The organism is Thalassospira profundimaris (genome assembly GCF_003326755.1).
Taxonomy (GTDB): domain Bacteria; phylum Pseudomonadota; class Alphaproteobacteria; order Rhodospirillales; family Thalassospiraceae; genus Thalassospira; species Thalassospira profundimaris_B.
The window spans coordinates 57672-114111 of the sequence record NZ_JPWH01000005.1 but is presented as its reverse complement, the minus strand read 5'-3'; the positions used below and the strand labels follow the sequence as shown (position 1 = coordinate 114111).

Annotated in this window: 59 protein-coding genes (2 of these 59 only partly in view); 21 read left to right on the top strand and 38 right to left on the bottom strand. The window is 55.8% G+C overall.

Features of this window, described 5'->3' with window-relative positions; all coding sequences use genetic code 11:
- The 17 genes from TH25_RS07875 to TH25_RS07795 form a co-directional block, all read right to left on the bottom strand.
- Window positions 1-855: the 5' portion of a beta-ketoacyl-ACP synthase gene (locus TH25_RS07875; protein WP_114087879.1), read on the bottom strand. It extends 399 nt beyond the left edge of the window; the window shows 855 of its 1254 coding nt (coding positions 1-855); it begins with the start codon at window positions 853-855; its stop codon lies off the left edge, out of view.
- Window positions 852-1577 carry a 3-oxoacyl-ACP reductase FabG gene (gene fabG / locus TH25_RS07870; RefSeq protein ID WP_114088010.1) on the bottom strand — a complete coding sequence of 242 codons (726 nt, stop codon included), beginning with the start codon at window positions 1575-1577 and terminating at the stop codon, window positions 852-854. The genes TH25_RS07875 and fabG overlap by 4 nt, the downstream gene beginning before the upstream one ends.
- A gap of 17 nt (window positions 1578-1594) precedes the next feature.
- Entirely contained in the window at window positions 1595-2095 is a 501-nt protein-coding gene (locus tag TH25_RS07865) for a hotdog family protein (protein ID WP_114087878.1), read from the bottom strand.
- 59 nt (window positions 2096-2154) lie between these two features.
- Window positions 2155-3438: a beta-ketoacyl-[acyl-carrier-protein] synthase family protein gene (locus TH25_RS07860; protein WP_114087877.1), complete on the bottom strand. Its 1284-nt coding sequence runs from the start codon at window positions 3436-3438 to the stop codon at window positions 2155-2157.
- On the bottom strand, window positions 3435-4145 hold the full coding sequence (locus tag TH25_RS07855) for a DUF3261 domain-containing protein (protein ID WP_114087876.1): 711 nt from the start codon (window positions 4143-4145) through the stop codon (window positions 3435-3437). The genes TH25_RS07860 and TH25_RS07855 overlap by 4 nt, the downstream gene beginning before the upstream one ends.
- Complete coding sequence (locus TH25_RS07850) at window positions 4142-5422, bottom strand: NAD(P)/FAD-dependent oxidoreductase (protein ID WP_181847476.1); 1281 nt, start codon at window positions 5420-5422, stop codon at window positions 4142-4144. Before TH25_RS07850 ends, TH25_RS07855 begins: the two co-directional genes overlap by 4 nt.
- Window positions 5394-7814, bottom strand: coding sequence for an MMPL family transporter (locus TH25_RS07845; RefSeq protein WP_114087874.1), 2421 nt, complete (start codon window positions 7812-7814; stop codon window positions 5394-5396). The genes TH25_RS07850 and TH25_RS07845 overlap by 29 nt, the downstream gene beginning before the upstream one ends.
- Window positions 7811-8449: a LolA family protein gene (locus tag TH25_RS07840; RefSeq protein ID WP_114087873.1), complete on the bottom strand. Its 639-nt coding sequence runs from the start codon at window positions 8447-8449 to the stop codon at window positions 7811-7813. The genes TH25_RS07845 and TH25_RS07840 overlap by 4 nt, the downstream gene beginning before the upstream one ends.
- Window positions 8446-8853: an acyl-CoA thioesterase gene (locus tag TH25_RS07835; RefSeq protein ID WP_114087872.1), complete on the bottom strand. Its 408-nt coding sequence runs from the start codon at window positions 8851-8853 to the stop codon at window positions 8446-8448. Before TH25_RS07835 ends, TH25_RS07840 begins: the two co-directional genes overlap by 4 nt.
- A 66-nt stretch (window positions 8854-8919) precedes the next feature.
- Window positions 8920-10659: a glycosyltransferase family 2 protein gene (locus TH25_RS07830; RefSeq protein WP_114087871.1), complete on the bottom strand. Its 1740-nt coding sequence runs from the start codon at window positions 10657-10659 to the stop codon at window positions 8920-8922.
- Between the two features lie 15 nt (window positions 10660-10674).
- Entirely contained in the window at window positions 10675-12405 is a 1731-nt protein-coding gene (locus tag TH25_RS07825; protein WP_114087870.1) for an ApeI family dehydratase, read from the bottom strand.
- On the bottom strand, window positions 12402-12989 hold the full coding sequence (locus TH25_RS07820; RefSeq protein WP_114087869.1) for a COG4648 family protein: 588 nt from the start codon (window positions 12987-12989) through the stop codon (window positions 12402-12404). The genes TH25_RS07825 and TH25_RS07820 overlap by 4 nt, the downstream gene beginning before the upstream one ends.
- Window positions 12970-13233 (bottom strand): acyl carrier protein, encoded by a 264-nt coding sequence (locus tag TH25_RS07815; protein ID WP_258549075.1) that lies wholly within the window; start codon window positions 13231-13233, stop codon window positions 12970-12972. The genes TH25_RS07820 and TH25_RS07815 overlap by 20 nt, the downstream gene beginning before the upstream one ends.
- A complete protein-coding gene (locus tag TH25_RS07810) occupies window positions 13230-13493 on the bottom strand; it encodes a phosphopantetheine-binding protein (RefSeq protein WP_114087868.1) in 264 nt (87 codons plus the stop codon). The genes TH25_RS07815 and TH25_RS07810 overlap by 4 nt, the downstream gene beginning before the upstream one ends.
- Window positions 13480-14304 (bottom strand): lysophospholipid acyltransferase family protein, encoded by an 825-nt coding sequence (locus tag TH25_RS07805; protein WP_114087867.1) that lies wholly within the window; start codon window positions 14302-14304, stop codon window positions 13480-13482. The genes TH25_RS07810 and TH25_RS07805 overlap by 14 nt, the downstream gene beginning before the upstream one ends.
- Window positions 14297-15109: a beta-ketoacyl synthase chain length factor gene (locus TH25_RS07800; protein ID WP_114087866.1), complete on the bottom strand. Its 813-nt coding sequence runs from the start codon at window positions 15107-15109 to the stop codon at window positions 14297-14299. Before TH25_RS07800 ends, TH25_RS07805 begins: the two co-directional genes overlap by 8 nt.
- A 19-nt stretch (window positions 15110-15128) precedes the next feature.
- A complete protein-coding gene (locus TH25_RS07795; RefSeq protein WP_114087865.1) occupies window positions 15129-15530 on the bottom strand; it encodes a hypothetical protein in 402 nt (133 codons plus the stop codon).
- 151 nt (window positions 15531-15681) lie between these two features.
- Between TH25_RS07795 and TH25_RS07790 the strand changes: the two genes are divergently transcribed.
- Window positions 15682-16248, top strand: a complete 567-nt coding sequence (locus tag TH25_RS07790; RefSeq protein ID WP_114087864.1) for a 4'-phosphopantetheinyl transferase family protein — start codon at window positions 15682-15684, stop codon at window positions 16246-16248.
- Between the two features lie 86 nt (window positions 16249-16334).
- On the opposite strand, the gene TH25_RS07785 is transcribed toward TH25_RS07790, so the two are convergent.
- The 5 genes from TH25_RS07785 to TH25_RS07765 are packed head-to-tail and all read right to left on the bottom strand — an operon-like array spanning window position 16335 to window position 21512.
- Entirely contained in the window at window positions 16335-17423 is a 1089-nt protein-coding gene (locus tag TH25_RS07785; protein ID WP_114087863.1) for an ABC transporter ATP-binding protein, read from the bottom strand.
- A 1-nt stretch (window position 17424) separates the two neighbouring features.
- A complete protein-coding gene (locus TH25_RS07780; RefSeq protein WP_181847474.1) occupies window positions 17425-18483 on the bottom strand; it encodes a carbohydrate kinase family protein in 1059 nt (352 codons plus the stop codon).
- A gap of 5 nt (window positions 18484-18488) precedes the next feature.
- A complete protein-coding gene (locus TH25_RS07775) occupies window positions 18489-19337 on the bottom strand; it encodes a carbohydrate ABC transporter permease (protein ID WP_114087861.1) in 849 nt (282 codons plus the stop codon).
- Window positions 19338-19339: 2 nt separating this feature from the next.
- Window positions 19340-20224, bottom strand: coding sequence for a carbohydrate ABC transporter permease (locus TH25_RS07770; RefSeq protein WP_114087860.1), 885 nt, complete (start codon window positions 20222-20224; stop codon window positions 19340-19342).
- A gap of 46 nt (window positions 20225-20270) precedes the next feature.
- Window positions 20271-21512, bottom strand: a complete 1242-nt coding sequence (locus tag TH25_RS07765) for an extracellular solute-binding protein (protein ID WP_114087859.1) — start codon at window positions 21510-21512, stop codon at window positions 20271-20273.
- 117 nt (window positions 21513-21629) lie between these two features.
- On the opposite strand from TH25_RS07765, the gene TH25_RS07760 reads away from it, so the two are divergent.
- Window positions 21630-22844, top strand: coding sequence for an ROK family transcriptional regulator (locus tag TH25_RS07760; protein WP_114087858.1), 1215 nt, complete (start codon window positions 21630-21632; stop codon window positions 22842-22844).
- Here the strand turns inward: TH25_RS07760 and TH25_RS07755 are convergent.
- Window positions 22841-23233 carry a VOC family protein gene (locus TH25_RS07755; protein ID WP_114087857.1) on the bottom strand — a complete coding sequence of 131 codons (393 nt, stop codon included), beginning with the start codon at window positions 23231-23233 and terminating at the stop codon, window positions 22841-22843. The two genes, TH25_RS07760 and TH25_RS07755, sit on opposite strands and share 4 nt — an antisense overlap.
- On the bottom strand, window positions 23233-24180 hold the full coding sequence (gene radC / locus TH25_RS07750) for a RadC family protein (protein WP_258549074.1): 948 nt from the start codon (window positions 24178-24180) through the stop codon (window positions 23233-23235). Before radC ends, TH25_RS07755 begins: the two co-directional genes overlap by 1 nt.
- 153 nt (window positions 24181-24333) lie before the next feature.
- Between radC and TH25_RS07745 the strand changes: the two genes are divergently transcribed.
- Both TH25_RS07745 and fabF read left to right on the top strand, forming a co-directional pair.
- Window positions 24334-24768 carry a MarR family winged helix-turn-helix transcriptional regulator gene (locus TH25_RS07745; RefSeq protein ID WP_114087856.1) on the top strand — a complete coding sequence of 145 codons (435 nt, stop codon included), beginning with the start codon at window positions 24334-24336 and terminating at the stop codon, window positions 24766-24768.
- 36 nt (window positions 24769-24804) lie between these two features.
- On the top strand, window positions 24805-26073 hold the full coding sequence (gene fabF, locus TH25_RS07740) for a beta-ketoacyl-ACP synthase II (protein WP_114087855.1): 1269 nt from the start codon (window positions 24805-24807) through the stop codon (window positions 26071-26073).
- 3 nt (window positions 26074-26076) lie between these two features.
- Here fabF and TH25_RS07735 read toward each other — a convergent pair whose 3' ends face one another.
- Entirely contained in the window at window positions 26077-26298 is a 222-nt protein-coding gene (locus TH25_RS07735; protein ID WP_114087854.1) for a hypothetical protein, read from the bottom strand.
- On the opposite strand from TH25_RS07735, the gene TH25_RS07730 reads away from it, so the two are divergent.
- The 3 genes from TH25_RS07730 to TH25_RS07720 all read left to right on the top strand — a co-directional run bounded on the left by TH25_RS07730 (window position 26297) and on the right by TH25_RS07720 (window position 28846).
- Window positions 26297-26755, top strand: coding sequence for a MarR family winged helix-turn-helix transcriptional regulator (locus TH25_RS07730; protein WP_114087853.1), 459 nt, complete (start codon window positions 26297-26299; stop codon window positions 26753-26755). The genes TH25_RS07735 and TH25_RS07730 overlap by 2 nt on opposite strands.
- 161 nt (window positions 26756-26916) lie before the next feature.
- The gene (locus tag TH25_RS07725) at window positions 26917-27486 is read left to right on the top strand and encodes an isochorismatase family protein (RefSeq protein WP_114087852.1); all 570 of its coding nucleotides are present in this window, start codon (window positions 26917-26919) and stop codon (window positions 27484-27486) included.
- 70 nt (window positions 27487-27556) lie between these two features.
- Window positions 27557-28846, top strand: a complete 1290-nt coding sequence (locus tag TH25_RS07720) for an MFS transporter (RefSeq protein ID WP_258549073.1) — start codon at window positions 27557-27559, stop codon at window positions 28844-28846.
- Between the two features lie 81 nt (window positions 28847-28927).
- Here TH25_RS07720 and map read toward each other — a convergent pair whose 3' ends face one another.
- Together map and TH25_RS07710 are read right to left on the bottom strand one after the other, a co-directional pair.
- A complete protein-coding gene (gene map, locus TH25_RS07715; protein WP_114087851.1) occupies window positions 28928-29734 on the bottom strand; it encodes a type I methionyl aminopeptidase in 807 nt (268 codons plus the stop codon).
- A gap of 261 nt (window positions 29735-29995) precedes the next feature.
- Window positions 29996-31933 carry an alpha/beta hydrolase domain-containing protein gene (locus TH25_RS07710; protein WP_114087850.1) on the bottom strand — a complete coding sequence of 646 codons (1938 nt, stop codon included), beginning with the start codon at window positions 31931-31933 and terminating at the stop codon, window positions 29996-29998.
- A 118-nt stretch (window positions 31934-32051) separates the two neighbouring features.
- Here TH25_RS07710 and TH25_RS07705 point away from each other — a divergent pair, with 118 nt between their 5' ends.
- On the top strand, window positions 32052-32711 hold the full coding sequence (locus TH25_RS07705) for a GntR family transcriptional regulator (protein WP_114087849.1): 660 nt from the start codon (window positions 32052-32054) through the stop codon (window positions 32709-32711).
- On the opposite strand, the gene sfsA is transcribed toward TH25_RS07705, so the two are convergent.
- From sfsA to TH25_RS07690, 3 genes are all read right to left on the bottom strand, one after another.
- On the bottom strand, window positions 32708-33418 hold the full coding sequence (sfsA, locus tag TH25_RS07700) for a DNA/RNA nuclease SfsA (RefSeq protein ID WP_114087848.1): 711 nt from the start codon (window positions 33416-33418) through the stop codon (window positions 32708-32710). The genes TH25_RS07705 and sfsA overlap by 4 nt on opposite strands.
- Before the next feature lie 18 nt (window positions 33419-33436).
- A complete protein-coding gene (locus TH25_RS07695; protein WP_114087847.1) occupies window positions 33437-34339 on the bottom strand; it encodes a methyltransferase domain-containing protein in 903 nt (300 codons plus the stop codon).
- 180 nt (window positions 34340-34519) lie between these two features.
- Window positions 34520-34822 carry a 2Fe-2S iron-sulfur cluster-binding protein gene (locus TH25_RS07690; protein ID WP_181847472.1) on the bottom strand — a complete coding sequence of 101 codons (303 nt, stop codon included), beginning with the start codon at window positions 34820-34822 and terminating at the stop codon, window positions 34520-34522.
- Window positions 34823-34908: 86 nt separating this feature from the next.
- Here TH25_RS07690 and TH25_RS24730 point away from each other — a divergent pair, with 86 nt between their 5' ends.
- From TH25_RS24730 to TH25_RS07665, 5 genes are all read left to right on the top strand, one after another.
- Window positions 34909-35292, top strand: coding sequence for a hypothetical protein (locus TH25_RS24730; RefSeq protein ID WP_147252998.1), 384 nt, complete (start codon window positions 34909-34911; stop codon window positions 35290-35292).
- A gap of 993 nt (window positions 35293-36285) precedes the next feature.
- Window positions 36286-36561 carry a LysR substrate-binding domain-containing protein gene (locus tag TH25_RS07680; RefSeq protein ID WP_114087844.1) on the top strand — a complete coding sequence of 92 codons (276 nt, stop codon included), beginning with the start codon at window positions 36286-36288 and terminating at the stop codon, window positions 36559-36561.
- An 84-nt stretch (window positions 36562-36645) separates the two neighbouring features.
- A complete protein-coding gene (locus TH25_RS07675; RefSeq protein WP_258549072.1) occupies window positions 36646-37542 on the top strand; it encodes a ComF family protein in 897 nt (298 codons plus the stop codon).
- An 82-nt stretch (window positions 37543-37624) separates the two neighbouring features.
- Complete coding sequence (grxC, locus tag TH25_RS07670; RefSeq protein WP_114087843.1) at window positions 37625-37882, top strand: glutaredoxin 3; 258 nt, start codon at window positions 37625-37627, stop codon at window positions 37880-37882.
- A gap of 154 nt (window positions 37883-38036) precedes the next feature.
- Window positions 38037-38864, top strand: coding sequence for a carbon-nitrogen hydrolase family protein (locus TH25_RS07665; protein WP_114087842.1), 828 nt, complete (start codon window positions 38037-38039; stop codon window positions 38862-38864).
- Between the two features lie 88 nt (window positions 38865-38952).
- On the opposite strand, the gene TH25_RS07660 is transcribed toward TH25_RS07665, so the two are convergent.
- From TH25_RS07660 to TH25_RS07645, 4 genes are all read right to left on the bottom strand, one after another.
- Complete coding sequence (locus tag TH25_RS07660) at window positions 38953-40380, bottom strand: ABC transporter permease (RefSeq protein WP_114087841.1); 1428 nt, start codon at window positions 40378-40380, stop codon at window positions 38953-38955.
- The gene (locus TH25_RS07655; RefSeq protein ID WP_220151366.1) at window positions 40377-41102 is read right to left on the bottom strand and encodes an ABC transporter ATP-binding protein; all 726 of its coding nucleotides are present in this window, start codon (window positions 41100-41102) and stop codon (window positions 40377-40379) included. The genes TH25_RS07660 and TH25_RS07655 overlap by 4 nt, the downstream gene beginning before the upstream one ends.
- A gap of 1 nt (window position 41103) precedes the next feature.
- Window positions 41104-41547, bottom strand: coding sequence for a twin-arginine translocation signal domain-containing protein (locus TH25_RS07650; protein WP_114087840.1), 444 nt, complete (start codon window positions 41545-41547; stop codon window positions 41104-41106).
- A 74-nt stretch (window positions 41548-41621) separates the two neighbouring features.
- A complete protein-coding gene (locus TH25_RS07645; RefSeq protein ID WP_114087839.1) occupies window positions 41622-43109 on the bottom strand; it encodes an alkaline phosphatase family protein in 1488 nt (495 codons plus the stop codon).
- 115 nt (window positions 43110-43224) lie between these two features.
- Between TH25_RS07645 and TH25_RS24725 the strand changes: the two genes are divergently transcribed.
- The 3 genes from TH25_RS24725 to TH25_RS07635 all read left to right on the top strand — a co-directional run bounded on the left by TH25_RS24725 (window position 43225) and on the right by TH25_RS07635 (window position 45978).
- Window positions 43225-43434 (top strand): hypothetical protein, encoded by a 210-nt coding sequence (locus TH25_RS24725; RefSeq protein ID WP_147252997.1) that lies wholly within the window; start codon window positions 43225-43227, stop codon window positions 43432-43434.
- Window positions 43435-43671: 237 nt separating this feature from the next.
- Complete coding sequence (locus tag TH25_RS07640; protein ID WP_114087838.1) at window positions 43672-44109, top strand: DUF1178 family protein; 438 nt, start codon at window positions 43672-43674, stop codon at window positions 44107-44109.
- 546 nt (window positions 44110-44655) lie between these two features.
- Window positions 44656-45978 (top strand): GGDEF domain-containing protein, encoded by a 1323-nt coding sequence (locus TH25_RS07635; protein WP_147252996.1) that lies wholly within the window; start codon window positions 44656-44658, stop codon window positions 45976-45978.
- A 40-nt stretch (window positions 45979-46018) separates the two neighbouring features.
- Here TH25_RS07635 and TH25_RS07630 read toward each other — a convergent pair whose 3' ends face one another.
- The 4 genes from TH25_RS07630 to TH25_RS07615 form a co-directional block, all read right to left on the bottom strand.
- Window positions 46019-46558 (bottom strand): GNAT family N-acetyltransferase, encoded by a 540-nt coding sequence (locus TH25_RS07630; protein ID WP_114087836.1) that lies wholly within the window; start codon window positions 46556-46558, stop codon window positions 46019-46021.
- A gap of 30 nt (window positions 46559-46588) precedes the next feature.
- Complete coding sequence (locus TH25_RS07625) at window positions 46589-47119, bottom strand: GNAT family N-acetyltransferase (protein WP_114087835.1); 531 nt, start codon at window positions 47117-47119, stop codon at window positions 46589-46591.
- A 30-nt stretch (window positions 47120-47149) separates the two neighbouring features.
- Window positions 47150-47905 (bottom strand): bifunctional 2-polyprenyl-6-hydroxyphenol methylase/3-demethylubiquinol 3-O-methyltransferase UbiG, encoded by a 756-nt coding sequence (ubiG, locus tag TH25_RS07620; RefSeq protein ID WP_114087834.1) that lies wholly within the window; start codon window positions 47903-47905, stop codon window positions 47150-47152.
- 120 nt (window positions 47906-48025) lie between these two features.
- Complete coding sequence (locus tag TH25_RS07615; RefSeq protein WP_181847470.1) at window positions 48026-48685, bottom strand: HAD family hydrolase; 660 nt, start codon at window positions 48683-48685, stop codon at window positions 48026-48028.
- 328 nt (window positions 48686-49013) lie between these two features.
- Between TH25_RS07615 and TH25_RS07610 the strand changes: the two genes are divergently transcribed.
- From TH25_RS07610 to ispG, 5 genes are all read left to right on the top strand, one after another.
- Window positions 49014-50234 (top strand): aspartate kinase, encoded by a 1221-nt coding sequence (locus tag TH25_RS07610; RefSeq protein ID WP_114087832.1) that lies wholly within the window; start codon window positions 49014-49016, stop codon window positions 50232-50234.
- A 418-nt stretch (window positions 50235-50652) separates the two neighbouring features.
- Window positions 50653-51681, top strand: a complete 1029-nt coding sequence (locus tag TH25_RS07605) for an NAD(P)H-dependent flavin oxidoreductase (RefSeq protein ID WP_114087831.1) — start codon at window positions 50653-50655, stop codon at window positions 51679-51681.
- Window positions 51682-51686: 5 nt separating this feature from the next.
- Entirely contained in the window at window positions 51687-53966 is a 2280-nt protein-coding gene (ptsP, locus tag TH25_RS07600; RefSeq protein ID WP_114087830.1) for a phosphoenolpyruvate--protein phosphotransferase, read from the top strand.
- Between the two features lie 168 nt (window positions 53967-54134).
- Window positions 54135-55388: a helix-turn-helix domain-containing protein gene (locus tag TH25_RS07595; RefSeq protein ID WP_114087829.1), complete on the top strand. Its 1254-nt coding sequence runs from the start codon at window positions 54135-54137 to the stop codon at window positions 55386-55388.
- Window positions 55389-55562: 174 nt separating this feature from the next.
- On the top strand, window positions 55563-56440 hold the 5' portion of the coding sequence (gene ispG, locus TH25_RS07590; protein WP_114087828.1) for a flavodoxin-dependent (E)-4-hydroxy-3-methylbut-2-enyl-diphosphate synthase. 235 nt of this gene lie beyond the right edge of the window; 878 of the gene's 1113 nt are visible here — the first part of the coding sequence; it begins with the start codon at window positions 55563-55565; its stop codon lies off the right edge, out of view.

The following is a 56440-nucleotide window of genomic DNA, read 5'->3' as shown; positions in this document are numbered from 1 at the left end:
AACCTGCATTTTGTCGGCGGCGGGCTGGGTAATATGGGTGCCATCCGAATTGCTGGCAAAACCGGCAATTTCGGCGTAAATCGTCGCACCCCGCGCACGGGCATGTTCATATTCTTCCAAAATCAGGGTGCCGGCCCCTTCGCCAATCACCAGCCCGTCGCGCCGCGCGTCATAGGGGCGCGGGGTGTTGCTGGCATCGTCATTATTGGTGCTGGTGGCAAACAGGGTGTCAAACACCGCCACCATTGTCGGGCACAGTTCCTCGGCCCCGCCCGCAATCATCACATCCTGCATGCCATATTTGATGGCTTCATAGGCATATCCAATGCCCATGCTGCCCGATGTGCAGGCGGTTGATGTGGGAATAACCCGCCCGCAAATACCATATAGCACACCAATATTGACTGCTGCGGTGTGGCTCATCATCTGGATATAGCTGGTTGCGGTAATGCCGTTCGATGACCCGGTTTCAAAAAGCTGGGTAAAACCCAAAACCGGCGGCGTGCTGCCAAAGGACGACCCATAGGATATCCCCAGCCGTCCGCCTTGCAAAATGGCTTTATCATCACGCAGGCCTGCATCCATCAGGGCGTTTTCGGTGGCGGCAAGGGCCATTTGCGCAACGCGCCCCATGCTGCGCAACTGCTTGCGGCCAAATTTCCCCGCCAGTGAAAAATCCCGCACCGGGGCGGCCAGGCGGGTGCGAAGATCGTATTTTCCGTCCCAGTCTTCCATCCGGCAAATGCCGGTTTCGCCATCATTCATGCGGGTACGAATGCTGTGCCAGTCATTGCCAAGGGCGGTTACGCCCGACATGCCGGTTACAACCACGCGGCGGGGGAAATGCAGGCTCATAACATGCCGCCATTTACGCTGATGACCTGGCGGGTAATGTAGGCGGCATCGGCGCTGCACAAAAAGGCGATGGTGGCGGCAATTTCGTCGGTTTTGCCAAACCGGCGCAGCGGAATCATGGCGCGCAAGTCGGCCTCGGGCAGGTCGGCGGTCATTTGGGTTTCAATAATGCCCGGTGCCACGGCATTGACCGTGATATTGCGTTTCGCCAGTTCCAGTGCCAGCGATTTGACCGCGCCAATGATCCCGGCCTTGGAGGCCGCATAATTTACCTGCCCGCGATTGCCGGCAATCCCGGCAATCGATGTCAGGGCCACAATACGCCCCGGTTTGCGCCGTTGGACCATTGGCATGACCAGCGGTTTGACCACATTGTAAAACCCGCCCAGATTGGTGTTGATCACCGTATCCCATTCGTCATCTTCAAGTGCGGGAAAGGCGGCATCCCGGGTGAGACCGGCATTTAAAACCACACCATAGGGAGCCCCGTTTTGCGCCAGGTCAGCCTCGATCGCGGTGCGGGTCTGGTTACGATTGGCGATATCGAACTGAATGGGGCGGGCATTGCGGCCCAGGGCGGCAATATCGGCGCAAACCGCATCGGCCCCGGCGCGGTCGGCATGATAATGCACGATAATGTCAAAGCCATCACGGGCGAGGCGGCGGGCGGTTGCGGCACCAATGCCCTTGCTGGCACCTGTTACCAAAATGGTGTCTGTCATCGAACCCTGATGTTCCATTATGATGTTGGTGTATTTTCTGCCTTTGGCTGATACACGTTTATCCTTGCGCTGACAATCACCTGTCCGTCCCGGCAGACGGTACCGTCAAACACGCCCATTTCGCCATCCTCAAAGATGTTTTCCACATCAATTGTTAAATGGTCGCCCGCCGTGAAGCTGGTTTCATGCAGGGTCATTTTGCGGGTGCCCAGCAAGTAACCGATGCGCGGTTCGCTGTTGCCGGTTGTGCTGGCCTGCCAGGCACGCCAGCCGCTATAGGCCGAAACTGCCTGGGCGATATATTCGATGCCCACATAGGATGGAACACCGTTTTCGGGGGTATAAAACAGACTGTTTTCATCAATCTGAACAGCAGCCTTAAGGGATGTGTCATCGGCGGCCAGAATGCGGTCAATCAGCAACATGGGCTTAGCGTGCGGCACCAGCTTTTCAATGGCGGGAAAACCATTTTGTGCCGGTGTTTCTGCGGGGGGAGAGGGGCTGTGCCGTTTTGGCATTCCGATGGGCCTTGTTTGGGGTGAAAATTGCCCGATACGGGCGGTTTAAGGGATGGTATTTATGGCTGGTCCCAGCCGGTTGCCAGAATAACCGAGGCATTGCTGCCGCCAAAGGCAAAGGAATTGCTGAGCATGGCGCATTTTGTCATCGGTGGCAGGCGGTTATTGCCTTGTGAAACCAGCTTGATGGCGGGCAGGTCGGGGTCGGGTGCGCCATCCCAAATATGTAAGGGCAGGGGGGCACCCTGTGGCGCATCGAACAGGGTGAGATATAAAATCGCACTTTCAATTGCCCCGGCAGCACCCAGGGTATGGCCTGTCAGGGGTTTGGTGGAACTGACCGGCACATGGTCGCCAAACAGGTCGTGAATGGCACGGGATTCCATACTGTCATTAAGCGGGGTGGCGGTACCATGCATGTTTAAATAGGCAATATCCGCTGGTGCCATGCCCGCCTGGTTAAGGGCGGCCCGCATTGCCGCCCGTGCGCCGATGCCTTCCGGATGGGGGGCGTTGGGGTGGTGGGCATCCGATGTTTCGCCAACACCCATCAGGGCAATAGGGGCGGGGTCGCGCCGCATCACGAAAATGGCCGCCCCCTCGCCAATATTGATGCCGTCACGATTGGCACTCATGGGGCGGCAGCGCCCTTCTGCCACCGATTGCAGGGCGGCAAAACCGGCAATGGTCAGGCCACACAGGCTGTCCACCCCGCCCACCAGCACAGCGTCGCAAAGCCCAGCCTTTAGCAATCGCTGCCCGGCGGAAAACACCTTGGCACTGGAGGAACAGGCCGTGGAAATGACATAGGCAGGCCCGCCCAGGCCCAGGGCCTCGCGCAGGAAATCGGCCGGGGCGCCAATTTCCTGGCCGGAATAGGTGAAATCCTCTGGCAGGGCGCCTTTTTGCAAATATTCCCGGTAGGACTGCGTGCCTTCGTCGATGCCCGATGTGCTGGTGCCAAGGATGACGGCAATGCGCTGTTTGCCAAAACGGGCAATGGTTTGGGCAATACAATCATCAATCTGCCGGGTGGCTTCCCATAACATTCGGTTGTTGCGGGTATCGTGATGCTGCAAATGGGCGGGCAGGGCGGCGGGTTCGCGGGCGATCTTGCCCACGGTTACGGTTTGGCCGGGTAAAAAGCTGTCAACCTCGACCATATTGGCTGCGCGTGTGCCTGCAAGGCTTTGCCGTGTTTCATCTGGTGTCATGCCAAGGGCGGAAACCATGCCCATTGCGTGCAGATAGCAGGCCGGGCGCGGTGATTTTCCGGTCTGGTCGGGGGTATCTGTGCAATGGTCAGGCGTGGTGCTGTTCCCGTGTGGAACGGTTGCTGTCATTGGCTGTCAATCCGCGATGACTGAATGTCGATCTGATAGCCATCACGCAGGTTATGCAGGCTTGCCGCCCCCTGCCAGCGATCTTTTTCCGGATAGGTGATGGTGCTGTAGGGAGTTTTTGTGCCATCTTCATCGATGGTCACAATTTGGCGGTTATCCGGGTTGGACACCATTGCCATATCGGCAGGCAGAGCATCGCGGACTATGTTTGTCGGCCAATAGACCATCATGATATCCACCAGCATGCGGGCCGGGTCAAAGGCATCAGGCATCCAGTCGGCCTTCTCAAAGCTCAGGCCCCGTTCGCTCCAGTTGACCTGCATGGCACGGCGTCCCATCGGGTCGAGCATCACCATATGCACCTGGCGCGGGGCCAGGCTGATGCGGGCCTGAAAATCAACCGACTGGCCGTTTTGCCAGGTGGCATGAACCTTCTGGATCACATCCACCCGGTTGGCATCCTTGGCCCAGGGCATTTGCGGCAACACAAACAGGGCATTTTGATCATGGTTCAGGGCTACGATATGGTCGGGTTCGGCCGCGTTTAATGCGGCCTCATGCCGTTTGGCATGTTCCTTTTGTTGCGAGTTGGAAAAATCAAACGCGCCCAAATCAAGGGTGCCCATGTCAAAGGGCAGTTCCATCGGTTTGGTGCAGGCCGCCGTTAATAACGACGCAGCAATGATAAAGGCAGGACCAAATTTCACAGGCTTAACTCGTGTAACAGGTTCAAATATCGGTCTGTCTTGGCGACCAGCGGGTTTTCCATATTCCAGGCATATCCGGCCAAAATTGACACCACCATGCGTTTTAACTGCAAATCGCGATCCGGCTGATTAAAAATAATCTGTTGCAAACGGCCATCATACCATGCCTCGACATAGGATTTGAATGTCGCGATCCCGGCATTCAGGGGCTTGGCAAAGTCGTTTTCCCAGTCGGTTGCGTCTCCGTTATGGCGGGCAATCAGGGCTTTGGCGGCCAGTTCTGCGGAATAGAGTGCAATGGTAACGCCCGAGGAAAAGACAGGATCCAGAAAACCCGCCGAATTTCCCAATAAAACATAACCATCCCCATAAAGATGATCATTCCCGTTGCTATAGCTGGCGATGGCGGCAAGCGGGTGGGTTTGCTCGGCATTTTTCAACAACGTGCCCAGCGCGGTTTCGTCCAGCAGGCGGGCAAATAGGGCGTCGTCATTTTCCTGTGTGCGGGAATCGGGGGCATCGGTGGGGGCGGATGGGTCCGCCAGCGGGTAAACCACCCCGACCGAGGCCGTGCCATCGGCAAAGGGGATCAGCCAGTACCAGACATCGTGGCGATCGGGATGTACCGTGATCAGGATTTTGGTGCGGTCATATTCTGGCGCGGTGATGCGGTCGCGCATATGGGTAAACAGGGCCCGGCGCGGCATCAGGCTGGCGGTATTGGGATTCCCGCGCAATTTGGGAATAACCCGGCCATAACCACTGGCATCGACAACAAAACCGGCCTGAATGGTGCCGGTTTGGTCATTGTCATCCTGCCAGGTCAGGTGGCAGTCACCCTCGGCCAGGTCGGCTGCAATAATACGATGCCCGAATTTGACGGGCACACCGGCCTTGATGACGGTGTCAATCAGGGTTTGATCAAAGGCATCGCGCTTGACCTGAAAGGTCGTGCTCCAGCCGTCATCCTCGAACCGGTCATGAAAATCAATGCTGCAATGCTGTTCGCCCCGGGCAAAGGCGGCCCCGTTTTTAAACTGAAAGGCCTGTGTTTCTGCCTGAGCGGCAATGGTTTCGGTCAGTCCGCATTTGTCCAGTACATTCATGCAAAAGGGCAGCAGGCTTTCGCCAATGACAAAACGCGGGAAATGTGCGGCCTCCAGCACAATGACGGACAAACCGGCATCGAGCAAAAATTTTGCCGCAACCGCACCTGCCGGACCTGCCCCGATGATGGCAATGTCATATTTACGCATCGCCATGCCCCTGTGTGTCATGTGTCTGGTTCCGGTGGGTGGGGGTGTCATCGTCATACATATCTTCGTCGTCTTCGTCTTCGTTTGCGTCCTGTACCAGGTCATGTAAATGGCCTGCCGGGTTCATGCTGCGTCGCCCGGCCATAACGGGGGCCAATATCCACGCGGCAATCAGGCCAATGGCAATGACTGTGCCAATATCGCTGACCAGCGGTACCGAACTGGTCGCCAGCAGGCCAAAGGCCAGCACACTGCTGATCAGCGAAAGCAACACCGCCAGGCTGGTATCCTGGTCATGGGGGCTGTTGCGACTTTCGGCCAGAAACAGCACGTAATCCGCGCCAATGGCAAAAACCAGAAACAGGGCCATTGTGGTAAAAAAGTTGTGCGGCACCCCCAGGGCAAAGCTGCCTGCCAGCGCACATAACACGGCCCCGGCAGGCGCACCAAAGACGCAAATGCCATCGCGCAGGCCGTAACGGAAAACAGCCAGCACCAGGGCCGCAAACATGGCAACCCCCAGCGCCAGATATGCCCAGTGGCGATAGCGGCCAAACAGGTCGGAAATGGCGCTGGCCGGGTCGATCAGATGGACATTTTCCAAGTCGCCCAGCGCGGTTTTTAAGGCGGCGACATCCTGTACGCCACGCAAACGGACCAGATCGCCCTTCCCCGATTGCAGGTTTGCCAGTTCGGGCAAAACAAGCAGGGTTGCGGCATCGGGCAGAAGGAAGGATGCTTTGGCCGGGTCGGGCGGGGTGATGTTAACAGGCAGGTTCTGCGCCAGTTGGGCGGCAAAGGGTGCGTAAAGTTTATCGCGCACCAGGGCCATATTTTCGGCCTGGCGTTTTTGCGACGGGATAATATCGGCCAGGCTGACCATGCCGCCCAGCGTGCCATTTTCCAGCAGGGGCGAAAGTTTTTCGCGCAGTTTTTCTTCGGTTTGCAGGCGGTCCTCGCTGGTTTTGCCTTCGATGCGCAAAAACATCGGGCTGGCTCCCAGGCCCATCACATCGCGAATGGTGATGGTTTGTTTGATCAGGCTTTCATTGCCATGCCCCAAATTGCGGATGCTGTCATTGCTGGTGATATAATGGCTGCACGCGGCAAACCCCGCCAATATCACCATGACCAGCGACAGCCGTCCCCAGGTGGGCGGCGTGATGCTGTATTGGGCATAACGCAGGGCGGCAACAGACCGGCGAATGGGCAGGTAATTGCGCACCGGTTGCACGGGTAAAAACGGCAGCAGGAAAATCACGGTCAAATAGGCGGCAATCAGCCCGGCGACTGAATAAATGGCAATTTGGGTGAGCAGCAGGGTCGGGCTGATCGACAGGGCGGCAAAACCGACAATGGAGGTGATCAGCCCCAATGTCAGCCCCGGTAAAATCATCCGCAGGCGTTTGCGCGCACTGCCGCGTGCCGGATCAATGCTGACATAATGCAGGGCATAATCCACGGCAATGCCAATCAGGCTGGCACCGAAAACCAGGGCAATGGCATGGACTGTGTTGAAAATCATGGTGACGGCGGTAATACCGGCCAAAATGCCGCTGCCAACCGTGATCAGGGCGGCCAGCAACGGCCCCCAGGAAAAAAACACCAAACCCACCATAAAGACAATGCCGGTGGTTGCCAGCATGGCAATGCGTTTGACATCGGCTTTGGCATGGCTGGATTCGGCGGCGGCAAAAAACACCTGGCCGCTGCGGGCCACCTCAATATCCGGTGTTTTTTCCAGGGTTGCCACGATGCGATTGGCATCATTTACCCACTGGGCATCGCGGTCGGAACTGGCAAGGCGCGGGTCAAGCGAGGCAATAACCGGCACATAAAACCGGCCGTCGCGATGCACAACACCACTGCCATCGCCCAATTTACCGGCCATTGCCGCCAGATAATGCGGCAGCAGCGAAAACGGATCATCCCTTAACGAACGGGCATTAATGGTGCTGGTTGGGGAATAAATGCTTTGCAGGGCGCGGCGATACAGTTTTGCCCCCTGATCCGCCTTCAGGGCCTTTCGGTCCTGCGGGGACAGAAGGGCGGTGGCGTGGGGCTGAAAAAACGCCAGCAATTCGGGCAGGCGTCCGGCCTGATCATCCGGTGTGGTGACTTTTTCGGTGCCGTTGATCCAGGAAATGCGCCCGCCAAGGTCGGTTGCGGCATTGATGGCGCGTTCGCGCGTGGGGGCGGAAACCATGAAAATAGCCCGGCGGGAATCCTGGGCCAGCACATGTCGGACATTGTCGATGTCGTTATACATGTCGCTATCTTCAGGATTTTCCTGGCCGATCAGCGAAATGAAGTCGGCATCAATGCGGGTGTGGCCGCCGCCAATTTGCCAGGCACACCAGGCGGCGGCCATGACCAGGCAAATGATCCAGGCTGTTGCGTGGCGGCCTGTCATTGTGCAGTTGTTCCGGGCAGAAGGGATGCCTTGTCTTTGGGCAATGGCAGGGCCTTTGCCTGCTGGTCGGTCAGTGTGATGTCGTCATAATCACCGCCCGGTTTGTTTATGCGCACCTGGTCCACATAGCGGGTACCGCTGGCAACAATATCAATAATCTGCCCGCCAATCGCGCTTTCACCAAAGGGGACGAGGCGCACCTGCCATTCCGGTTCCGAGGGCGGGGAAAATTCAACGTGAAACCGGTTTTCAAGCGCCGACCAGTTGCCTTCCAGAACCGATGAAATCAGATCGACAAACACGCCAAATTGCGCATTGCCCCCCACAACGCTGCTTTTTTCGCCATCGGCATCAATATTGGTGATGCCCGTCGGGCCCAAAATGGTGGTGCCGGGAAAGGGTTTTTTTGTTTGCCAGATCAGCCCGCCTTTGGGAACTAGTGTAAAGTCTCCGGTGGATTTCAGCGCGGCGTCAAAGCCAGCCAGATGACGGTCCAGGGAAAATTCTCCGACAAGATAGTGTCCCTTTTCAAGGGCCACGGCACCGGGCCGGGCGGATGCGGGCTTTGGCAACAGCATGGTGCTGGCGATTAATCCGATACACAGCAGGGAACGCACGAAACGGGCAGGGGTCAATTCATTGCCTCCAGCTTGTCGATCAGAAAGTCGGGGCTGCGAAACAGCATTTCGCCGCTGGCCTTTTCGATAGCAACCTGAATGGTAAAACCCTTTGTCAGCTTTTCGCCGCTTCGGGCATCCGTGATCAGGTAACTGATTTTCAATCTGTTTTCATATTCGATCAATGTGGCAGTGATTTGAATTTTTTGCCCGAAACGGCAGGGGCGGACATATTTTACCCGCATATCCACCACCGGCCAGACATAGCCCGACGCATCCATTTGCGGATAATTATAGTCAATCACATCCAGAAGGGCACAGCGGGCCTGTTCAAAGAACTGCACATAATTGCCGTGCCAGACCACATTCATCGGGTCCAGATGATAAAACTGGATGGTTTCGGTAACGCTGGCACTGATCATTTTCGGGTGTGGCCTGCAAGATGAAAGGGCGGAGCTTTATCAAAGATCAATGCCGGGAAGCGATTGTTATTCTTGGTCATTATCATCCTCTGGCCGGGCCCAGAAATCAAAAAAATTGTACCATTGCAATGGATGTGCCCGCACCCGTTTTTCCAGCCATGCCATATATTGGCGGGCATAGTCGGTAATGGCTTCGGTGCGGGTGGCACGCGGTAAAACGACACGATCGGCCAGTTTGTCCCAGGCAATTTCAAAACGCCCATTGTTGCGCCATGCCGCAGCCATGTAAACGGGACAGCCCAGTAAATGTGCCAAAATAAAGGGTCCTTGCGGCAATGGGGCCGGATCCCCCAAAAAGGGCACCATCACGGTTTTATCGCGCGCGCCAATGGCAACGCGGTCTGCGGCGATGACCACCCATTCGCCCTGTTCGACCTTCTGGCTTAACATGATGGCCGTATCAGGGCCGATTTCGGTGACTTCGATCAGATTAACCTGGGATTCCGGGGCCAGCTTTTTAAGGACCTTGCCAAAGCGGGCGGCGTTTTTTTGATGCAGCAACACATTGACGCGAAAATCGCGGTCGCGGCTGGCAAGGGCACGGATGATTTCGATATTGCCAAAATGCGAGACCAGTAAAACAATCGCCTGATCCTTGGGAATGAAGGAAAAGATGCTGTCATGCCCGGCAGGCAAAACAATATCATCGAGTTTCATTTCCCCGGTCCAGCCCGCAACCTTATCCAGCGCGGCTTCGCCAAACCGCCAGAAATGGGCAAAGCTGTCGCGCCAGCGCGGCGGATGTGTGCCGTTCACCCGCGCCATTTTGCGCAAATATTTGCGCGATGCCTTGCGTGCCGTTTCCCCGGTTAAAAAGAAATAGGCAATAACCGGAAACATCACCGCGAGGCACAACCAGCGCCCGCCTGTTTTGTAAATCCAGCCCAAAAACCGCATGCCCCAATACATGCCACGTTCATCCATATCGGCCCAGTGGCGGGCGGGCGAGGTATCGCTTTTGGCGGAAAACCGGGGGGATGTAAGGTGACGGCCGGCGTTTTGGGGCGCACGCTGCCAGCGACATCCCTGTAACACAAAGCCGGGCAGGCGCAGGGTCATGCCCAAAACCAGCCGGATGTGCATCAGCGTGATCCGGACATTGTCCTGCCACATGCGGAAATTGGAAATATTGCCATCCGGATAAATGACATTAACGGGGACATGAACAACATCCACCCCGCGCCAATATTGGCGGACCATGATTTCGGTATCAAAATCCATTTTTGCGCCCACACCTTCGCGCTGCCAAACCAGAAGGGTGCTATCAAGCGGATAGACGCGAAAGCCGCACATGCTGTCTTTGATGTGAAGTGACAGGGTTTCCACCCAGACCCAGAAATGCGTGATCCAGCGGCCAAATTTGCGCCCGGCGGGGATGCTGTCATCATAAACCGGTTTGCCGGTAATAATGGCATTGGGGTTATTGCGGGCCGCGCGCAGCATATCGGGGATGCGGGCCAAATCGTGCTGGCCGTCGGCATCGACCTGCAGGGCGTGGCTGTATCCATGTCGTTTTGCGGTGGCAAAGCCCTTCATCACGGCAATGCCCTTGCCGCAATTTTCATCAAGGCGATACACCGTGACCCCGTGCTGGGGATTATGCAGGCGCGAAATGGCATCGCGCGCAAGCATGCCTGATCCATCATCGACAATAAAAACCGCAAGGTCGTTGGCACGCAGCGCGCTGACCACATCGGCCAGTGCCGTGTGATGGTTATGGGTGGGGATAACCGCACAAATCTGCATGAAGGCCGGGGTCCTTTAAATCGCCTGCGAGAATTTGATGATGCCGCTGGAATAGTCGCCTTCCGGGCCGGAATAGGTGAATTTGACCTGGCCGCGTGCGGCATCATGCGTCAATTGAAGGTGAATGTGATCATCGGGGGTGATGACCTTGCGGTATTTTAGCTGGGTAACTTCATAAGGCGTCATCACAATATTGAAAGCATCCCGGGCATAGTGAACCGCCCAGTGCAATTGCACAACACCCGGCAAAACGGGGGAACCGGGGAAATGCCCCTGAAAATAAAGCATATCTGGCGACAGGCGCAGGGTTAGCCGGGCGCTATCATTTTCGCGTGATCGGGCGACAATGCCCGGCAATAAGGCGGTTGGGGTGGTTGACGCTGGTTGCGCAAACAGGGCGCGGAGCAAATGCAATGGTTTTTTGCCCTGGCTGTCTGTGGGCAGGGTTTCAACAAACCGCCAGCGGCGCGGCAGGGCGGCATCTTCTTCGTAATGGCTGATATGGCTGCGTAACGCACGCCCGGTTTGAAAGGTGCCATGTTGCTGCAAATAATGCTGACCCTGCGGGATCAGAACGACAATGGCGGCGAGCCGGTTGTCATTTTCATCGGGCAGCAGGGCAATGGCGTGTTCCACCCAGTCATGGTTGCGCAAATGGGTTTCGACGCGGTCAAGCGAAATGCGCTTGCCTTCGATTTTCACCACACGGTCCGCCCGGCCCAACAGGCGAAAACGGGGGTGCCCGTCGGGTCCGTTAAAGGCAACGCGATCAGCGGTATGATACCAGTTGTCCCCGTCAATATGCGGGGCGGCGACCATCAGGCAGCCTTCGGCATTTTGGCCGGTTTTGACATCGGGCAGGGGCTGCCACGGGGTGTCGGGGCTGTTTTGCTGGCGCCAGGCAATGCCGCCGGTTTCGGTGCTGCCGAGAATTTCGGTTGGCCAAATGCCAAGGGCGGCATGTGTAAGCTCTGCCGATTTTTGATCCAGTGGTCCGCCCGAACAAAATATCCGTGCCGGTCGTTTTGCCTTGGCCAGGTCCGGATGCAGGTGCTGTAAATGGGCGGGGCTTGTGATGATGATGTCGTTTGTGTCCAGGCCCGGAATAATATCTTCCCAAAACCGGGCCTGACGCGCCATGAAAGGTACCCCGGTCATGACCGGCCAGATCACACGAAACAACAGGCCATAAATATGCTGGTGAGAGACCAGGCCCCAAATGCGGCAATCCGTCGTCAGGTCCGTTTGCCAAAGCGGCGTTTGCAGGGCCATTTCGGCCTCTAGCTGGGCCAGTGTTTTGGTAATGGCCTTGGGCGCGCCGGTGGAACCGGAGGTGTAAAATATTGCCTGGCAGGTTTCGGGGGCAGGTAAATTTTGCGCCAGTGTTGCGATATGGCCCTGTGCCATCAGGCGGTTTTCGGGTTCCGCCAGAATGGCGGCAATCGCCGCATCGTCCAGGAACAGCTCAAAGTGACCGGCCATTTCATCAAGATAACCCTTGCGGTTACTGGCTGGTAGCACCGGTATGCCGCGCACCAGCCAGGTGGCGGCCAGCGCGATCAAAAACAGGCGGGATGACTGGCAGTGAATGGCAATATGGGGTGCTGCGTCATTTTTGCGCAGGCAGGTTGCCAGCTTGGCAATATCGGCGGCGATCATGCCACGGTCAAAGGCGGTATTATCCTCGAAACAAATAACAGTCTCGCGCGATTTTGACATGAGCAGGCCTGCAAAAAAGCCGTTCATGCGCCCGATATCCTGTTTTCATGACGTCGGCGCAGCCAGCGGCGTACCGGCCATTCGCCAATAAAGAAAATGCCTGTCAGCACATAGGAAATAAACCCGTTATACAGGGTCCATTCTTCCAGCGTGCCCCACAGGGCCGTTGCGGTGGCAATGCCCGCACTACAGACAAAAAAGGCCACCCACACGCCGGTGAGTTTGCGGGTATAGGCAATGCCATAGTCGTCCAGGTCGGGATGGCGCAAACGGGCAAAGCGTTCAATGACCGGGGGCGGGTATTTGAGCGACAGGGCAAACACGCCAGCCAGCACCAGATTGATCAAAACCGGATACATGCGCAGGGCCTGCATGTGGGTCTGATAACTGATGCCGGTAATGATGGCTGCGACAGCCAGGGTTACAAGGGCCGCAGCGATTTTTCGCGATACCAGAAAAAGCACCGCGCGCGCGACAAGCAGAACCAGCAGAACCCCCAACACAATGCGTGTCGAAAAATGCGACAGCCCATAATAGGCCAGGACGGGATATGCCGCGCCAATTATCGCAAGCAGGATGGCAAGAATACGCTTAGGCGTTGACCAGGGCATGTATTTTTTCCACGACATCATCAACCGTCCGCACCGAGCGAAATTCGGTTGCCGGGACCTTTTTGCCGATCAGTTCCTGAAATTTGACAATCAGGTCCACGGCATCAATGCTGTCGAGGTCCAGATCCTCGAACAGGCGGGCGTCGGGTGAAATGTCTTCGCTGGGCACTTCAAACAGTTCCACCAGATAATCGTGCAACTGCTGATAAACATCCTCGCGGCTTTGCATGGCGGGTGTTGTCATGCCTGCCCCCGCGACATTTCAATGAATTTTGCCAGATTATGCACCGACGCAAAATGGGTTTTCACGTCATCATTTTTGGCATCAATCCGCACATCGTATTTTTTTTGCAGGGCAACGCCCAGTTCCAAGGCATCAATGGAATCAAGGCCCAGTCCCTCAACAAACAGGGCCTCGTTACTGTCAATATCCTCGATCCGCAAATCTTCCAGATTAAGCGTGTCGATGATGAAAGCTTTAAGCTCGGTCTCAAGCGTGGTCATGGCTTAGCCTGTCGCAGAAGTAGTTTTTTATCACCGTCGTTAAGGCGCGGGCCTGGCGGGCACGCCCCTCGGACGGGTCTGTCTTTCCCGTTACGGGTATAGTCGATCCGACACGAACATTATATTGTATTTTTGTGGGTGGTATTTGGTACCACGGTGTGCCTTTTTTCAGGGTGTCGTGATTACAGCGCACGATCACGGGAATCAAGTCGGCTGGCGCATTAATTGCGATATTTGCCACACCACGTTGCAAAGGTCCCAGTATTTCGCCGCTGGCGGTGCGGGTTCCTTCGGGAAAAATCATAACGCAATCACCGTTGCGCAAATGGCAGGCGGCATCGGCCACAAGTTTTTCCGGGTTGTCATCATTGCGAATAAACCCGGCGGCCCGCACAACTCCTGCCATAAACGGATTGCGAAAAAGCTGGTGTTTGACAACACACTGACAGCGATCCATTTGGGCGAGGATGATCACGACATCAAGCAGGGTGGGGTGATTGGCAATGATCAGTTTACCGCGCGCCTGATTGAGTTTTTCGCGCCCGTCAAATTCAACCGATGCCACCCCGGTTATATTCAGGACAAAGCAAAACAGCCGAAAACTGCGGCATATAACAAATTGTGCCGCGTGGCGGCGTTTTGTCCGGTCACGTATCACCAGCATCATCAGGGGAAACAGCGTTAGGGCCAGCAACAATGCGCCAACGCCAAAAATGCAAAAAGCCAGGCCCGTGGCAAACAGCCGCCAGACCTGCCGGATTTTATGATCCGCTGTCCGGGCTTTGTTGCGGGGCAGGCGCACCTTATCCATGATGCACCATGTTCCAGGCAAAGCTGTGTCCTGTCAGCAGACTTGTTGCTTCCTGCCCGTTCAGTCTGCCCGTTTGCAGGTCTGTCAGAAAGTCCGCCATTTGGCAGGCATGGGCGCAGGGAAAGGTGGCGTTGTGGTTTGGTGCTGTTTTTGCCGGGACGGAAACCGGCTCAAATTCCAGCTTGATCGGGGGGCTGCTGTTTAATGTCCTGTTCGGTGCTTCGGGTGCTTCTAGGTACAGGGCAAAGGCGGTGCCTTTCATGCCCTTGGGGTCGTTTTGTGCATAAACCTCGGGCAGGGGAAGGTCTATATATATAATGACAACCGGGCTATGCGGATCATCGGCCAGTTGGCATAAGGCCTCTGTCAGGGCGGCGATGAAACTGTCATTTCCTGCCGAAATGGCGCTGTGCGCCTGGGTGATGCCCCAATTGATCGAGGCAACACCCACCAGTGCATTATGCACCGACATGCTGAAATCGGCAGGCGAGGGGATTTCCTCGCGCGCGATTTGGCCCAGCAGTTTCAGGGTGCGTTCGATATTGCCATGCCGGGATGAAAAAATAACCCGGCACCGGCAAATATCCTCGGGCGAAACGCCGTCTAGTACCTGACCCAGGACCTCGGCACTGGCCCGGCCAAACAGGTCCAGGCGTCTGCGCCAGGCAGGCGCTATGCTTCGCGCCAGGTCCTGATTGTCAATCCCGGCTGCTTTTCCGCCAGACAGATGTGTCCTTAGGGTCGGGTGCGTGGCATGGTCCTGCCAAAGCGCCCATCGGGAAATAGAAGCCGGGATAGACTGCATCTTGGACTGTGTACTTTCCTCAGGAAGCCGCCGCAACAGCGGCGGCAACTTCGCGCTCGATATCAACCTTCAGATTATTGACCCAGCGATTGTAATTTTTATGAATGGTCCCGCCACTATATTTCAGATTGGTGCTATCGACATACAGAATTGAAAATTCCTGCTGGGAAAAATCGATTTCCACCTTGGCAACATGATCGCGCGGGGCATAAGTCGCCATGAGTTTGCCCGTGGAAATTTTTTTAACCGTCCATTCACGCGAACTGGCGGCCTTGATGATGGCGTCCTGAAGCTGATCCATTGTCAGCTTTTGCGTGTCATCGGGAAAAGGCTGGCTTTCAACCTGCATGATCGGTGCGGTGCAGGCAACCACAAGCAGTGTTACCAGTCCCAGGATCGAAAATTTCAGTGAACGCATCATGCCGTCAGGCTCCTTTGGCAATATCGTGGTTGAAAACGGCGTTTGGGGTTATTTTCAGGTCTGTGTTTTTATGTTTTAGGGCATTGAAACAGAACAAGTAAACAGTGCAGACATACAGCCTGTGCGATAAAATTCGGGTGCGATATACTTTATGCAAACAATGTCTGCCTTTGAGGATAGGGTTTTTTGGGGCTGGAAAAGGCTGGATAACCTGCCCGATGACCGTTTGGCACGGCGCAAAATGACGTCGGAACTGGCCCGTGCCGCGCTGTGTGATCTTGCCAAAGATGTGACCGGGGAAAGCGGCCTTTTTTATCATCGCAGTGAGGATGGTAAACCGGCTCTCTGCCGGTCAAATCATGGCGGATTTTACGGGGCCAGCATTTCGCATAGCCGCGATATTTTTGCCGTGGCCTTTTGCCCGACGGGGGCCATCGGCATTGATATTGAATATCGCGATCCGGCACGCAAAATCGCCCGGCTGGAAAAATGGCTGTTTGGCGACCGGCGGGAAAATACCAATAGCCACGATGCGCAGCGCATGGCCCAACTTGCCAATGATCCGCGCCAGAATGATTTTTACCAGCAATGGTGCGTGTACGAGGCGATTTTCAAATGCACCGGCATTAATGACCCGGCCCTAAAACTGCCTTCTGATACGGTTTATCTCGATGAATGGCCCGATTATGCCGGAGCCCTGGTTTGGCAGGGGAACTGAGCGGGACGATGGCTGAAACAAGAAACACCCGGTCATGCTTTTGGCCGGGTGTTTTGAGTATGATTTCGTGCAATTTGGGGCAGGTTTTATGCTGAAGCCTCAATGCGCAGACCCTCGGTATCGAAAATATGCCAGTTATCGGGGCTTGCTACTGATAGATTCACACGTTCCCCCATACGGACGGGAACGATCCCGCCAAAGCGAACATTGATGTCGCTTTGCGCCGGATCGCCAAAACCGCAATGCAGTTGAACAAATGTGTCAGAACCCAAATGTTCGACCGATAAAACCGTCCCTTGCAAAGTTGCCGTACCATCATCGGCGGCCAAAACAAGATGTTCGGGGCGCACGCCCACCGTTACCGGTTGCAGTGCCCCCGGTTTGCAGGGCAAAGGCAGGGCCACGCCCGACGGCAGGACGAGATCACCGTTTTCATTGGTCGTGGCTGTCCAGAAATTCATTCTGGGGGAGCCAATAAAGCCAGCCACAAACTGGTTGACCGGTTTTAAATAAAGGTCCAGCGGGGACCCGACCTGTTCGACGATCCCGTCGCGCAAAACCACAATCCGGTCTGCCAGGGTCATGGCTTCGACCTGATCATGGGTGACGTAAATCATGGTCGCCTTCAGGTCACGGTGCAGGCGGGCCAGTTCCATGCGCATGTCAACCCGCAGGGCGGCATCCAGGTTGGATAGCGGTTCGTCCAGCAGAATAATTTGTGGATCCCGCGCCAAAGCCCGGCCAATGGCAACACGCTGGCGCTGCCCGCCCGATAATTGTTTCGGTGTTCGGTCAAACAGGGGTAGCAATTGCAGGATGGTGCCGATTTCGCGGGTTTTTTCCTCGATCCCGGTTTTGGATTTACCGGCCATTTTCAGGGGGAAGCCAATATTGTCTGCTACTGTCATATGCGGATAAAGCGCATAGGACTGAAACACCATTGCGATATCGCGGGCAGAGGCGGAAAGGTGGTCTACCCGTTTTTCACCCAGATGAATTTCCCCGCCAGATATTTCCTCCAGCCCGGAAATCAGGCGCAGCAGGGTTGATTTCCCGCAGCCTGACGGCCCGACAAAAACAACCAGTTCCCCATCCTCGATCGACAGATCAACGCCTTTGATGACGTCGGCACCCCCAAAGGTCTTGGTGACATTTGACAATGATATGGATGACATCTCAGGCGTTCTCCACTTGATCGAAAGTGATTTGATCGGATGGGGTGGGATGGGGCTGTTCAAGCAACGCCCGAATGCGGCTGTTTAAATCATGCAAGGCAGCATAACGGCGCGGATGGCTGGCAATGGCTTTGCCCGCCACCTCGATGCCGACATGCAGGCAGTTTGCCAGTTCAACGCCACGCTGAAAGGCCAGCAGGAAGCCGGCATTGAAACAGTCACCTGCACCAACGGTATCAATGACATTGATTTTTGCAGCGGGTGCTGCATGCAGCACATGGTCGTTTTGGCATGCCGAGGCCCCCTGGCTACCGCGTTTGACAACGACAATGCCATCGGGGGCCAGTTTGGGGCTGATGGCCCGCATCTGGGTATCCACATTGGCGGTAAAATCATCAATTGTGATGCCCAGCAATCCGGCGGCCTCGACCTCGTTGATCAACAGGATGTCCACCAGGGGCAGCCAGTTTTGCAGGTGGTCCTGAACCGCATCGGTCCAGCCGCCGGTGGGCCAGGCGGTATCAAGGGCGACGATGGCCCCGGCATCGCGCAGTTCGCCAAGCAGGCGGGTGCAGTCAGGCACCAGGCGCGGCATCAGGAAGTTGCCAACCAATAGGGCGATGGCACCTTTTAATTCGGCATGTTTCAGCATTTCACGTGCCATATCGGCATCAAAAAGCGAGCTATGCCCCTCGTTGGAGAGAAAGGTGCGTTCCTTGTCGGAATGGGTCAGGCCGATGGTCACGGATGTCACGGCCTTGCTTTGGTGCCAGTGATCGGCAAGTGTGCCGAATTGCGATTTCAGCCATTGTCCCATTTCATCATCGCCGATATTGACCACCATGCGCTGATTGGCCTCCAGGGCCATCAGGGCGGCCCCAAAGATGCCGCCGCCGCCACCCACCCGCATTTCGTAATCAGGATAGACGGTTTCAGTTCCCCGGTCGGGCCAATGGTCCACCGGGCCAAGTAATTGGTCCACATTGATGGTACCAATTGAAATGATTTCACGCGCCGGGTCGGGCTGGCGGGGTTTAAGGGCTTGGGCTGTTTTACGCATGACATTCATCCCTTAACACTGCCACTGGCCAACCCGGAAACCAGGGTTTTCTGCATGAAAAAGGCTAAAACGACCGGTGGCACGGCGGCCAGAATACCGGCAGCCGAAATCAGGCCGTAATCGGCAACGCGACCGGCGGCCAAATCGGCAATGGCGACCGTGATGGTTTTGGAACGGATGTCGTTGGTAAATAACAGGCCATAGAAAAATTCGTCCCAGGACAGCAGAACCGACATCATGACTGCCGCGCCCAAGGCCGGGCGGGCGATGGGCAGGATCACATACCAGATCGCCTGTAGCCGATTGGCCCCGTCAATGATGGGGGCTTCGTCGAGATCGCCGGGGATGGTGTCGAAATTGCTTTTCAACAGCCATGTCGCAAAGGGCAACAGGATGGAGCAATAAACGATAATCAGCGCGACATGGGTATTTAACAGGCCCAGCGCACTCATCACCGTATAAAGCGGCAGGACAAGGGCTACCGGGGGCAGCATGAAGATGGCGATGACGGCATATAGCAGGTTTTTGCGACCGGGGCCGGGCAAGCGCGAAAAGCTGTAGGCCGCCGGAATGGCCGCGCAAATTGAAAGGCCGGTTGCCGCGAGCGCAATGATGATACTGTTGCGGATGGCATAAAGGAAACTTTGCGACGGGCTGTTTTCCGCATAAATCAGCAGGCTGCGGTAATTTTCCAGGGTTGGGCTATCGGGCCACCATTGCAGGGGCAGCGTTGTCAGGTGGGTGGAGGAACTGATGCTCATGATAAACAGCCATAGGACGGGCAGGGCAATGACCAGTGCCAGCAGGGCCGCGCCCAGATAAATCGCTATTTTTTTTGCCAGGGATGGTGGCATGATCAGGCCTCTCCGTGTTTGCGGATCAGATACATGTAACTCGCAATCAGGCAGGCGCTGATCAGCACCACGATCAGGGCATAGGAGGCCCCGGACCCCACCCGCATATAGGCAAAGGCCTCCTGATAAACATAAAAACTGACGGTTTTCGTGCTGCTGGCCGGACCGCCGCGCGTCATGACATAGATAATGTCAAAAACCTTGAAGGCCTCGATCGTGCGCAGGACCAGCGCCACGCTAAGAGGGCCCATAATGGCGGGCAGCGTAATGCGCCAAAACCGGTTCCACATGCCCGCGCCGTCAAGGGTTGCGGCCTCGTATAAGTCCTTGGGGACGGTTTGCAGGGCGGCCAGGGCGATGAGCGCAACCAGCGGGAAGTTTTTCCAGACATCGGCAATAATCACCATATCCAATGCCGTTGCCGGATCACCCAGCCAGGAGCGATAGGCATCAAGCAGCCCCAATTGCACAAGCAGGGCATTCAGCGCCCCGAAATCCGGGTTGTAAATCAGCCGCCACATCATGGCATTGACGACAGTTGGCAGGGCCAAAGGCAGGATAAGCATGGCGCGCAGCAGGGTGCGGCCCACAAAAACCTCGTTTAACAGCAAGGCCACCATGACGCCGATCACGACTTCCGCGCCAACGGAAATGACGGCAAAATAGGTGGTGTGCCAAATGGCCTCGCGGAAATTGGCCGAAGACAAAGCCCGCACATAATTGTGAAACCAGACCCAGCTATCGGTTAAATCCGGGGCGACCAGTTTGGCCCCCGTCATGCTGAAATAAATGGTTTTGATCAACGGGTATCCGCTGACCCCAAGGATCATCACGATCATCGGGGTCAGCAATAGCCACGCCGTCACCGTTTTACGATGGGAAATCATAGCGCTGGTTTCGGCTCCGAATGAAGGTCAGAGAACGGCAGACGGTTTACTGCATGTCCGCAATGGTTTTGGCAGCTTCATCCAGCGCATCGGCGGGCGTACTTGTGCCCAGCATCGCATTTTGCAGGGCTTCCTGCAAAACAGCCGAGGCTTCCTGATAGGCCGCCATTGTCGGGCGCGGGGCCATGACGGCAAGGCTGGTTTTGGCCGCATTGACAAACGGTTCCTGGCCCTTGATCACGTCGGGGTCGCTATAGGATGCCTTCCAGATCGGCAGGCTGAGGCGGGCATATTTGTTCTGCACCTTTTCCGAGGTTAGGAACTTGATGTATTTCCAGGCTTCTTCCTTGTGCGTGCTTTTGCTCGGAATACCCAGACCCATCGACCCGTTGACGGCCGATGCCTGTGAAATGCCAGCTTCGCCCGGTGCGGGAACAATGCCAACATGGCCGGCAACCTGGCTTTCTGCCGGGTCATTTGCCAGGTTATACATATAGCCCCAGTTGAGCGCAAAGGCGGCCTGGCCGCTGGAAAAAACGCGGCGGACGTCTTCTTCGGCATATTCGCGCGAATTGGGGTTGGTGATGCCGTCATCCAGGGTGCCAACCATGTATTGCAGGGCCTTCAGGCCGCCGCCTTCGTTAAAAGCCGGTTTGCCGTCGGCATCCAGGAACTTGCCTCCCATCGCCGATAGAATGGTGGTGTAATCGCAAATGGCGGCTTCGGATTGTGACCACGACCAAACCAGCGGATAATCGACAATGCCTTTGTCCTTGATGGCCTTGGCCTGGGCTGCCAGTTCTTCCCAGGTGGTCGGCGGAGTGTCAAAACCGGCCTTTTTTAGCATATCTTTGTTGTAAAAAAGGAACTTGGTATCGGCAATCCAGGGCATGCCATAATATTTGCCGTCATATTCCACCGTGGTCCAGGCCCCCTTGAGAACAGCCTCGCGGGTTTTTTCATCGATGCGGTTTGTGACGTCTTCCAGCAGGTTGTATTGGGCAAATTCGGCGGGCCAGATCACGTCGTAAAGAACCACGTCATAGCCATTGGCACTTTGTGACAGAACAATCTTGTCATGCAGGGCTTCGTAGGGGACCAGCTCGACATTGACATCAATGCCGGGATTGGCGGCCTTGAAGTCGGCTGTCATGTTGCGGATGTCGTCTTCGCTATAGGCGGCCTGGGCCATGAACAGGGCGTTCAGGGTCACATGGGCGGCATGGGCGGCACCCGATACGGCAAATATGCCGAAAACAGCGCCCTTAAGAACATTTTTGATCTTCATCTTCTTATCTCCCTGATAAATGAGATACGGAACGATTGAGGTGTGATCTGTTGGATCGCAGGCTTTATTATTAATTCAATTTGATGTAATTAATAATGGAGAAAACGGAGGAAGGCAATGGTGATGAAAGAAAAGCCGTCAGAAAGTGTCCTGGGCACCAACCTTCTGCACGCCAAAAGCCATAATCGCCGCGCGATTCTTGATGCGGTTCGGCGTAGCGCGGGCCTGTCGCGGGCCGACATTACCCGCATTACCCATTTGTCCGCCCAGGCCGTTTCCAACCTTGTGGCCGAGCTGGAGGAGGCCGGGCTTTTGCTGGCCGGGGAGCCGGTGCGGCAAAAACGCGGCCAGCCCGCCCGGCCGTATCGCTTAAACCCCGAGGGCGGTTTTGCGATTGGCTTTCAATTAAGCGGGACGCAAATGGATGCTGTTCTGGTTGATCTTTTAGGGGAAGAACGTGCGCGATCCAGTCTGCAAATCAACCATCCCGACCCGGAGAAAACGGTGGACCTTCTGGTGGCAGCCAGCCGGGACATTATCATCAAATCCGGGCTGGATCCGGACCGGAATATTGGCATCGGCATTGCCATGCCCGGCCCGGTTGGTATCGCCGGGCCAACCGGGATTGCCCCGGGCTGGGAAAATTTTGACCTTGCCAGCGCCATGACCGCCAAGGCGGGCTGCCCGGTTTTTGTTGAAAATGATGCCGATGCGGCGGCGATTTCCGAAAAGCTGTATGGCACGGCCCGGGAACTGGATAATTTCGTTTACATCTTTATCGGGCATGGTTTGGGCGCGGGGCTGTTTCTGGATGGGCGCATTGTGCGTGGTGCCCAGGGGGCAGCAGGTGAAATTGGCCATATCCCGATCATGGTCAATGGCCGCAAATGCGGCTGCGGGCGGCAGGGGTGCCTTGAACGCTATGTATCGTTATTGGCGTTGTATGATGAATTTGACGCCGCCCACCGCGATGATCTGGTGCTGGATCACAATTTAACCCGGCTTTCTGCCCTGTCGCCCGATGATGCGCCGGTACGGCACTGGATTGACCAGGCGGCCTTGCATCTGACAACGACATTTCAAATCATTTCCAGCATGTTGAACCCGCAGGCGATTATATTGGGCGGGTTACTGCCCGAACCGATTTTGACCGCCCTGTGGCAAAAAGTCACAAAATTGCAGGATGTGGACGGCCCAACGCCCACAGGGGCCCATTTGCCGGTTCATATTGGCGATGCCAGCACCTATTCGGCGGCACGCGGGGCTGCAGCCCTGCCGATTTATCAGGAAATGATCCCGGATTTTCAAAACATGCTAAAAGTTCGGGATTAGGCGGGTTGCAACAAATCCCATTTATTGCCGTATAAATCTTCAAAAACCGCAACGATGCCATAGGGTTCGTGGCGCGGGGATTCCAAAAAACGAACACCGTTTTCGATCATGCGGGCATGGTCTGTTTCAAAATCATCCGTCATCAGGAAAAAACCAACCCGTCCACCTGTCTGGTTGCCAATTGCGTTGCGCTGGGCATAGTTGCCGGCTTTGGCGAGCAGAATGCGAGTGGCATTTTCGGGCGCGCGCGGCGGCGCAATTAAAACCCAGCGTTTGCCATTCCCCAAATCGGTATCTTCAATCAGGTCAAATCCGATTTTATGGCAATAAAAGGCGATGGCGTCGTCATAATCATCCACGACAATTGAAAATTGACCAATGACGGACATTAGATCAGCCCCAGTGTTTTAAACGAATTATAGCCCGACCGGCTGACAATGATGTGGTCATGCACATTGATTTCCATCGCCTTGGCAGCATCAACAATCTTGCGGGTCATGTCAATGTCGCCGCGGGATGGTGTGGCATCGCCGCTGGGGTGATTATGCACCAGAATAAGGGCCGAGGCATGCAGTTCCAGCGCGCGTTTGATAACCTCGCGCGGATAAACCGGCGTATGGTCCACGGTGCCGCGCTGGTGGCATTCATCGGCAATCAGGCGGTTTTTACGATCCAGAAACAGCAAATGCAGTTCCTCGGTATTGCGATGACCCAGGCGCACCCGGCAATAATCAATCAATTGTTCCCATGATGCGATGATGGGGAGTTCCATTGCCCGCTCGCGCGAGAGGATTTGTGCACTGGCCTCGGCAATTTTAATTGCGGCAATGGCGGCATCGCCCACCCCCTTGCAGGCGGCAAGGTCGCCCTGGCTGGCAGCCAATACGGCAGCCAAACTGCCAAACCGGTCAATCAGCGATTTTGCCAGCGGTTTGACATCGCCCCGCGGGATTGCCATGCACAGCAAAAGTTCCAGAATTTCATATTCGGCAAGGGCAGCACTGCCGCCTTTTAAAAAGCGGTCGCGCAACCGCTGGCGATGGCCGAAATAATGGGGTTTTGATGTTTTGCCACTTTTCCCGTTGGTGGTGGTGCTGGTGCTGATGGTGCCGTCCGGCCCCTGCGATATGTCGGGGGTGGCGTTGTTTGTATCGGATCGGTCTTTGGTGCTGGCGGGGGCTTTTTTGCTCTCCGCATGGTTCTTGTTGCCCAAAGAAGCGGTTGTTTCACTGCTGATTGAGCTAAGGCTGGCAAGTTCCCCGTTGGGATCAAAATAGACCCGGCTGCCATCATCGATGGAGGCGGCGGTGGTTTTACGGGGTTTTTGGGCACTCACGGCGGGCTCCTGTCATCGCGCAATTTGACGTTGCAGGTGCAGTTTGCGTTGCCGTGTCTTTGCTGTCCAGTGGGCAACCGCATGGACAGCGGGCAAAAACCGGAAAATGTGATTTTATTTGACTTGTGTATATACACAAGTTAATCACCAGATATGACAATAGCATTGCCCGACGCCCTGAATGATGAATGTTTGGTGTTAAAAAGCCGAAAGGCCGCACGCGCCATCACACGGCGTTACAATGTGCTGCTAAAGCCGTATGGTTTGCAATCAACGCAGGCGTCGCTCCTGTTTTGCATTGGCGGGGGCGGGTTTCACTCCATCAGCAGTCTGGCCCGCCAGATGGATCTGGAACGCAGTGCCATGACCCGTAATCTTGCCGTTTTGCAACGTCAGGGTCTGATTGCCCCCGATAAAACCGGGCAGGGCCGAATGCAGGTTTTTGCCCTGACACCCCAGGGTGAAGAAAAAGTCCGGCAGATTTTACCTGTCTGGCAACAGGCCCAAACCGAAATACGGGGCGAACTGGGCGCGAATGACTGGCAGGCCGTGCAACAGGCGCTATCACGGATGGCGGCGATTGGCTGACGGTTTTGATCAATATGTTTAAAGGGATAGGTTAAAATGACACAACGGATTGTGGTGACGGGGATGGGCCTGGTGACGCCACTGGGATGCGGCCTTGATGCCGTTTGGCAGCGGCTTGTGGCCGGGCAGTCCGGTGTCGTGACCAATCACCGGTTTGACAGCAGCAAGCTTTTAACCAAATTTGCCGGTTTGGTGCCCGGCCATGCCGATGACCCGGCAGGCCTGAACGAAGATGATGTGATTTCAAAGAAGGATCGTAAAAAGGTTGACCTGTTTACGATCTATGCCCTGGCTGCGGCACAGCAGGCCCTGGCCCAGGCGGGCTGGCAGGACCTGGATCAGGAAGCAAAGGACCGCACCGGCACCGTGATTGGCACCGGTATTGGCGGCCTGCCGGTTATTACCCATGCGGAATCGGTTTTGAATGACCGGGGGCCAGGGCGTATTTCGCCCTTTGTCGTGCCGTCCTTTCTGGCGAATATGGCCTCGGGCAATGTGTCTATCCGTTACGGGTTTCGCGGACCGATTGGCACACCCGTGACGGCCTGTGCCGCCGGGTTGCAGGCGATTGGCGATGGTGTGCGCCTGATCCGCTCTGGCGAGGCCGATGTGGTGCTGGCAGGTGGCACCGAGGGCTGCGTTGATCCGTTATCGATTAGCGGTTTTTCGGCTGCACGCGCGCTTTCCACCCGCAACGATGCCCCGGCCGAGGCCTCGCGCCCGTTTGACCGTGACCGGGATGGCTTTGTCATGGGCGAGGGGGCCGGTTTGATGGTGCTGGAATCGCTGGATCACGCGCTGGCGCGCGGGGCGGTGCCGCTGGTGGAAATTACCGGTTATGGCACCAGTGCCGATGCCTATCATCTGACTGCCGGGCCGGAAGATGGATCGGGTTGTGCGCTCGCCATTCAGGCCGCCCTTAGAATGGCAAAGCGGGATTTGTCGGATATTGGTTATGTCAATGCCCATGCAACATCCACCCCGGTGGGCGATCAGGCCGAGGTGGCGGGGCTGCGTCGCGTATTTGGCGACCATCTGCCGAACATTCCGGTTTCCTCCACCAAATCGGCCATTGGGCATTTGCTGGGGGCTGCGGGCGGCGTGGAGGCCATTTTCACGGCCCTTGCCATTCGCAATGGCATATTGCCGCCCACCATCAATTTGCACAATGTCGATGAAGGTATGGAAGACCTGGATTTCGTGCCCAATAGGGGGCGCGAGGCCAGCATCAAACATGCGCTATGCAACGGATTTGGTTTTGGCGGGGTCAATGCGTCGCTGTTGGTGAGCGCCTATGAGGGCTAAGGTTTAATTCCCACCCTGTTTTAATGTCTTGAAAGGGCCGGTCGGCGATATGTCGGTTGGCCCTTTTGCATGGTTGCGGCGCAATATTCCGGGCGAGCGGGCGGTGTTTTGAATGCTTTCAAAATAGTTTCTGGGCTGGCTTGACAATTTTGCCCCTTGGGATATTTTCATCCATATAGAAAGGTAAACTTCGTAGATTGCCTTTGTATTGGAAAGCGCCATCATGCCTGACAATCCCGAAAATCCGCTGTCCCCGACGGCCCTTGCCCTGGCGACAGATCTGCATGCTGTGCTGGGCCGGTTACGCCGCAAATTGCGCAAACAGGCGCATTTGGGCGATTTGAACTGGACGCAAAAATGCGTGCTGCGCCATTTGGAAACCGATGGCCCCGCCACCGTGACCGTGCTGGCCCGGGCGGAGGGAATGCGCCCGCAGTCAATGGGGCCGCATATTACATCCCTGATCAAGGCCGGGCTGGTGGAAGGGGCACCGGACCCCAATGATGGCCGCCAGACTTTGTTGTCTTTGACCCCGTCCTGCCGGGAATGGATACAGGCCAGCCGCGCCCTGCGCGAAGACTGGCTGTATCATGTCATTCTGGATAATTTTTCACGAAAGGAGCAACAAACCCTGGCGGAGGCCACCCGCCTTTTGCAACGCATGGTCGATGTTGACCGCTGAGCGTTTGATATTGGACTGCCGCCGGAGAACGCCTGCCTTTGCTGGCATATCGCCTACATATCCTTGCCTTGTCACTTGCCGTCTCTTTCCCGCCATCTGTACGGCCTTCCGTGACGTTTTGCCTCCTTTGATCTCGCCCCAACCAAAAAGGATTGCGCCCCATGTCTGTTACCGTCCTTGACCCCAAAACCGCCCTGATCGTGATTGATTTGCAAAAGGGTATTCTGGCTTATCCACTGGCCCATTCTGCCGATGATGTGCTGGCAAAGTCGGTGAAGCTGGCAAATGAATTTCGGGCGCGCAAATTGCCGGTGGTGTTGGTCAATGTGGCAGGGGTCGCACCGGGCCGGAACGAACAGCCGCCGCGCAGCGAGGATTTTCCGCCCGGATGGGCGGATTTGGCCGCGGAACTGGATTCCAGCCCGACCGACCATAAAGTGACCAAGAAAAGCTGGGGGGCCTTTACCGGCACCGGCCTTGGCGATTATTTGACCGGGCAGGGGATATCACAGGTGGTTGTGTGCGGTATCGCCACCAGTATTGGTGTGGAATCCACCGCTCGCCAGGCGCACGAGCTTGGCTTTAACGTCACCCTGGCAACCGATGCGATGACGGATATGAGCATGGACGCCCATGTGAACAGTGTGACGCGCATTTTCCCGCGCCTGGGCGAAACTGGCACAACCGATGAAATTCTGGCCTGCCTGGAACAGGAAGGAGGCCGGAAATGACACTTCCCGAAAAATGGTGCCGGAAATTCCGGGCCAATCATTACTCCGCCCGATTATGGGGGGATGTAAAATGAAAAATCCGATGCGCGGAACCTTCCGCTCGCTGGCGGTGTATAATTACCGGGTGTGGGCATCTGGCTCGCTTGTGTCCAATACCGGCACCTGGATGCAGCGCACCGCCCAGGACTGGATTGTCCTGACCGAGCTGACCGACCATAATTCAACCGCGGTCGGGATCGTCATGGGGCTGCAATTTGGCCCGCAGCTTTTGATGTTGCCCTTTACCGGGTTTGCTGCCGACTATTTTGACCGGCGCAAATTGCTGATGGTCACACAGTTCCTGATGGGGCTTTTGGGGCTGGGGCTTGGCCTGCTGACCATTACCGGCCTGATTGAGCTTTGGCATGTTTATGTGTTTGCCTTTTTGCTGGGCTGTGTGGCGGCGTTCGATGCGCCCGCCCGGCAAACCTTTGTGTCCGATCTGGTGCCCGAAAGCTTCCTGTCCAATGCCATTGCGCTGAATTCCACGTCCTTTAATGCCGCCCGCATGATCGGTCCGGCGGTGGCCGGGGTGTTGATTGCGGTTGTGGGGACCGGCTGGGTGTTTTTGCTCAATGCTGCCTCCTTTGCCGGGGTGCTGACATCGCTGGCTCTGATCCGTCGGGAAGACTTAAATGTCACCCGCCGCCCCCTGCGCGGGCGGGGCAATCTGGCGGGTGGTTTTCGGTATGTTGCCGGGCGGCCTGATCTGATTGCGATTTTGCTGATGCTGTTTTTGATCGGCACCTTTGGCATGAATTTCCCGATCTTTATTTCGACAATGGCAGTGACGGTCTTTCATTCCGGTGCCGGGCAATTTGGCATGTTATCCTCGCTGATGGCGGTGGGCACGGTGATGGGGGCGTTGTTTTCCGCCCAGCGGGCCGCACCGCAAATTGGCCTGTTGTTCTATGGGACGCTGGTTTTTGGCCTGGCCTGCATTCTTGCCGCTGTCATGCCCAGCTATGGCCTGTTTGGGGCATCGCTGGTGATTATTGGCATGGCGACACTGGTGTTTTTAAGTTCCAGCAATTCCCTGATCCAGCTTTCAACCGATCCGATGATGCGCGGGCGGGTGATGGCCATTCGCATGGCAATTGTTATGGGCGGAACGCCGATTGGCGCGCCGATTGTGGGCTGGGTGGCGGACCATTACGGGCCGCGCTGGGCGCTGGGGGTTGCTGCGGTTTCGGGCATTGCGGCAGCGCTGGTCGCGCTGGTTTATCTGTTCAAATATCGCGAAATGCGGTTTCGCCGTGTCGATGGACGTTGGCGTATTCTGGTTAACGAGGCCCCGAAGGTTACACTCGCGGCTGAATAACGGGCCATTCCATCATGAAAAAAGGGCAGGCCGCACATCGTCCGGTCTGCCCTTTTGCGAGGGATCAATCACCGCGCCGGTTTATTCGGCCGCGTTGCTGATTTCGTAAGGCGGTTTTTCCAGCCCGGCCGGGGAACGGGTGAAAATTTCAAAGCCATCATCCGTTACACCCAGCGAATGTTCAAACTGGGCGGAAAGTTTACGGTCCCGCGTTACCGCCGTCCAGCCATCGGACAGCACCTTGCATTCATAGGTGCCCTGGTTGATCATGGGTTCGATGGTAAAGATCATGCCCGGTTCCAGCACCAGCCCCTGACCCGGCTTGCCGTAATGCAGGATATTTGGCGCATCGTGGAATACCTGGCCCAGACCATGCCCGCAAAAATCGCGCACCACCGAAAAGCGTTCGGATTCCGCATAGGATTGAATGGCGTGACCAATATCGCCCAGCGTTGCCCCCGGCTTGACCGCGTTAATGCCGCGCCACAGGGCCTCGTATGTCACATCTACAAGGCGTTGCGCCATCACCTTGGGCGTTCCTGCGATATACATGCGACTTGTATCGCCATACCAGCCATCCAGAATGACGGTGACATCAATATTCATGATGTCGCCATTTTGCAGTTTTTTATCGCCCGGGATGCCGTGGCACACCACATGGTTGATGGATGTGCAGGTGGATTTGGGAAATCCGCGATAGCCCAGGCAGGCCGAAACCGCACCGTGATCGCGAATATACTGGTCGCACAGATCATCGAGCTTGCCGGTGGTGACACCCGGCACGACATAGGGGGTAATGAAATCCAGAACTTCCGCAGCCAGCCTGCCAGCGGCGCGCATCCCCTCAAAGGCTTCGGGGCCGTGAATTTTAACTTTTCCGTTTGCCAACCGAATTCTCCTTGTGTTGGCGGTCCTTATGGGCGCAGCCCATTTTCATCAATTTGTTTTGCAGCCTACTGAAATAATCGTTGTCCGTCCAATAAGCAAGGATTGGGCGGCAGTGCCACGCCAGAACGGACCGATTATGCCGCAATCATTGCCGCCCGGTTTTGTTCTGAATCATATCTGGCATGTTGAATGTCCGCTTTGCCCATAAAGAAAGCCCGCCAAATTGACGGGCTTTCACAGGATGTGTGTTTTCAGTTTTGGTTATTTGGCAAGACTGCTGCTTTGGGCCCTGGCTTTTTCCATTACATAATCGATGTCGCCACGCAGCATCAGGCCCTGGCTGACGAGATTTTCAGAGGCGGTACGCACATCCTGCAAATAATCCGCCTTGCTTGCGTAATGCTGCCCCATGCTTTTGCGACCATCGCCCGATGCATTGTTTTCAAAGGGCACAAACAGGCCGGTCAGGCTGCATAATTCACCGGGTGCATAGCCATCATTGCGCAGGTTCCAGCCCGCATAGGTGCCCAAGGGGGCCGCAACATAGGGCAGGGCCACCCCGCCGGTCGGGTTGCCATTGGCATCAACCGGCGGCACATAGGCCGGGTAGGCAGCCCCGCGTTTGGGCGGCACCACGGAATGATCCATCACCTGCAACAGGTTATAGGCCGGGACCGGGGCGGTATTGCCCAGTTTGGGCATTTTGAAATCGGCCAGCGGGATCAGGCTGCCATCGGCAAGGCTGGGATAGCGGCTGGCGGGCGGTGTTTTGCCGGTCGTGATCCAGTCCACCATATCGTTATACAGGGCCCGCATGATGGGCGCGACACTGAGTGGATTGGTGGGATAACGACAGACCGGATCCATTTTTGATTCCGTCGCCCAGCTATTGAAATGCGGGGCACCTTCAAGGAAATACAGCCGGACATTTTCCGGCATGGTCAGCGGTTCACCCGTGGGCGAGGTTGATACCAGGGCGGCCCGGGCCTGCCAGAATTCCGTCGAGGTATCGCTGTGCATGATTTTCGGGCAGGTATTGGTTTTGTTGCAGGCATCCAGGATGGAATCGGTTTTCCCCGTTAGCGGGTCGGTGGTTTGGGCATAGGTAAAGGGAAACTGGTCGCCGGGATAATCATGGTCTTCATGCTGGCGTGAATAACGGCCCGGCTGGGCAAAGCGGTAATTGGTAAAGGTTTTGCGTGACCCGGCAATGTGGGGCATGGCGCCATCAAAAACTTTGGCCCCGGTTTCATCTTCATTAAACCCCTGATAGATGAAATCACGCAAAAAACGGCCTGATTGCGAAATGCCAAGGCCCAGTGTGTGCGTAATGCCCGTAAGCGGGTCTTTGGCATCATGGCCGGGATTGCCGCGCAGGAACGACATCATATCGCGGGTCGCCACAAAGGCCAGGCCTTGTGGCACCGGGTTTTTCGCCGGATAGACAAAATCGTAAATCGCCCCGGCATCCATGCTTGCCGGGCGGGTAATTTCAATTTCGGTGGGGCTGATATATTTGAAGGACAGACCGGCAGGTGTTGTCCGCGGGTCATTTTCGTTTTGCCGGACAGTCAGGGTGGCCTTTGCTGGGTCCATGTCGGCGGCGGGATAGGTCAGCGTGCCTTTGCCGCTTGTGCCCTGTTTGTCAAAGATGAACTGCTCGCGCGCGGGGCCGGTAATGTCCCTTAGAACCGGCAGGTTCAAATTGATGGCCGATGCGGGCAAGTCGCTTTGCCAGCCGGACCAAACCACCGTATCGCCGCGCAGCATCAAAAAACCGTCGCCGGAATCGCCTGCTTTGTTCGGAATATCGGACGAACCAGAGCGGTTGAGCATCATAAAGCTAAGGTTGCGGCCCCGATTGGGGACTTCGTAAAACAGCAGGCCGGATTTTTGGGCGGCATCGGTGGGCTGAAGAATGGACACTTCGGTCGAAAAGACGATTTCGCCTTTGTCATTCAGCGGCACCTTGTCAATATCGACAATATTGGCAACTCGCGGTGATTTGGGATCGATGGCAAAAGTTGCCGTGGCATCAATACGGTCATAGGTGCCGATTTTGGGAAATGGCATGCCTTCAAAGGCGGTGCTTTTTGATGTGATGTCAAAGCCGGTCACGCGGGCCATTGCATCGCCGGGTGTCGCAATATTGACGGCACCCAGCGCAAGAAATGCCGACAGGACTATTTTTTTTGACATTGGTTCCTCCCTTTATGATTGAATTATTTGTTGGGACTTCCGATGATTTGTTGTTTTGTGTGCGGAGTCAACAATCTTGTATACAAGAAATAATGATACGTATGCCGAGGGTCGGTGAATGGGAAATACATGCCACACGCTTAGAGATGAAATTGAAAACGGGATTTTGACGGGGGAATTTGCGCCGGGCGAACGGCTTGATGAAACACAATTGGCGACACGGTTTGGCGTTTCGCGCACCCCGATCCGTGAAGCTTTGATGCAGTTAAGCGCGATTGGCCTGATCGAATTTCGCCCGCGCCGGGGGGCGGTTGTTGCCGATTATGGCCCCAAATATGTGTTCGAGATGTTCGAGGTCATGGCCGAACTGGAAGGTATGGCCGGGGCCGCCGCTGCCCGTCGCCATACACAGGAGGATAAGGATATTATCCTGAGTGCCCACGCGCAGTGTCGTGAAGCGGCTGAAAACGAGGATCCCGACGCGTATTATTATGAAAACGAAGCCTTTCACCACGCGATTTATGCCGCCAGCCAGAACAGCTTTTTAAACGAGCAATGCGCGCTGTTACACCGGCGCCTCCGGCCATATCGGCGGCTTCAGTTGCGGGTGCGCAACCGGATGAAGGCATCCCTTCTGGAGCATGAGGCCATTGTGACCGGCATCTTAAGTGGCGATGCGGACGCCACACGGGCGTCTTTGCTGGCCCATGTCAAAGTTCAGGGGGACAGGTTTAGTGACCTGGTTGCCAGCCTGGAGGAAGCCCGGATCAAGCGTTAAGGCTTTATCGGCAGTTTGTGACGCACCGTGACCGATGTGGTGCTGATCTCGCAGTCATAGGCGATGGCTTCAACGCCGTTTTGGGTGGCACTGGCAAAACGTGCAGCATAATGCGGGTCAATGTCGGAGGCCAGGGTGAAGGCGGCGCAATCGGTGCGCTGGATCAGATAAAACATCACCGCGCGGTGGCCCTGGGCGACCATGTCCGCCATTTCATCAAGGTGCTTGGCCCCGCGCTTGGTCACAGCATCGGGGAATTCGGCAAGGCCGGGTATATCGTCATCGCGTTTGAGATGCACATTTTTCACCTCGACATAACAAAGCCCCTTGTGCGGGTCGGACAGCAAAATATCGATGCGCGAATTCTGGCCGTATTTGACCTCGCGTTTCAGGGTTTCATAGCCTGCCAGTTCAGGGATTTTGCCGGTCAAAATCGCTTCTTCGACAATGGCATTGGGGTGGGCGGTATTGATGCCCACCATTGCATCGCCCACCTGGCATAATTCCCAACTGTGTTTGAGTTTGCGTTTGGGATTGTCCGATGTGGAAAGCCACACTGAAATGCCCGCATCCTTAAGGCCGGTCATGGCCCCCGGGTTGGCGCAATGTGCAGTCACGATTTCGCCGGTATCAAGTTCAATGTCGGCCAGAAAACGTTTGTATCGTTTGATCAGTTTGCCGTGAGCAAGTGGCTTTGGAAGGTCCATCTGTCGTGCCCCGTGATGTTATTGTTTCGGTGCGTCATCACCCAGAAAATCCACCAGACTGACCTGGCCGCTACCGCGCCGCAGTGGTTTGGGCTGGCTTTCATCCGGGGCCCAGGCCGTTAGGTAAACCACCTGAAAGGTGGCATTGATGCGGCCATCGGGGCGGGCGTGGCGTTCGTGGTAAATGGCGGCGGCGCGGGCCAGGGTTGATGCCCTGGTAAATTTTTTGCTGCGTTTTAAAATCAGGTTGCTTTCGCCCATACCCGAAAGATCGCGCATCAGTTTCAGGGCGTCGGGGTAATCCACCGTGATTTCATCAATATCGACAACCGGCAGGGCAAAGCCGCTACGCTGAAGCAGCGCCCCGGCATCGCGCACGTCAATGAAGGGCGAAATGCGGGGCGAAACGCCGCCTTCTTCTTCGGCCTCGGCGGTCATCAGGGCCTCGCGCAAATCCTTCAGGGTTTCGCCCCCCAACAGGGATGCCAAAAAGAACCCGTCGGGTTTTAAGGCCTGTCGCGCCTGTAACAGCATGCCGGGCAAATCATTGACCCAATGCAGCGACAGGTTCGATAAAATCAGATCCAGTGACCCATGCGCAAAGGGCAAAAATTCCTCGTCCGCGACCAGGGTAGGGCGTTTGGGCCGGGCATTTTGTGCATTGCGGGCATATTTAAATGAAATGTCGGACTGAAACAGTGTTTCAATGCCGCCGCGTTTGCCGACAATCTGGCCCAACTCGCCACTATGGCAGCCAAGGTCGAGCGCGATGGGGAATTTGCGTGTGGTATCATCGAGCCGGTCTGCCAGCCGTTCGGCCGTTTCGGCAAACAGAAAGTTGTAATCCTGTGACCGTGTTGCCGCGCGGTCGCGGCGCAGCTTCAAAAGACGGCGGTCAAACACCGTGATCGGATCGCTCATTGCGGGCTCCGTTATGCGGGAATTTCCATGTTGGCCCCTTAAATAGACCGGCCCGCCTATTGGTGCAATGATCATCCCGTCATGCTTGCCCTGCCAACCCGTTTGGGCGGCAGGGAAGTGACGGCCTATTATTCAAAATTGTATCAAATGTGATACGTATATGAATAACAATTGGTAGGCTTAGACATCAAGGATCAGCGGTGTCTGCTCTTGGCTGTTTTTACCCTCATCCGCTGCAGCTGGACGTGCACAGCATAGCAGGGCCGTTCCTGCCTCTGGCGATGCGGAAGGCAGTTTTTCATAAGTGACCTTTCCTTGCAGGATATTCACCTGGCAGGTGTCGCAACTGCCATTGCGACAGCCAAATTCAGGGGTTAGACTGGTTTCTTCGGCCAGTTCCAGCAGGGATGGCGCAGTGTTGGGGTTCCAGGTGGCGGTTTTGCCGCCTTTGGCAAACTCGACCTCAACCGGCTGGCGGGCCATTTGGCTATCCTGGGCTGTGTTATTCATCCCGGCTGCGTTTCAGGCTGGCAGGGCCAAAGGCCTCGGCATGTATGCGGTTGTCGACAATGTTTTTATCGCGCAGGCCGTCATACGTCGCCTGCATGACTGTGGGTGGACTTCAGAGCCGAGAAGCTCATAAGTTTGTCGATTACGTCTATGATCGGGCCGTCGGTGAGGTTCGTCAGGAAGTTGGTGGCATAATGACGACGCTCGCCACACTTTGCCTGGTTGTGAAGGTCGACATGTTAAAAGCAGGCCAGGATGAGCTAGAGGGCTGTTCCGATCGTATCGATCAGTTCCGCGCAAAAGAAGCAAACAAGCCGAAGCTCTTGTTAATTGATCTTAAGCTTCGCTCCTATCAGGCCGAACCAGTTCTCATGGTGCTATTCGGGATTATCGCTATTTTTCTTCGAGGGATTCATCATCAGGCTGTAGCTCTATTGTTTTGAACGTGAAATCCTTGTTAATTCCGAAAAGCAAAGCTATTCCACCAAAATTTATGATGGCCGTCGCAAGTAACAGGAGCCACTTTGCGTAAATACTCCAGTCTGAATTGTAGACTTGCCATGACGCCGAACCTATCAAGGCTAAATGTGTAATGGGAAAAATTAAAATAACAGCACCCATGATTATATTCATGAGTCGAGAAAAGATACTGAACCCTCTTGTATGCTGATAAAGATCTTCTCCCCATATGTTTAACTTGGGTCGATATAGTTTCAAGAAAAAATCGTAGTGTTTGCGAGAAGCGTTGAAGAAGTCAGGGTCGATCAGATTGCTATTAACGATACGATTCCCGAACTGTTCAATAATGGCATCATAACACTGGTATGTTACGAAATATGTGCACATAAAATAAAACGCCATCGAGGCGCTGAATAAAAGTATTTCTTGGATTGACGGAATTTCAGATATTTGCACCCCAATGATCGGTAGCGTCCAATTTTGACCGTTTAGGACGAGAAAGAGTAAAGCGTTTTGAAAGCACAGGATACGAATGAAGTGTTCAAGTTTCTGAGAAGCCTCCCTATGCCGTTCGATATATTTTTCGTATGTTTCCTGCCCGAACACTCCTTTTTTGTCTAGATTTAATTCATTCTCGAACGTCATCCTGAAACGCACGATGGGTGATAATCGAATTTCGTTAGGTTTCAAATCTCATGGCCCCCTATCTTCTCTTCCTTTTCCTCCGCACTAGTGCGGCAGGCTTGGCGCAGATTATCTGTTTTCCTTGATTTCGTCGAGTTTGTTGAGCGGGCGGGCAGCTTCACTCAATTAAAGCTTATCAGTGTCAAGCTGAAGCCCATCGAGTTGACCCGTCGCTTATTCAATCTGTTTTATATGACAGAGAGCGCTCCTACTCTTTTAGGAAAGTTGGTTAGCGGCTCATTTTTTGCTTGGTTCAATTCTCTTTCAACACATAAAGAGCGAAGCGATGACGGATCAGGTCACCGCCCAGCCTGTTGACCAACGCCACCGATGCCGCCCTGCAAAGCGCGATAGAGGGATGGGGCATTGCGCGGTTGCTGTCTTATCAGGTGAGCCCGGCAATAGAAGCCGGGAAATTTGAAACGGTATTAACAGACTATGAGGAAAAACCGATGTCGATCCATCTGGTTTATCCTGAGGGGCGCCACGCGGCAGCCAAGGTGCGCGCTTTTATTGATTTTGCCACCGAACGTTTGCGCGAAACACCGGCCGTACGCCAATACGCATAATTGTGATGCGTTATCACCCGTGCTTAACTGGATCGGTAAGGATGTGCGAAACATAGGGCACATAGATACGGGGCGGGTCGCATTTTGGGAAAGATCACGACAGGCAAAGTGGATGATCGCGTGTTACGGCGGCTTGGTCTGGTTGCCTGGCAGGCGGTTTTGCGCGGGTTGCTTCCGGCGCGCTGTGGAGGATGCGGCGCAATTGGCGATGTACCCCATGCCCTGTGTGCCGATTGCTGGTCGGCCCTGCATTTTGTCGCCGCGCCTTTTTGTGCCTGTTGTGGCTATCCTTTTGAATTGATGCCGCCTGAAATGCTGTCGCCGGATTACGAAGATAATGATGAAGAATCGGATCTAAATCATCATGCCGACATATTTGGGGGAGCCACAAAGGCACGCAGTCAACACTTTAACGGGGTTGATTACGGCAAGGGTGTTTTGTGTGGCCCGTGCCTGCGCCATATTCCGCCTTATGACCGTGCACGGGCGGCCCTGATTTATGATGATGGCAGCCGGGACTATATTTTACGCTACAAACATGGCGACCGCACCGATTTAACCCCGCTTCTGGCGCGCTGGATGTGGCAGGCCGGGCAGGATTACTGGGAAAATGCCAGCCTTTTGGTGCCGGTGCCGTTGCATCGCAGCCGTTTATTGATGCGGCGTTATAACCAGTCGGGCCTGCTGGCGGCGGCCCTGTCGCGCCAGACCGGCATAGCCTTTGCGCCGGATTTGATCACGCGCAAACGCAAAACCCGCAGCCTGGCGGGGTTGGGCCGGGCATCGCGCCAGCGCGAGGTGCAGGGGGCCTTTGCGGTATCGGACCGGCGGGCAACGCACTATCGCCTGGATGGGGCAAAGGTGGTGTTGGTGGACGATGTTTTAACCACCGGGGCCACGGCGGCGGCCTGTGCCCGGGCGTTAAAACGTGCCGGAGCCATGCAGGTAGACCTGGTCACAATTGCACGGGTCAAACGCTGACGAATTCAAAATTATCTGTTATATAGCCTGTAACAATGCGATTTTTCGGGTCAGGAACCCGCAAGAGAAGGATAGTGAAGACATGGCAAAAGTTGAAGTTTATGCCACCGATTGGTGCCCCTATTGCAAGCGCGCCCGCAAGCTTCTGGACGAGAAGAATGCGACTTATGAAGTTATCGACGTGATGATGGAACCGCGCCGTAAAAAGGAAATGATGGACCGTGCCGGTGGCCGGACCAGTGTGCCGCAGATCTTTATTGATGGCGACCATATCGGTGGCTGCGACGAATTGATGGCGCTGAATGCCAAGGGTGGGCTGGACCCGCTGCTTTCGGCCTGATTGTCCGGCACGGTTTACCTAAAAAAGGGCGGTTTCGCATCGGGCGGGCCGCCCTTTTTGTTTTTTGCCTTTCACCGGCCCCATTGGCGACATAACCTGAAACAACAATGTCACTTCAATGTCGCTTCGGCTGGCCGAAAAAGGAGAAACGACCATGACACGTTTTATTGCTGCCTGTGTGCAGGTAAATAGCCGCGATAACATGGAGGACAATCTGGCGCGGGCCGCAATTTATGCCCGCGATGCCCATGCTGCCGGTGCGCGCCTGATCAGCTTTCCCGAAAATGTGTCGATGATGTCCTTTGGCGGTGAGAAGGTGCGTGCCGCGGCCTTTGCCGAAGATGCCCACCCGGCGCTGGCGTTTTTCAGGGATCTGGCCGCCGAGCTTGAAAGCACGCTGGTTGTCGGGTCTTTGCATGTGAGCGTGCCGGGCGAGGACCGGGTTGCCAACCGCTGTTATGTGATTGGCCTGGACGGGCAGGTGATGACGTCTTACGATAAAATCCACATGTTTGATGTGGACCTTGCCAATGGGGAATCGTATCGCGAAAGCAAAACCTTCCGCCCCGGCGATGCTGCCCGGCTGGTGGAGACCAAACAGGCCAAAATCGGCCTTGCCATTTGTTATGATGTGCGTTTTCCGCATTTGTTTCGCGATTATGCCAAGGCCGGGGCCGAAATTTTGACTGTCCCTGCCGCCTTTACCCGCACCACCGGGCAGGCGCACTGGCATACGCTGTTGCGCGCCCGTGCGATTGAAACCGGCTGTTTTGTCATTGCCGCCGCCCAGTGTGGCGATCATCCCGGTGACCGGCAAACATTCGGCCATTCCCTGATTATTGACCCGTGGGGCGTGGTCCTGGCCGATGGTGGGGCCGAACCGGGATTCATCACTGCCGAGATTGACCTGGAGCGTGTTAACGAAGTCCGCGCGATGGTGCCGTCATTGCGGAACGACCATGCCTATCGCCCGGTAAGTTAAGACTGCTGGCTGGTATGAAAAGCAAAAAGGACCGGGTTGAATGCCGGTCCTTTCTTTTTTTAATGGTTAATTGTTGTGCGCCGGTAACTTAACTGCCGCGGAGCGCATCGACCACCGGTTTGCGATAGAGCATGAAGGCGGGCACCAGGGCCAGGGCAAAGCCGATCAGGATGAAGCCCGCCGCCAGGGTCAGTTCCGGGGCGGCGATGGTGGCACGCATGGCCATGCCGGTTTCGGCGGTAAAGGCCTGCGATACCGCCTGTGCCACCGCCCAGCCCAAACCAAGGCCAATGGCAGCCCCAAATACCACAAGCGTTGCGACATAAAGCCAGATCGCGCCGAAAATATAGGATTTCGGTGCCCCCAAAGCCCGCAGAACGGCAAACTGTTTGCGGTATATTTGCATCAATGCCAGAACGGCGGCCAAAATGGCGGCCACCACCAGCGCCTGGGTGCCCAGCGCCATCCAGCGCATAACGCTACTGGCATTGCCAAGCATTTCATACATTTCAACCAGCACTTCGGCGGGGAAAAAGGCCATGCTGTGATCGGTACGGTAGCTTGAGCGCAGGCTATAGGCGCCGGCCACGGTTTTGGGATGCACCACCATTGCCGGAACCCCGGGCAGGTCTACCCCATCGAACGGCGGGCCGAGTTTTACTGCATGGTCGGGGTGATCTTCGTCATCATGATCATGTGCCTCACCGGGCGCGTGATCGTGTTCACCGCCGTGTTCATCATGATGTGCGGCACCGTGGTCTTCATCATGGTCATGATCCTGAGCAGCGGCTGCACTGGCACCGTTATCATGGTGGTGATCATGCTCATGATCATGCTCATCATGGGCATGGTCGTCGTCGTGATCTTCATTATGCTCATGGTCTTCATCGTCGGCATGGCCGGTTCCAAGGGAATGAACCTCCCATACCTGTTCAACAGGCACGACAATGGCACTGTCCCAGGGGGTTCCCGTGGCTTTCATCCGGCCAACAACCTTGATGTTAACGCCGTGATGATGGTGTTCTTCGGCCTCGATACCATGCCCGTGGGCGGGTTCAAAGCTGTCGCCAATTTCCAGCGGCACGGCAACGCCGATCACGGCTTCTTCGTGATCGGCAAACATGGTGCCATCTTTCAGGCCGCCGGAAAGATAATCGACGAATTGCGCTGTGGAGCCAACAATGCTGTGATTGTGCCAGGAATCGCCAAAGGCCAGCGGGGCGGCAAAATCCACCCGGTCATCGGAAAGCAGTTTGGACCAGACCGGCCCTTCGAGCAGATTGACTGCCGAGGGGCGCAGAAAGATCGTATTCATGACAATGTCGGTCTGGCTGCCAGGTGCGGCGACAAGAATGTCGAATTTATCCGCCGCATGGGCGCTGCCCTGGCGCAGGGCACGTTCCTGGGCGGTAATGCCCACACCAATCGCCACGGCAACCGCGATCAGGAGGACAAACAGCAGGTTCATCACCCAGTGCCGGCGCAGGCTGGCAAAAACAATCGGAAACGGGTTCATGCGGCCTCGTTTTCAGTCAGAAGCTGACCCTTGTCGAAATGCAGGACACGCGGGCAGCGATCAATGACGGTATGGTCGTGGCTGACGATGATCAGGGTGCGGTGATTGTCGCGTGCATTGGCAAACAGAATATCGGCGCAGTTTTCCGCCGCGTCCCTGTCAAGGCTGGCGGTGGGTTCGTCGGCCAGCAAAATGGGCGGATCAAAAAGCAGGGCACGGGCAATGGCAACACGCTGCTGTTCGCCACGGGATAAATCGGTTACGGAGCCGCGATTGGTTGGAACGCCAACAAGGTTCAGCAGGTCAGCCGCGCGTTTACGCAAATCGACCGGGACGCGCCAGCCATGAAACCCGGCCGGAAGTAGCACATTTTCCAGCGGCGAAAGCTCGCCGATCAAATGGAAATCCTGAAAAATGAAACCGACATGTTTGCGACGCCAGGCATCGCACGCGCCTTCGGACAGGGCGGTAATATCGGTTTCGCCCCAATGGATGGAGCCTTTGCCGGGCCTTAACAGCCCGGTCAAAAGATAAAGCAGCGATGACTTGCCAGAGCCCGATGGCCCGGCAACGCCCAAAATCGTGCCCGGTGCCACAGCCAGATGCGGCAGGGAAAGAATGGGTGTTTCCTGACGGGGAAAGCGCAGGGACAGTTCGCTGATGTCAAGGGCGGGGCTGGAGCCTTTACCCAAATTTGCGGTATCGGATGCAGATTGTGCCATGTCAGACGATCTCGAAGGTTGCATCAACCAGCCGCACCATGCTGACAAAGCCGGTGCCGGCGTCTTTGGCGACACCCAGTTCAAGGATGCCGCTGGCGAGGATGGGACGGTTGAAACGCACGGCGTCGAGTTTTTCGCGCATGCGGACGAAGACAATGTCGTTGGGCCAGTCGGCACTGGTTTCGCAAAACGGGCAAACCGACATCGGCATTTTGGTCAGGACAAAGAAATTGGCATCCGCCTTGAGCGGCGGGGCCATAAAACCGGGAATGTCGATTCTTTGGCCCTGAAGGTCGCGGGCCCGCTGGGAGAATTCGTCCTGGGTTTTGTAAATGTCGCGAATTTTAAGGCTTTCGGCGGCGTGCGCGGCGGTAAGGGTTCCGGTTGCGGCCAGGCCGACCAGCGCGGCGCTGCCTGCCAGGAAATGACGACGGTCAATACGCATGAGAATTCCTCCAAAGCAGAAAGCCGGTCGCACCCAAAAAGAGCGACCGGCCTGAAAGACGGGCTTTGACCGGCTTAGTCAGCCAGTTGCTTTTCGATCTCGGCAGCGTGATCCATCACATGATAGATCAGGTTCTGTTCGACAACGCCGTGGAACAGATAAGCCGACGGACCGGTGGCAAAGATGGCAACATCGTCACCCGCATGGGTTTCGCTGCTCAGCGGGACCAGGGCCTGTTGCAGGAAGTCCGGGTCCTGGGTGTCAACATCGCTCAGGTCGGCGCGCGGTGCATCAACCAAAGCACCCGGGCCGTTCATGTAGCCAAGGGTGGTGTAAGGCTTGCCATCGTCGCCTTTTTCCTCGGACAGACCCAGGATCGGGTTGCCGCGCTTGGAATAGCCGGAAATGGTCATGGTGTGGCTATGGTCGGCGGTAACGATGACCAGGGTGTCTTCGGTTTTGACCTTGGACAATGCCATTTTAACGGCATCATTCAGCGCAACGGTATCACGCAGGGCACGATAGGCATTGCCGGCATGATGGGCATGGTCAATACGACCGGCTTCGACCATCAGGAAGAAACCCTTGTCGTTCTGCGACAGCATGTCGATGGCTTTTTCGGTCATTTCTGCCAGGCTGGGTTCGCCACCGGCATCCTTTGCACGGTCGGCTTCATATTCCATGTGCGACCGGTCAAACAGGGCCAGAACGTGCTTTTTCTTGGCCGGGTCAATTGCCTTGAACTGTTCTTCGTTCCAGACAAAAGCCCCTTCATCGCCATAACGTTTGACCCATTCGGCGGTCAGGTCGCGGCCATCGGTACGCTGGCCGGTTTTGCCCTTGTCTTCCGGGTCGGCCATTGTTTTATCCATGAACATGCGGCGACCACCGCCAAAGGCGACTTCAAAACCGTCACCGGCGGGCCATGCGATGAGCTGGCTGGCAATGTCGGGGCAGCCATCCTTTTTGGCTTCTTCGGTCAGGTCGGCATCGCTTTCCCAGTTGCGGTCAGCGGTGTGGGCATAAACGGCCGCCGGGGTGGCATGGGTCAGACGGGCGGTCGAAACGATCCCGGTGGACATGCCCAGCAGTTCGGCGCGTTCCGCAAGCGAGGTGGTCGGCATTTTAAGCTGTGCGGCACAGTCTTTGCGTTTGACGTCGCCCGAAACACCGATGGTGCCGTTATTGGATTTAACGCCGCTCATCATGGCGGATGCGGTCGGGGCGGAATCGGCGATCTGGCCGTCATTGGTGTAGGTTTTCGACAGGGCCACATTCGGGAACTGACCAAAAACCAGGCTGTTGCTTTCGCCGTCAACACCGCGCATCTGGCCTTCAAAAATGCGGGCTGCGGTGACGGTTGGAATGCTCATGCCATCGCCAACAAACAAAATGATGTTTTTTGCCTTGTTGGTGTTGGGTTTGTCGGCCAGCTTCAGTTGCAGGTCCTGCTGTGCCTGGGTGTAGTAAGGATTGTCTGCCTGCGGCAGTTTTTCTGCGGCAAATGCCGTTGTTGTGCACAGAGTGCTGGCAAGGGCCGTGGCCCAAAGTACGCGTTTCATCAAATAACCCCCTTTGTGAAACTCTAAAGAGAGAACAGATCCCCCTTTATTCGTGCCGGGATTATAAAAACACTATGCAACAGTTATGTGACGGAACGGTTATCGGATCGTGACAATGAATGGCGTTATTATTCAAATTGATTGCAGGATTATATTGAAGCGTAACAGAAGGTTCTTCGGAGAAAATTCTGGAGAAAAATCAATAAAAAGGGCGGGGATTGATGAAAGAACGCTCAGGGAGAAGGGATATTTTTTTCCAGTTGTGCCGCAGTTTGGCGGGTGTTTTCTTTGTGTGAAATCAGGGAGAGGAATAATTGGACTTTAAATGATTAAAGGTGAATTGTTTTCGATATTATGTTAATTCAAGGTTGTTTTGGTGTTGCCGTCTCGCCCGTAGGGAAATGGTGGTTGCGATCATGTCGGGCGGTGATGCTGTTATTGTTTTATATCGAAATAGCGCGCTGTCTGCGTGGTAGTGCTGGTCTTTTCCGGTAAAATTGCCATATATCCTATATCGTCTTTTTCGTTACAGATGTTTCACACGACTTGACCAAACGCGATCATGATTCTGTTTCAGTTAAAATGTAACCATGACCATGAATTTGAAGGCTGGTTTCGCGACAGTGCCACCTATGAGGCGCAATCCTCCGGTGGTGAGCTGTCCTGCCCGGTTTGTGGGTCGGACAAGGTGGGCAAGGCCCTGATGGCGCCCCGGTTGCGCACGGCCCGGCAAAAGGAAAATGCCGAGGAAAACCGCAAAAAGGCGGTCATTGCCGAAGCCACACAAAAAGCTCTGAGCGAATTACGGCGCCAGGTTGAAAGCAATTGTGAAAATGTGGGTGCCGGTTTTGCCGAAGAAGCCCGCAAGATCCATTATGGTGAAACCGAAAAGCGCGGCATTTATGGCGAGGCAACCCTTCAGGAAGCGGTTGAACTGGTCGAGGAAGGAATTGATGTGCATGCCCTGCCGTGGGGCGATGACAAAACGAAAAAGAACTGACGATGGTGTGATGTCATCGTAATTTTGCAATTTGCCATTTGCCATTTGCCCGATTGGGTTGCACCTGCTTAAAGAAAGACACGAACACGTCAAAATCCCGTATTCCGCGATGCCATCGGTGCTTCACGCGAGGCGGTAAAAGAAAAGGTCATGGTGAAAGCCTGCCTTTTTACGGTAAAATGGTCCATGCTGCCTGATTTTGACACGTTTGCGGGAGGCGAGACACGCTAGGCATCTATGGCAGGTAGGGTTTCGATCACGACTACGACTGTGACGTCGCGGCACGATATAGGGTCTATCCTCCTTTGATGCGATGATTTTGACGGTTGTTGGGAATTGCGTCAGGTAAGCTGGTGTTTTAGAGCCTGAGTTGCTGTCCGGTTGGCGGCGGGCGATAATCGGGGGCTTTGTGTGCGGGAAATAGGATTTTCATCTTCGGGGAACACAAATTGGTCCCGGTTTGTCGTTTCTGCCAGAGGTGCGCTGATTGTTGCAGCCACGGTATTTGCCCTGTCTCTTTTCGGTATTTTAACCCGGCCAGATCATATGTTGGCAGCCCTGTGGCCGGCCAATGCGATATTGTCTGCGATTTTGGTCCGCAACCGGCAACTTGACAGGCTTTTGGTGTGGCTGGCGGCGGCTGTGGCCTATGTCGGGGCTGATATTATCACAGGTAGTTCTGTGGTGGTGTCGCTGTTGCTTGCGGTTGCCAACCTTTCGGGGGTGATGGTCGCCGTGGTTTTGCTCCGGCGTTTGCCAAACGAGGATAAAAGCCTGCTGCGGCCCCTTTCGATCCGTTATCTTTGTGTCATCGGATTTTTTTCCTCTGCGACGTCCGGGGCGATCGGGGCGGTGGCTTCGGTGCTGTTTTTTGGCAGCGAACCGGTCATGGGTTTTTTGTTTTGGGCAAGTGCGGAATTCGCCAATTTTGTCGTGATTCTGCCTTTTGCCCTCACGGTGTCGCTTCGGGCTCATGTGCTGCGTGACGTGATCATGATGTGGCGTGGCGCGCCTTCGGCCTGGGAGAAAATAAAGCCCTATGCCCCGGTTTTGGGCGTTATTTTAAGCCTGCTTCTGGTGCAATTTGTGGGCGGGCCGGGGGCGATTGTTTTTCCGGTGCCTGCCCTTTTGTGGTGCGCACTGGTTTATCCTTTGCAGGTGACGGCCTTTATTATTTTTCTGGTCTCGCAGTCGCTGATTTATGTGCTTGAATTCAACCTTGTCTATAATCTGCCGACCAATATGGATGCCTATTGGGCCGTGGTTTCGACCCGGCTGGGTATTGCGCTTCTGGCAATCGGGCCCTTGACGGTCGCCAGCATTAATGCGGCGCGCACTGTATTGCTCTCGCAGCTTGATCATGCCGCGCATCATGATTTTCTGACAGGGCTATTGTCACGACGGGCCTTTGTGAACCAGGGCAATGAACTGGTGGTTCGCCTTGCGGCCGAACAGCATAATCTGTGTGTTGTTCTGATTGATATTGACCATTTCAAACAGATCAATGACAACCACGGCCATGCTGCCGGGGATATTGTTCTGGCCGAGGTCGCTGATATTCTTCGCCGGCATGTGCAGGAACACGACCTGATCGGACGGTTGGGCGGAGAGGAATTTGCGCTGTTATTGCCTTATGTTTCCCTGCAGGAGGCCGAACATATTGCGCAGGAAATTCGCAATGCCGTTGCCGGGGCAAGCATTTCCGGGATCGGCAACAAGGCCGATGCCCGGTTTCGCATTACCATCAGCGCCGGGATTGTCTGCCGTAAAATGACACCGTTTTCCAACCTGGACCACCTGATTTTGGAAGCTGACAGATTGATGTATGAAGCCAAGCGGGCGGGGCGCAACCGGGTTCTGACATCGTGATGTCGTGATGTCGTGGCATTTTGTTATCTGATGGGGAATTTCAGGGGTGATTGCCGCCCTTGAGCCAGTCTTCCCGGTCAAGGCGCACCAATGGGGTGCCTTCGGCATGATAGGCTGTTGTGATGCCGTCATCGCGCAGGCCGCATTTTTCCAGAACATGGCGCGATGCTGCATTTTCCGGATCAAAGGTGGCGGTAATGGTGGCAAGTTTAACCGTGGTAAAACCATAATCGATCAGGCAGCGGGCAATTTCGGTGGCATAGCCTTTGCCCCAGTGCGGTACGCTCAGGCGGTAACCAACCTCTACGTCGCTTTTGTCTGGCAGCGGGCGCAGGATGCCCAGGCCAATAACCTCGTTTGTGTCGCGCAGGCGCACGCCCCACACCCCCAAAACCCCGTTATCCTGTAACAGGATTTTGCGTATGCTGGCTTCGGCGGTGGCGTAATCCGGGCTGGGTTCGCGAATATAGCGCATGACCCGTTCATCCATGCTGGCATGTGCCAATGCCGGAACGTGATCTTCGCCAAAGGGTTCAAGAACCAGGCGGTCGGTCGTCAGTCGGGGTTGCTGGTCGGACATCGGAATTCCTTTTCATGTGTCACAGGCACCTTACGCGTGCGCTGCTTGCCACTGCTCGCGGGTGACTATCATGATCGGCTTGGCGCTGCCACCATGAATGGCTGTCGTGCCTGCATTTATCATCCCGCATTTTTCCAGCACCCGGCGCGAGCCTTGATTGTCGTCCTGATAAATCCCGCAAATGGCAGGCAGGTTTAGCGTTGCAAAACCATAATCGACAATTGCCAGGGCCAGTTCGGTGGCATAGCCCTTGCCCCAGCTTTGACGTGACAGGCGATAGCCAATTTCAACGGCACTTTCATCCGCCAGCCAGCGCAGCAGGCCGCGCCCGATAATGGCGTGACTGGTTTTTTCGCGAATACCCCAATTGCCCACAATGGCCGGACCGCCAATTTGGGCATCGTGCAGGCGTTGACGGGCAAATTCCATCGTCGGGCTGGGCGGGCGGATATGGCGCATGACATCTGCATCCATGTCCATTTCGCACCAGGCCTGAATATGCTCGGGCGTGCCAAAAGGTTCCAGAACCAGCCGGTTTGTTTCAAGATGTGCGATCGTCATGGCAGGAGCCCGTGATTGATACCCCGAAGGTCAGCCCTGTGACGGTTTGACTGCCATCGCCAGATAGTTGATGTCCAGATCACGTGGGGCGGGCAGCCATTTATCCTGAACCGGGTTATAGGCGATGCCGGTAATATCGGTCAGTTGCAGGCCGCAATCGCGAATATAGCGCGAAAGCTCCGAGGGTTTGACGAATTTTCGCCAGTCATGCGTGCCAGCGGGCACCCAGCGCAGCACATATTCCGCCCCGATTTTTGCCAGGGCGAGTGATTTGAGCGTGCGGTTCAATGTGGCAATGAACATGATGCCGCCCGGCTTGAGCAGGGCAGAACAGGCCTGCATGAAAAAGGCCGGGTCATCAACATGTTCGATGACCTCCATATTCAAAACAACATCAAACTGGCGACCTTCATCGACGATGGATTCCGGGGTGCCCAGGCGATAGTCTATCTCAAGCCCGCCCTGCTGTGCATGGACGCGGGCGACATTGATGTTGTTTTCGGCAGCATCAAGTGCGGTCATATTTGCCCCCAGGCGCGCCATCGGTTCGGACAGCAGGCCCGCCCCGCAGCCGACATCAATAATATCAAGGCCTTTAAGCAGGTTGATGTCGCTGGTATCGCGGCCAAAATGCGCGGCAATATGATCGCGCAGCAATTGCAGGCGCACCGGGTTGAATTTGTGCAGCGGCTTCATCACGCCTTCCGGGTTCCACCATTCGTCTGCCATGGCAGAAAAACGCGAAATTTCGTCAGGGTTGGCAGTGCGGTTTGCATGGGCTGACATGGCAGGGCTCCGGCGGGCAACAGATAACAGAATTGATCCTTGCCCTGTTTACGCGGCCCGCCCGCACGGCGCAACCATATGCTTTGATCCAAACGGTTTTTCGCGCAGGGACAGGGGAATTTATGCGGTCAGCAGGGCGGGCAGTTCGGCAAGGGATTTGATGGCACAAATGCCATCGGGCACGCCGTTTTCGTGCCATTGAGCAAACGACCACGGGCCGCGCAGCAACCACACGGCCTGCAGGCCGTTTTCAAGGGCCGGGTAAATGTCATTATCCAGCCGATCGCCGACATAAACGATATTTTCCGGGGCGTAACCGGTTTGATCGACAATAGCGTGGAAAAAGGCCGGGTCCGGCTTTTTGCATTTCAACCGGGCCGAGCTTGAGAGCCAGTCGATCTGGCAGGGCAGGTTTGCCAGAATTTGTTCGGATGACGCTGGCTGATTACCGCAAATGCCAATTTCGTGGCCGTCGCGGGCCAACTGCGCAAGGGCGGGCAGCACATCTTCATAAAGGTCATCAGCGGTAAACGACAAAAGATCGGGGCGACGCCAGGGTTCGCCCGGGATGGCGGAAAACTCGCTCAGTTGCTTCAGGATCGCCGCGAACCCGAAATTGCGCGCAAGCGCAATGCCTGCTGCGGCCGAGACGGTAAAAGGCGGCAGGTCAAGATGCCCGGCAATGCGATGCCAGATGGCCGTTTCGCTGACAAGGGTTTCCCCGACATCAAAAATGATCATGGTTTTCCCGATGGCAGCGGGTGGGGGTGGCAGGGGCATTTGGGGCTCCGGAATACGGGAATGGGGCGACGCCAAGGTTAGTTTGGCGATTTTATCTTTCCTGCATGATAATTTCATAGTTGTGCGGGATTTAGCCAGCGTTTATGCGTTATTTTAAGCTTTGCGAAAGATGATTGTTTAAAAGTTGCGTTCGCGGGGATTAACAATGCCTTCATGCTTGTTTCGCAGGCGTTATGGCAGTATTGATATCGCCGCCTTGATCAGGGCCTGTCTTTATGGCGGGTTTGCAAGCTGTGTAACTGGCGGAAACCAAAGACCTGGCATTTCGACTGGCGAGATGTGCAGGCAAGCATAACGGGGAATTTTCATGGCCCGTATTGTCATGAAGTTCGGTGGCACATCCGTCGCCGATATTGAAAAAATCAGGAATGTTGCCCGTCGCGTCAAAAGCGAAGTAGATGCTGGCAACCAGGTTGCGGTTGTTGTTTCGGCGATGTCGGGCAAAACCAACGAACTGGTTGGCTGGGCCGATGCCATATCCCCGCTTTATGACGCACGCGAATATGATGTGATCGTCTCGTCGGGCGAACAGGTGACGGTTGGCCTGCTGGCGATGGCGCTGCAAAGCATGGATGTTCCGGCACGGTCCTGGCTGGGTTGGCAAATTCCCATCAAGACCGATGGCGCCCATGCCAAGGCCCGGATCAGGGAAATTGACACCACCGAACTTGATAAACGCCTTGATGGGGGTGAAGTGGTGTGTGTGGCCGGTTTCCAGGGCATTGCACCGGATAACCGGATTACCACGTTGGGGCGTGGCGGGTCCGATACATCGGCGGTGGCGCTGGCCGCGGCCCTGAAGGCGGATCGTTGCGACATTTATACCGATGTGGATGGTGTTTACACCACCGACCCGCGTATTGTGCCCAAGGCGCGCAAGATCGAAAAAATCACATACGAAGAAATGCTGGAACTGGCATCGCTGGGGGCGAAGGTCCTGCAAACCCGTTCGGTCGAGATGGCGATGAACCATCGCGTGCGGGTGCAGGTGCGATCCACCTTTAGTGATGCAGAAGGTACACTTGTTGTAGACGAGGACGAAATCGTGGAACAGGAAGTCGTTAGCGGAATTGCCTATAGCCGGGACGAAGCCAAGATCACCCTGGTGAAGGTTGCCGACAAGCCGGGAACGGCGGCCACCATCTTTGGCCCGCTGGCCGAAGCCAATATTAACGTTGATATGATCGTTCAGAACGTATCGGAAAACGGCAACAGCACGGATATGACCTTTACCGTGCCGCGCGGCGAATTCCAGCGGGCGCTGAAGGTGATTGAAGGCAATCGCGATAAAATTGCCTATCAGGAACTGTTAAGCACGTCGGATGTCACCAAGGTGTCGATCATTGGTGTTGGTATGCGGTCCCATGTGGGGGTTGCGCGCAAGATGTTCGAGACGCTTTCGGAAAAGGGCATCAACATCCAGGTGATTTCAACCTCTGAAATCAAGGTCAGTGTTCTGATCGCCGAAGAATATACCGAACTGGCCGTACGTGCCTTGCACACGGCCTATGGTCTGGATGCCGAATAAGCTTTTGTGACACCGCCTGGTTGTGTTTGTGGCCCGGGCGGTGTTACATGATCCATAATTATAGAATATCGGGGCTGGAACATTTTGTTGCGGCCATTATGATGATTATGGGTGCAGACCCTGAAATATGATTGAGGGGTCGCCCGAATTTGTGCGGATGGGCGAAGGATCGCCCTGGCAAGACGGGTGTCTTTCGGGGGAGCAAGATCGCAGGCCGTGCAAATCCGGGCGATCCGACGGATGGTCCGTCTGGCAGATCGCGACGGTATTTGATGCCGTAACCGGAATAAATTGCCTTTCTCAGGGCTTTTCCCCGATGTTGACTGTCATGCTGACTGTCCAGCCGGTGATATTTTCAGGACTGTATCCTCTCGGGAACCACGCAGTGTCCTGCATTCCTAAATTGGGGTAAAACTATATGAACGATCCGAAATTTGCGGCAGCGCGCAACCGCCTGGAAAAACTGTGGGCGCCCGGCAAGCAATTCCTGGGTACCGAATACGCCATCATGGCCGGTGCGATGTCGTGGGTTTCCGAACGTCATCTTGTGGCTGCGGTTTCAAATGCGGGTGGTTTTGGCGTCATTGCCTGCGGGTCGATGGGGCCGGAACTGCTGGAAGCCGAAATTGCCGCCACCAAGGAAATGACCAGCAAACCGTTTGGCGTTAACCTGATTACCATGCACCCGCAGCTTGACGAGCTGATTGCAGTCTGCCGCAATCAGAATGTTGGTCATGTGGTGCTTGCGGGCGGGTTGCCGTCCTCCGCGTCGATCAAGGCGGTCAAGGAATTTGCCAAGGTCGTCTGTTTTGCACCTGCACTGGTGCTGGCAAAAAAGCTGACCCGCTCGGGGGCGGATGCCCTGGTGATCGAAGGCAGCGAAGCGGGCGGGCATGTCGGCCCGGTATCGCTAACCGTGCTGGCACAGGAAATTTTGCCCGAAATTCGCGATGTGCCAATTTTTTGCGCCGGCGGGATTGGCCGGGGCGAAGCCATTTCATCGCTGCTGGAAATGGGCGCTGCGGGGGTGCAGGTAGGCACACGCCTTGTTTGTGCCAGCGAATGTATTGCCCATCCTGCTTTCAAAAAGGCTTTTATCCGGGCCAGTGCGCGTGAAGCCGTGACCACCGTACAGCTTGACGACCGTTTTCCGGTGATCCCGGTGCGTGCCCTGACCAACAAGGGCACCGAAGCCTTCATGAATGTGCAGCGCGAAGTGATTGAAAAATTCCGCGCCGGTCAGTTGGAACAGGGGGCTGCCCAACTGGAAATCGAACATTTCTGGGCGGGTGCGCTGCGTCGCGCCGTGGTGGACGGGGACGTTGAAAACGGATCTGTCATGGCGGGGCAATCGGTGGGTATGGTAAAGAAAGAACAGCCGGTTTCTGAAATTCTGGCTGATCTGGTCGATCAGGCGGTTCAATCCTTCGTACAAAGAGACATTTAAATCTGATGAGCATTTCGCCCGCCGCAGTTACCGGTCCGCGTCGCCTGTTAAAACGGGTGCGCGATGTGATGGCCGGACCAGGCAGTGCAGAAGAGCGCCTGGGCAAGATCGTAACCATCATTGCAGCCGACATGGTTGCCGAGGTGTGTTCGGTCTATGTGATGCGCGCGGGCGAGGTGCTTGAACTGTTTGCCACCTGTGGTCTGGCGGCCGAGGCCGTGCATCGCACGCGCCTGCGCACCGGCGAGGGGATTGTCGGTTATGTGGCGGCCCATGCAAGGCCGCTTAATTTGCGCGATGCCCAATCGCACCCGAATTTTGCCTACCGCCCGGAAACCGGTGAAGAAATTTACCATTCCATGATTGGCGTGCCGATTTTGCGCGGGGGCCGCATCATTGGCGTGCTGGCTGTGCAAAACCGGACCGAACGCCAATATACCGAGGACGAACAGGAAGCCCTGGAAAATGTCGCGATGGTCCTGGCCGAAATGGTGGCCGGAGGGGAACTGGTTAATCGCGATGAACTGATCCCGGCGGATGGTATTGCCCTGTTGCCCCTCCGCCTGTCAGGCGCGCGGTTGGCACCGGGTATTGGCAAGGGCACGGCGGTTTTGCATGAACCGCGCATCGTGATTGACCGCATGGTCGCCGAAGACCCGCAGGAGGAACTGACCCGCCTGCGCGAGGCCATGCGCGGGCTGCAAAAACATCTTGATCGCATGGTTGAAGCTGTCGGATCCATTGATTTGGGTGGGGGCGAGGATACGGGGGATATCCTTGATGCCTATCGCATGATCGCCAAGGATACCGGCTGGCTGAACCGCATTACCGAGGCGGTGAATACCGGGCTGACAGCCGAAGCCGCGGTGCAAAAGGTGCATGACGATACCCGTGCGCGCATGGCCCAGGTGACAGACCCCTATTTGCGCGAACGCCTGCACGATCTTGAGGATCTGGCAAACCGGCTGTTGCAGCATTTGTCCGGACAGTTTCAGTCGCCGGCATTTGGCAATCTGCCAGATGATATTATTCTGGTGGCGCGTAATATCGGCCCGGCGGAATTGCTTGATTATGATCATACCCGGTTGCGGGGCCTGGCCCTGGAGGAAGGGTCGCATACATCGCATGTCGCCATTGTGGCCCGTGCCCTTGATATTCCGGTGCTTGGTGGTGTAAAGGGGGTTCTCGACAAGGTTGAAGGTGGCGACCCGCTTATTGTTGACGCCGATAACGCGCAATTGTTCGTCCGTCCCAGCGAGGATGTGCGATCGGTTATCGACGGGGCCTTGAAAGCACGGGCGGAACGCAAGGCGCTTTATGCGCGAATGCGTGATTTGCCGGCGCAAACCCGGGATGATGTGAACATATCGCTTAACATCAATGCCGGGCTGTTGATAGACGTGCCCCATGTCATTGAAAGCGGTGCGGACGGAATTGGCCTTTATCGGACCGAGATACCGTTCATGGTGCGATCTGCCATGCCCGATATCGAAGATCAGACAAGGCTGTATAACCGCATCTTTGACCAGGCCGAGGGGCGACCGGTTGTTTTTCGGACTCTCGATGTGGGCGGTGACAAATTATTGCCCTATTGGCAGGATATGACCGAGGAAAATCCGGCAATGGGCTGGCGGTCGATCCGGATCACTCTGGACCGGCCGGCGGTTTTGGTGCACCAGTTGCGTGCCCTGATCCGTGCGGCCCATGACCGGGATTTGCATGTCATGTTCCCGATGATCGCAGAGGTGGCAGAATTCAGGGCTGCCAAACAACTGCTTGATCGGCAGCTTGAACGTGAGGCAGGACGGGGTTTTGTGCCGCGTTCGGTCAAGGTTGGGGCGATGCTGGAGGTTCCGGCCCTGATCTGGCAGGCAAACAGCCTGTTGGGCCAGGTGGATTTCCTGTCGGTCGGGACCAATGACCTGTTGCAGTTCATGTTTGCCGCAGATCGCGGAAATCCGCGTCTTGAAGGTCGCTATGACACATTGTCGCCAGGTGTTTTCACGTTTTTGAAACACCTTGTGGAATTGTGCAGTGACCGGAATGTGCGCCTGACCATTTGTGGAGAAATGGCCGGGCGTCCGCTCGAGGCGATGGCATTGATCGGATTGGGGGTCCGGCGTTTGTCAATGGCGCCGGCATCGGTTGGTCCGGTCAAGGAGATGGTCAGGAGTATGAATGCAAGAAGTGTTGAACAATATGTTCTCTCGCTCCTTGATAGCCCAGGCAAAAGTCTTAGGTCCGGTCTTAAGGCTTTCGCAATAGATCATGGTGTAAAACTTTAAAAACAATCGCTTTTGGCTGGGGTATTTGCTAGTTTGTTGCTGGATCGTAACGTGGGGGTGCGGGAGTTGGCGATCGGAAAGCGAAAGGAAGATCATTTGGATGTGCCACCAAGAGGGCGTTTGCGGTTCAAGCCGCTGCCCGGAAGTGTACCGTCAAATGATATGAGTATGGAATCACAGGCTAATTTGAACGCTGAAAAGACGACGGTTGGCAGGTTGCTGCGGCATACGCGCACGACACACGGGCAAAGCCTCGAGGGTGTTGCGCAACTGTTGCGGATTCGCAAAGTCTATCTTGAGGCGATTGAAAACAGCGATTATGACGCTTTGCCGGGCGGGCCGTATGGTCTTGGCTTTGTCAAGGGATACGCCGAACATCTGGGACTCGATGGCAAGGAAATCGTCCGTCGCTACAAGGAAGAAAGCAATGCGCCTGCCGTGCGCAGCGAATTGAGCTTTCCCAAGCCGGTTCAGGAAAGCCGGGTGCCCGGCGGCGCGATGATGCTGATTGCGGCCGTGCTTGGCATCTTTGCCTATGGCGGCTGGTATTATCTTTCAAGCCAGGGCAAAACCATTGCCGATCTGGTCGAGCCGCTGCCTGAAAGCATGAAAATGGATGGTGCCGTTCCTGGAGAATCGGCACAGGTCGCCACCGGAAATGGTGCCCCGGATCGTGAGCGTACGCTGGAAAATGCGGCCGAAGCCCATGCTGCCGAAGTTGGCCCGTCATCCTCGGGGCAGCGGATGGGGCCATCCCCCTCGGCCCAAGCATCCGAAAGCATGAATGACCAGGCCTCTGGTACGGTTGAAGGCATGTTTGCCGAACCTGATGCGAGCGAGACCGGAGATGTCGCCAGCACTGGTGAGGCCACGACGACCGCGCGAAATACCGGACCGGCGACTGCCAATGACATGTCTGCTACCCCCAATGTAGCAGCAACTGACGCAGCCCCGGCGGCGGGCCAGGCCGCAGCGCCGGTCGATCAATCTGCGCCGGTGGCATCGGATCAGGCGAATATCCCGGTTCCGCCGCGTGCGCCCAATACCCCGCAAACGGCAGGCACACCCGAGGTGGCATCTGTTCCCGCCGCACCCGAAGTGGGGGATGCCGGTGGCGGGCGTGTTTTTGGTGCCGTGAATGCCGATAGCCGCGTGACCATTTCGGCCAATGAAACCAGTTGGGTGCGCATTCGCGAGGATGACGGCAATATTCTGCTGACCCGGATGCTCAGTGCCGGTGATGTTTACCGTGTTCCCAATCGTCCGGGCCTGAAGCTTGAGGTCGGGAATGCCGGGGCGCTTTCGGTCAGCGTTGACGGGGCCAAGAGCCTGCCGGTTGGCGCTTATGGTCAGGTTATTGCGGATTATTCACTGAATCCGGATGATATTCTGGCCTCGGTAGCCGAGAAAAAGACCCAGTAACCCCTTGTTACGGGCGTAAAAATACAAAAGGCGGCCTGACCCCGGGCCGCCTTTTGCATGACTGTCATAAAAACAGTTTGAAAAACCTGTGCGGAACGGTTTCTTCCGCGCGGGGGATAAGCTATATACAGGCCTGAAGATCACCGTGTTCCAACAAAGGCTACGGGTCCGCAAATGAGTGTCCGCCCCTATCGTGATATTGAACGCCGCGTCAGCCGCAAAATCCGTGTTGGCAAAGTAGAGGTTGGCGGGGATGCGCCGATTTCGGTGCAATCCATGACCAATACCCTGACCACGGATGTGGCGGCCACGGTTGCGCAAATCCACCGTCTGGAAGAAGCCGGTGCTGACATTGTGCGCGTTTCCTGCCCGGATCAGGAATCGTCGCTGGCGTTAAAGGACATCGTTAAACAGGTTAGCGTGCCCGTCGTTGCCGACATTCATTTCCATTACAAACGCGCGATTGAAGCAGCCGAAAGCGGGGCGGCCTGTTTGCGCATCAATCCCGGTAATATCGGTTCGACCGACCGGGTGCGCGAAGTGGTCAAGGCCGCGCAGGATCATGGCTGTTCGATGCGTATTGGCGTGAATGCCGGGTCGCTGGAACGCGAATTGCTTGAGAAATATGGCGAACCCTGCCCGGAAGCGATGGTGGAAAGTGCGTTAAACCATGCGCGCATCCTTGAAGACCTTGATTTCCGCGAATTTAAAATTTCGGTCAAGGCATCGGATGTGTTTTTGGCGGTCGCTGCCTATTACGGCCTGGCCGAAGCGTGCGATTACCCGCTGCATCTGGGCATTACCGAGGCCGGGGGTCTGCGTGGTGGAACGGTGAAATCCGCTATTGGCATGGGCAACCTTTTATGGGCCGGGATCGGCGATACGTTGCGTGTGTCGCTTTCGGCCGATCCGGTCGAGGAAATTCATGTCGGGTTTGATATTTTGAAATCACTGGGCCTTCGGACCCGGGGTGTGCAGATCATTTCCTGTCCGTCCTGTGCACGGCAGGGCTTTAACGTGGTTGATACGGTGGCCGAGCTGGAAAAGCGCCT

Bases quoted from the DNA above. Each gene is read 5' to 3' on its own strand.
- fabG (WP_114088010.1), bottom strand. From the start codon at position 1,577: ATGACAGACACCATTTTGGTAACAGGTGCCAGCAAGGGCATTGGTGCC.
- TH25_RS07865 (WP_114087878.1), bottom strand. From the start codon at position 2,095: ATGCCAAAACGGCACAGCCCCTCTCCCCCCGCAGAAACACCGGCACAA.
- TH25_RS07860 (WP_114087877.1), bottom strand. From the start codon at position 3,438: ATGACAGCAACCGTTCCACACGGGAACAGCACCACGCCTGACCATTGC.
- TH25_RS07850 (WP_181847476.1), bottom strand. From the start codon at position 5,422: ATGACACACAGGGGCATGGCGATGCGTAAATATGACATTGCCATCATC.
- TH25_RS07845 (WP_114087874.1), bottom strand. From the start codon at position 7,814: ATGACAGGCCGCCACGCAACAGCCTGGATCATTTGCCTGGTCATGGCC.
- TH25_RS07835 (WP_114087872.1), bottom strand. From the start codon at position 8,853: ATGATCAGTGCCAGCGTTACCGAAACCATCCAGTTTTATCATCTGGAC.
- TH25_RS07830 (WP_114087871.1), bottom strand. From the start codon at position 10,659: ATGCAGATTTGTGCGGTTATCCCCACCCATAACCATCACACGGCACTG.
- TH25_RS07825 (WP_114087870.1), bottom strand. From the start codon at position 12,405: ATGAACGGCTTTTTTGCAGGCCTGCTCATGTCAAAATCGCGCGAGACT.
- TH25_RS07820 (WP_114087869.1), bottom strand. From the start codon at position 12,989: ATGCCCTGGTCAACGCCTAAGCGTATTCTTGCCATCCTGCTTGCGATA.
- TH25_RS07815 (WP_258549075.1), bottom strand. From the start codon at position 13,233: ATGACAACACCCGCCATGCAAAGCCGCGAGGATGTTTATCAGCAGTTG.
- TH25_RS07810 (WP_114087868.1), bottom strand. From the start codon at position 13,493: ATGACCACGCTTGAGACCGAGCTTAAAGCTTTCATCATCGACACGCTT.
- TH25_RS07805 (WP_114087867.1), bottom strand. From the start codon at position 14,304: ATGGATAAGGTGCGCCTGCCCCGCAACAAAGCCCGGACAGCGGATCAT.
- TH25_RS07800 (WP_114087866.1), bottom strand. From the start codon at position 15,109: ATGCAGTCTATCCCGGCTTCTATTTCCCGATGGGCGCTTTGGCAGGAC.
- TH25_RS07795 (WP_114087865.1), bottom strand. From the start codon at position 15,530: ATGATGCGTTCACTGAAATTTTCGATCCTGGGACTGGTAACACTGCTT.
- TH25_RS07790 (WP_114087864.1), top strand. From the start codon at position 15,682: ATGCAAACAATGTCTGCCTTTGAGGATAGGGTTTTTTGGGGCTGGAAA.
- TH25_RS07785 (WP_114087863.1), bottom strand. From the start codon at position 17,423: ATGTCATCCATATCATTGTCAAATGTCACCAAGACCTTTGGGGGTGCC.
- TH25_RS07780 (WP_181847474.1), bottom strand. From the start codon at position 18,483: ATGCGTAAAACAGCCCAAGCCCTTAAACCCCGCCAGCCCGACCCGGCG.
- TH25_RS07775 (WP_114087861.1), bottom strand. From the start codon at position 19,337: ATGCCACCATCCCTGGCAAAAAAAATAGCGATTTATCTGGGCGCGGCC.
- TH25_RS07770 (WP_114087860.1), bottom strand. From the start codon at position 20,224: ATGATTTCCCATCGTAAAACGGTGACGGCGTGGCTATTGCTGACCCCG.
- TH25_RS07765 (WP_114087859.1), bottom strand. From the start codon at position 21,512: ATGAAGATCAAAAATGTTCTTAAGGGCGCTGTTTTCGGCATATTTGCC.
- TH25_RS07760 (WP_114087858.1), top strand. From the start codon at position 21,630: ATGGTGATGAAAGAAAAGCCGTCAGAAAGTGTCCTGGGCACCAACCTT.
- TH25_RS07755 (WP_114087857.1), bottom strand. From the start codon at position 23,233: ATGTCCGTCATTGGTCAATTTTCAATTGTCGTGGATGATTATGACGAC.
- TH25_RS07745 (WP_114087856.1), top strand. From the start codon at position 24,334: ATGACAATAGCATTGCCCGACGCCCTGAATGATGAATGTTTGGTGTTA.
- fabF (WP_114087855.1), top strand. From the start codon at position 24,805: ATGACACAACGGATTGTGGTGACGGGGATGGGCCTGGTGACGCCACTG.
- TH25_RS07730 (WP_114087853.1), top strand. From the start codon at position 26,297: ATGCCTGACAATCCCGAAAATCCGCTGTCCCCGACGGCCCTTGCCCTG.
- TH25_RS07735 (WP_114087854.1), bottom strand. From the start codon at position 26,298: ATGATGGCGCTTTCCAATACAAAGGCAATCTACGAAGTTTACCTTTCT.
- TH25_RS07725 (WP_114087852.1), top strand. From the start codon at position 26,917: ATGTCTGTTACCGTCCTTGACCCCAAAACCGCCCTGATCGTGATTGAT.
- TH25_RS07720 (WP_258549073.1), top strand. From the start codon at position 27,557: ATGAAAAATCCGATGCGCGGAACCTTCCGCTCGCTGGCGGTGTATAAT.
- TH25_RS07710 (WP_114087850.1), bottom strand. From the start codon at position 31,933: ATGTCAAAAAAAATAGTCCTGTCGGCATTTCTTGCGCTGGGTGCCGTC.
- TH25_RS07705 (WP_114087849.1), top strand. From the start codon at position 32,052: ATGGGAAATACATGCCACACGCTTAGAGATGAAATTGAAAACGGGATT.
- sfsA (WP_114087848.1), bottom strand. From the start codon at position 33,418: ATGGACCTTCCAAAGCCACTTGCTCACGGCAAACTGATCAAACGATAC.
- TH25_RS07695 (WP_114087847.1), bottom strand. From the start codon at position 34,339: ATGAGCGATCCGATCACGGTGTTTGACCGCCGTCTTTTGAAGCTGCGC.
- TH25_RS07690 (WP_181847472.1), bottom strand. From the start codon at position 34,822: ATGGCCCGCCAGCCGGTTGAGGTCGAGTTTGCCAAAGGCGGCAAAACC.
- TH25_RS24730 (WP_147252998.1), top strand. From the start codon at position 34,909: ATGTTTTTATCGCGCAGGCCGTCATACGTCGCCTGCATGACTGTGGGT.
- grxC (WP_114087843.1), top strand. From the start codon at position 37,625: ATGGCAAAAGTTGAAGTTTATGCCACCGATTGGTGCCCCTATTGCAAG.
- TH25_RS07665 (WP_114087842.1), top strand. From the start codon at position 38,037: ATGACACGTTTTATTGCTGCCTGTGTGCAGGTAAATAGCCGCGATAAC.
- TH25_RS07660 (WP_114087841.1), bottom strand. From the start codon at position 40,380: ATGAACCCGTTTCCGATTGTTTTTGCCAGCCTGCGCCGGCACTGGGTG.
- TH25_RS07655 (WP_220151366.1), bottom strand. From the start codon at position 41,102: ATGGCACAATCTGCATCCGATACCGCAAATTTGGGTAAAGGCTCCAGC.
- TH25_RS07650 (WP_114087840.1), bottom strand. From the start codon at position 41,547: ATGCGTATTGACCGTCGTCATTTCCTGGCAGGCAGCGCCGCGCTGGTC.
- TH25_RS07645 (WP_114087839.1), bottom strand. From the start codon at position 43,109: ATGAAACGCGTACTTTGGGCCACGGCCCTTGCCAGCACTCTGTGCACA.
- TH25_RS24725 (WP_147252997.1), top strand. From the start codon at position 43,225: ATGAATGGCGTTATTATTCAAATTGATTGCAGGATTATATTGAAGCGT.
- TH25_RS07640 (WP_114087838.1), top strand. From the start codon at position 43,672: ATGATTCTGTTTCAGTTAAAATGTAACCATGACCATGAATTTGAAGGC.
- TH25_RS07635 (WP_147252996.1), top strand. From the start codon at position 44,656: ATGTTGGCAGCCCTGTGGCCGGCCAATGCGATATTGTCTGCGATTTTG.
- TH25_RS07630 (WP_114087836.1), bottom strand. From the start codon at position 46,558: ATGTCCGACCAGCAACCCCGACTGACGACCGACCGCCTGGTTCTTGAA.
- TH25_RS07625 (WP_114087835.1), bottom strand. From the start codon at position 47,119: ATGACGATCGCACATCTTGAAACAAACCGGCTGGTTCTGGAACCTTTT.
- ubiG (WP_114087834.1), bottom strand. From the start codon at position 47,905: ATGTCAGCCCATGCAAACCGCACTGCCAACCCTGACGAAATTTCGCGT.
- TH25_RS07615 (WP_181847470.1), bottom strand. From the start codon at position 48,685: ATGCCCCTGCCACCCCCACCCGCTGCCATCGGGAAAACCATGATCATT.
- TH25_RS07610 (WP_114087832.1), top strand. From the start codon at position 49,014: ATGGCCCGTATTGTCATGAAGTTCGGTGGCACATCCGTCGCCGATATT.
- TH25_RS07605 (WP_114087831.1), top strand. From the start codon at position 50,653: ATGAACGATCCGAAATTTGCGGCAGCGCGCAACCGCCTGGAAAAACTG.
- ptsP (WP_114087830.1), top strand. From the start codon at position 51,687: ATGAGCATTTCGCCCGCCGCAGTTACCGGTCCGCGTCGCCTGTTAAAA.
- TH25_RS07595 (WP_114087829.1), top strand. From the start codon at position 54,135: ATGGAATCACAGGCTAATTTGAACGCTGAAAAGACGACGGTTGGCAGG.